Here is a 57491-nt window from a genome sequence, read left to right as displayed (position 1 = left end):
GAAGCGGCTTGCACAACAGCTACACGCACGTTAGATGGTTGGTTGGTCATTTGAAACTCCCCTTTATTTCCTAGTTTTTAATTATAAAATTTTCTTGTTAACTATTGACTTATGTATGGGTCAAAGCGCTTGCAAGCGCTATGCTTCCAACTATATCAAATAGAAATAGAAACCGGACTCCTTCCTCGTACTTTTTTCTGAACACTAGCCAATTCATATTTATGCTTTGACAAAAATAATTTTTATTTTTTTAATATTTATATAATTATTTTAGCTAATTTTGAAAGAAAATACTACCAAATAGCGTATGAAAAACAGTAGAAAAGAAAATACTTCTGCCTTGTTTTTCTCCACCTTTGTAATAACGTGCCTTCAGTCTAGGTTTAGGCATCCATACCAAATGTCCATCCGAATCCACAATGTAAAAAAGCAAAAACGCCGCTTCCCTTGTTACAAAAGGGATCACGGCGTTTTTGGTGAAGGGAGTAATCTCCCAAGCCATTAATTTTATTGCCAGAATAACGATCAAAGTGATTCGTTCGATTTTCGATCTAGCCGGCTCGTCAGCTTTTAACAATATTCACGCTTTCATCGTAGTGCGAGGTAGCCGTTTTTGTTGTATCAGGCACAAACACGCTTAGTACCAAGGAGAGAGCAAGCCCCGCCATCATGAACCCGCCAAATATCCACGGCGATGGACCGAATTTTTTCGCCATTGAAGTCCAAATCGTAGGTCCAAAACCAACAATGGCCGCGGCAAACTGATAACCAACCGATAACCCAGTATAACGGACTTTGGTTGGAAACAGCTCAGAGAATAATGTCCCTTGTGTGGAAAAAACAGCCGCCCAGATGATTCCGAGCATGACCGCCTGCATGAAATACAGCCAGCCTGTCCCTTTTCCGATCAGTGCAAAATAAAGAGAAGACTTGTTTTGAACTTGCGCTTGCAGTTTCGGCAATAGCGCCTTCAAACGGTCCAAACGATGCACTTCCTCTTCGTAAATATGGTGCCAATAAAGACGTTCATGGGCATCTTTTGCTTGTTCAACAGTAGGTTCTAAAATGTTCTTAAACTTAATGAGCGCATCCTTTGATCGAAGTAAATTTCTAGAATCTCCTTTAAATTTTCAATCAACAAAATTCCTCCGAGCTTTCGTATTTAAAGGTGATTATCTTCTTTAACATTTTTTACAGATTAATCTGAATGTAAACCTTATGATATTTCATTTTTACGGCAGCAAATACTCCAACAATACAGTTTTTTCCTAATTAAAGGTGTTTTGCATTCACTAACACCCTGCAAAACGAGAAAAACCCCTTATATATCAAGGGGTTTTGTTGTGGCAAGTTTCTTTAAGTAAACGTAAATATGGTATTTAGTTTTCATTAGGCGAAAACCATTTGCACCCAATAGAATAGTAAAAACAATGTGACAACGGTTGTGAATGGTATGACAATCAACGAGACGCTTAAATAATCTTTCCATGTTACTTTTATCTTATTTTGTTTTAGGATGTGCATCCAAATCAGGGAGGCAAGCGTTCCAATCGGCAATAACAACGATCCCATGTCACTGCCAATAATGTTGGCGAGATAGATCGTCTTTAATGTAATAGGATCCAATTCCATTTCCGTCAAGGTGATGGTTCCGATCATTAAAGCGGGGTGATTATTAAAGAAGTTGGATAGAACGGACACTAATCCCCCCATGATAAAGCTCGCGTAGAACAATCCCTGGTTTACAATCGGTTCACATATTTTCACCAGCATCGCTGTCAGCCCCGCGTTATGGAGCCCGTAAATAATGACATACATAGAGAAGGCAAAAATAAGAATGTGCCAAGGAGTCTTTTTCAAGATGTCAACGGAATTGGTGCGCAAATGATACCATCTCCACACCAGCATGATGAATGATCCAAGCACCGCAACGATTTCAATGGGAATAGAGAAATAAGAAGCGACAAAGAGCAGGCAGCGAACCACAAAGACAAACAGCAAGACCTTCAACATAAATTGGGTGCGTTTGCGTTTCGTTTCCACGGAAATGGTGTTCTTCAATGGATGAAAATGTTTAGTAAAAAAGATTCCCTCTATATCATCGGAGAAATTTGGCAATGTTTTTGGCAATTTATTCTTTACTACTACGTACATCAGACAAGACATAAACAACAACCCTAACGTTGCCGGCACAAACATCATGGCCGTGTGCATATAAAGCGTCATATCCACAATTTTCAATGCGATTAGATTGACGATATTGCTTACCCCAATCGGCGCGCTGGAAGCTGTTGCGATCAATGCTCCACTTAAGAGATACGGGATCTGCTCACGCGGTTTTAGCCGGAGGTTTTTTAGGAGTAAAATTAAAATCGGGGTCGTAATCAGGATGCTGCCATCGTTATTGAATAAAAGGGTCATCAAAAAACATAACAGCTGAATGTACCAATATAGACGATAGCCCGAACCCTTGGCCAAACTGGCAAGCCGTGCGGCTGCCCAGTGGAAAAAACCGAAACTTTCTAATATGACGGCCATGACAATCGTTGCGATAATGGTAATCGAGGCGCCGGCGATTTTATGGATAATATCCAAAATATCACTACGGGATACAATGCCTGTTAGTAGAATAATCCCCGCGCCAATCGACGCCGGCCATGCTTCGTTTAAGCCTCTTGGCCTCCAAAAGATGACGAGCATCGTCATGATGAACACGAAAATGGTCATTCCAATTTCAAAACTCATAATTCTTCCTCCCTGTTTTTTAAGGGTCTGAGCCATTTAACCCTATCAATCGGATTTACCACATTTATATTCATCCCTATCAGAAAGGGCTTGGATAATAGACCTAATTTCGCTAATATGTACTCTTGTCTCTCTAGTAAAAATGTACGGTAGAGATTAATGACTATAGATAAATGTATAGTAGAGACTAATGACTATAAATGATTTGTTATGTTTAGGAATTGGGATGGCAGAGGATCAGAAAACTTACTTGCTGGAGAATTGGCTAAACGTAAACGAATGCAACATAATAAGAATTATCTTTTGTTTTTTATGGAATTTCATAAAAAACAGAAGATAATTCGGAGCGTGGTAAGATTTTTCTCACTTACTTTTAAAGGAAAGAGAGCCTGATGAAAAAACATCCTGAAAGGAGCAGAACCAATGAAATACAAAGTTATTGAAAGAGATAGTTTTCAAGTAGTAGGAATCAAGCGAGAATTTTCATTAGTTAATGGGGAGAATCTTGTAGGTATTCCAAAACTGTGGGATGAAGTTAATGAGGATGGAACAGTCGATTTATTATTGAAGTTGAACAATGGTCAAATTAAAGGTGTGCTGGGTGTATGTGTCACTAATAGCGGTACCCAATCGAAGCAAGTAATGGATTATTGGGTAGCCACAGAATATGATGGTGACACCCCCGACGGATTATTGAAATTTGAAGTGCCCGCATCTAAATGGGTTGTATTTGAAGTTCATGGGCCAATGCCAGATGCTATGCAGAAGGCATGGAACCAAATTTTTTCAGAATGGCTTCCATCCAGTAGTTATGAGCATGCAGGCACACCAGCATTAGAAGTATATACAGACGAAAATCCCTTGAGCCCTGATTTTTATTCCGAAATCTGGATACCAGTAAAATAAACAGGAACATATGAAAAGTTATAAGTCACCAGGATTCCATAATCTGTCAGCGAATCACTTGATACTTCGTATGCTCCACTTCATGCCGCGCCCTTCTACACGTCTTTGCACAAAAATTCCTTCCTTTTCAAACAAAGGAAGGAGTTTTAATAAGTTTTAATAAAATGAAAGAAGTTGTTTTCATCACTTTCATCTTACTTGCATCAGCTGTTATAAGGTTATAAAAACCGCATGACTCACCTTCCCTTTTGCGAATTGGCGATCAATGATACGAAGATCTTCTTCTCAGTTTCACTTCTTTTTCTCCTTAAGGAACTGAACGGCGCGAAAATCAACATTTATTTTTAACAGGGTCATTAAAGAATGACGAACTGAAACAGCCAAGATGGTGCGGATTTCAGTGATAATGTTGCATCCATATAAATAACTTCGATTTTTTACACTAGTTTTGCAACATCATCATGGGTTACAATGTGAGTAACGTCGTAACATTATCTCTTATTTTCTATAGCAAACAGGAAAATGTCATAGTTTTGTTGAAAGAGATTTTTAACCGATTGAATTTTGGTTATCGATGTTTCATGCGTTGATCATATTGCATTTTCCCTCAGCTTGGCGAATTCGGCGCTACATTGATGTTTGCGGGAAATATTCCAGGAAAGACACAAACGATTTCGACAGCCATTATGTGTCAATAGAATTGAGAGAAATGAATTTAGCGCAGGCATGGGTGGCCATGATGATGTCGTTGTTTTTCTTATATGTGCGAGAATCTTTAAGTCCAATTGAATGAAAGGAGGAGGCGGTATGGGAAAAGGTCAATCGGTGATTGCCGACCAGTGGAACCGTCCGCTTCGCGATTTGCGCATTTCAGTAATAGACCAGTGCAATTTCCGATGCGTATATTGCATGCCGGCAGAAATATTCGGACCGAATTTCCGTTTTTTGCGTGAAGACGAATTATTAACGATCGAGGAAATGGTGCTGCTTGCGGAAAGTTTTGCGGAACTTGGGGTGGAAAAAATTCGCATCACCGGGGGAGAACCGCTGTTAAGACGCGACTTAGACTTATTAGTAGAACGGCTGGCGCACATTTCCGGCATTCGCGATATCGCTCTTACTACGAATGGGATTCATTTAGTGAAATGGGCAAAACGTTTGAAAGAAGCGGGGCTAAAGCGCGTCAATGTCAGCCTGGACGCGTTAGATGACGAAGTATTTAAAAAGATGAACGGGGTTGGCGTTGGGGTTAAGCCGGTGTTAAAAGGGATTGAAGTAGCGCGGGAAGCCGGGCTTGGCGTCAAAGTGAACATGGTCGTCAAAAAGGGAATGAACGACTCGCAAATCATTCCGATGGCGAACTATTTTAAAGAACGAGGCATTACCCTCCGCTTTATTGAATATATGGACGTCGGCACGACAAACGGCTGGGATTTTTCCCATGTGGTAACGAAAAAAGAAATGTATGAACGCCTGCAGCAAATGCATCCGCTTGAGCCGGTGGAAAAAGCCTACTTCGGCGAGGTGGCAAGCCGCTACCGCTATGTTGGCACGAACGTGGAAGTCGGCTTTATCACTTCGGTGACCGAATCGTTTTGCCAAAGCTGCACTCGGGCGCGCATTTCCGCCGATGGCACGCTATATACGTGCTTGTTTGCTGCAAGCGGTGTTTCGTTAAAAGAAAAACTGCGTTCCGGGGCCGATAAAGAAGAAATAAAGAAAATGATTGCATCGACATGGAACATGCGGACAGACCGCTACTCGGATGAACGGACGGAGCAAACAGCAAAAACGCGGAAAAAAATTGAAATGTCTTATATTGGCGGATAAACAAACTAGACTTTCTCGTTAGTGGAGCAGTCCGGTTGTTGTTTATTGGGATGCTTCTGTTTCATAAAGAACACGCGAAATAAAATATATTAGGAGAATTAGTTGAAAAATTGACAGAAAAATTTGATAATATCATATAGTTGGAACAAGCATGCAATAAACAAAAAAACAGCAGCCAATATTAATATGAACTTTTGCCGCTTGATTTCGTGTTTGTCGAGGGCTGCAAACATGAATCATGCTGCGAAACTAAGACAGATTGGGGTTCGCTGGCACAGTTATCTAATATTATTACGTAGGAATCTTCTTCGTAGCTATCTTTTATTCCATATCCTTTTATTTTCATTAATGATGAAGAAAATGACTTACATTGGTTAATGAGGTGAGAAAAACAATGAATGAACGTCTTTTTATGATTACGGACAAGCCGATTTCCATTGAGAATGTGGTAAAAAAAGTGATGCGTCCCGAAGCCGGAGCGGTGACAACGTTCATGGGAACGGTGCGCGAATGGACAAACGGAAAGCGGACCTTATTTTTACAATACGAAGCGTACGTATCGATGGCGGAAAAAATGCTAGAGCAAATTGGGACAGAAATTCGCGAAAAATGGCCGGAAACGAAAGTGGCGATTACGCACCGAATCGGCAGGCTGGATATCGGCGATATCGCTGTCGCCATCGCCGTTTCGTCGCCGCATCGCAACGACGCGTATGAGGCAAACCGATACGCGATTGAGCGCATTAAACAAATCGTTCCGATTTGGAAAAAAGAACATTGGGAAGATGGAACGGAATGGGTTGGCAATCAATTAGGGACGAAAGCGTATCCAACAGGAAAGCCGGAAGGAGAGGATTTACAATGATCACACTGCTCTTTTTTGCGCATTTACAGGAAGCAATTGGAGAGGAGCGCGTTGTGCTGCCTAACGTTCCTCAAACGGTAAATGCATTAAAGCAGGAAGTAGAAAAGCGTTATCACATTGATCTGAAACAAGTGATGGTCGCGGTGAATGAGGAATATGCCCGCGATGATCAAACACTTCAGCCTGGTGATATCGTTGCCTTTATCCCACCGGTAAGCGGAGGGTGAGAGATTGTTCCAAAATCCTTGGAAGCACTTTTTATGTAAAAACAATGGATAAGCGGTTATCATGGAATAATAATGATCGCGCTCGTTGCCATTGGATGCCCGATATTTGTTGTAACGAGCGGCGCTATTTAAATGAAGTTAAAACTACTTAAGAAAGGCAATGAATCGGGGCTCTTTTCCCAAAGAGCTCCGTTTTCTTTGCCCTGTGGCCGAAATTTTGAAAATAATTTACATCCCTATTCGTTGTGCCTATATCTCGACTAACATCAATCCCCTACCTTAGCTGAGCGCACGAAAAAATAAAGGGATGGCACACATCCACCCCTTTTTTAGATCTTATTATTTCTTGCTCCATTTTGTATCCACTTGAATCCCGGCATCCAGCAAAAGATTCAATACAGGACATCTTCTCTCCACTTCATTTTTCAGCTGCTCAATTCTTTCTTCACTTTCTTCGGTTTGTATATTCACTTGGAAACGAACTTTTTGGAAATGCGTGCGAACGCCTTCTTCCCCCATTAGTCCCCGGGTATCGATGATGCCTGTCGCTTCAAAATCAATTCCCGAGAAAGTAAATCCTAATTCTTTCGCAACTAATGGAATCATCACTCCATTACAACCGTTCAAAGCTGCAACTACATATTCCAGTGGAGTTGGCGCTGCATCCACTCCTCCTAATTCTGCTGGTTCATCCATAGAAAAAGTAGGAAAATTTCGTATAGAAATATTGGTTTTGACGCCTGATTCCCATTTACCTTTAGCGGACACTTTAAACAATGTAGAAGCTTTAGCCATGCCCTCTCCTCCTTTAGTTAAGTAAATTTATCGGAATTAATTAAATTATAAAAAATTAATGTTCGGGTGTAAAGAAAAATTTCAAGTCATATTTTGCCTTGTTTTATGAATCAGTTAAGCCTATATATGAAAAACAGAAAATGAGCCATGCTGCTCTCTCTTTAATATAGTGCGCAAAAAACGCCAAATATAAGGAGGAATGCCATCATGGCACAATACATATTTCCTTAAATAGCAAACTTTTTCTCAGATGATTAAGATTAATAAGAGATGAATGATTGGTAAAACTTCTAGAATAGGTCCCACATCAAATCCTGCAAGTGTAGGTGAAGAAGCAGATAGAGGCACGCATACCGAAGATCGAAAATGTTACTGTAAATTATCACTTTATTTCGGAACAAAAGAGCCATTTTTTTGCACATTCCTTCAGAAAGCCCTCTCCCCTTTTCTGAAAGAATGTGCTAAATTTTTTGTGAATTATTTCGGAAGAGAAAATCCATCGGTTCAGAGGAGGGGGAGGAGGACGTGATTCAATTTCATGACTTTGGCATTGACGTCCAAACGTATGCAGAGCGTGGAAAAGAAAACGACTTCCCTCTTCTGACACAGTGTCCGCATTGTCGGGCCAAGCGCCCGTTACAAGAGCGTGCAAACGTTCCGAAAGAATGTGCAAAATCCGGAACAATCCGCAAAAATTTTGCACATTATTTCCGAATCCGCCTGAAATAATTTGAAAAAGGGATTCTGAAATAATGTGCTAATTTACACTATAGATGCTACTAATGCTTTCAATTTCATATTGTAACGCTTCTTCAGATGCTACTCCGATTAGTAATTATCTTTGTTTCTCGACAGAGTATCTTTTTCTTTCGTGAACATAATAACATTCTTGATTTGCTGAATAAATACTCGTTTTTTGTTTATTTGTAAATTTTAACGAATTTGCTTAAGTAAAGTTATATATACAAAAATAAATTGACTTGGGGAGTGGAACATGAAGCATAACACAAAAGATAAGGTTTTGAAATGGATTAATGAACAATTCAGCTTTTTCCAGTACGACTCAGATCCAGTTTATAAAACAACCCTTTATTTCAAACTCGACAATCCTGAATATGACCCGGAAATTGAAGTTTATGTACGTAAAACAACAGAGGAAATGGAATTCGGGTTTGAAGCGACTCAATGGGATGGATACATGCCCGCTCCTTATCCCTCTATTTATCCAAAATACTCAACTCCGCTCGATAGTTTAAGAAGTCTTGGGGAAGAAGAAATGAAAGAGAAAATATTTGAGTTACTGATGAAGACCATAAACTCAAGAAAAAGGCAATATCGAAAATGCCAGTTTTGCGGAAAAAGAGTAGCAGCAGAACATCGGTTTGATAAAAGCACTTGCCATAGTTGTGCTTCGAAACACTTTGGTGTAATATACTAATTTCATTGGCGCTTGGGTTGCAGAATTCAAATCCAAATAGAGATGATTTCAATCGCTTCGGATAAAATTTCACTTTTCCCTTGGTTATAGGGATCTACACCAATTGCTGTCACTAATGCGTCTTACCCGTACTTATTCCTCCATACAAAACAAGATTCTCTTTTCGCTCAATAGACTTCGTTAGCTAAAGAATTTTTCAATAAATTAAAAGAACTTCTTTGGAAGAACTATTAATCATCAAGCATTCATAATTTATCCGTAATATTTATAGGGGGCATCAATGATGATGTATAAAATTTTGTGTAAAGCATTTTGCTAGACCAAAAGAAAAAAGGTAGGGTATTCTCTGATTGGACCAAAAATCTTAGAGAAAGGAGTACCCTACCTATGTCTAAAAGAAGTATACCGATCCTCCCTCTATAAATGTTGATATATCAAGGTTTCTTGGCATCTTAGGGGTGCCAAAAAAATATTTTTCGACAAAACTCATCACATACTTTTGAATTTTTGTCGATATCTAACAGTCCATGGGTGCGCTTCGCGGCCACTGGGTATTTTTGTATTTTTCACTCCAGTGGGGGGATGTGTATGCGATGCACCTTGGATCTCTGCACAACTGATGAGGACGAACCCTCCCATGTCTCTGGGCATCCTTGTGCCAACATTCCTTCGTTCGGTCTCTTCACCAGGCAGAGGCCGGCTAAGCTCCTTAAGGGACTCTAGGTCGAATGGATGAAATTGTGCCAGCTTCTCCGTGTCATCTGGTTGTTCAGACAGTTCTTTTTGCGAAAGAAGGCGACTCTAGGCTGCCTGTGCTTGGGATTGGGAAAAGATATCTTGAATCATTCGTTCCCCATCAAATGCTTGCTGTTTCACACAAACCGCGTATAGTACTTTCAATAGCTTGCCACATAACACGACGATCGATTGCTTCTTACGCAACGGGTTGATTGGGCGTGTCGTATAGTACTCGTGCAACTGACGGAAAGCCTCATTATGGCGAATCAATGGCATCATCACCCGAAATAGAAGGGCGCGTAGCCGTTTTCGTCCTCGCTTCGAGATTCGTTTTTGCCCCTTGTGTTGCCCTGACGAGTTCTCCTTCAGTGTCAAGCCCGCCAATTTGATTAGTTGCCTCGAATCTTGATACTGGGCAAAGCTTCCGATTTCCGATAACAGTTCAATGATCGTCGCATCTCCTAGCCCTGGGATCGTTTGGAGCCATTCGTATTCGGCGGTTGTTTGAGCGAGTGCCGTCAACTCTTCTGTGAGGGCTGCGATCTCTTGTTCCAATTGGCGATATCGGCGGACAAGCGTGGCGATTTCGATACGGGCCATCTGTTGTCCTTCTGTTATCCCAATCGAATGGCGGGCCACCTCTAACAGCTTTTGCACTTTCGGCTTCTGTGGGCATTTTAGCGTCTCGCTTTGCCGATAACGCTCCATTAGCCCCTCTACGGTCTGATTCGCAATGTCCATCGGAAATGGCGTTTTCTCTAACACCACCAATGCCATTTTGCCAAACGACGGAAACACCTGCACAAACTCAGGAAAATAACGATCGAGCCAACGAATCATTTGATTTCGGACGGCATTCAACTCTTTTGTCAACGACTCTCGAAACGTACTTCCTGCCCGCAATTCCGCCTCCACCTCATGGAGAATACGTGGATAGCTAAAACGTCCGTCTTTGACCAGTTTCGCAATGACAAGAGCATCTTTGGCATCATGCTTCGTTGGCAAGTTGTCGTCGAGCTCTTTTGACCGTTTGACATGCATCGGGTTGACCATCACCAACGGGATCCCTTTTTCCTCGAGGAAGTAGGCGAGGTTCAACCAGTAATGTCCGGTCGGCTCGATTCCGACGATGACTTCGGTTTTGCCAAATTCCTTCATCGCTTCTTGTATCGACGCATAGAACTGTTCAAATCCGGATCTCGATTGAATCACAGGAAACAGCTTCTTCAGCACCCGACCTCGTGCGTCAACCATTGACGCATAATGTTTTTGTTTGGCAATGTCCATTCCAATCACTAACGTTTGGTCGGTGACTTGTTCAATTTTGCGATTTTGTGTATAATTCATTGTATAGTCCTCCTTGGTCTGATGTTAGGTGTTTGTTGACACCCCTGCATCATACCAAGAGGGCTTTTTTCTTTCAAGTCCCCGAAAACCTTTCTAACAGGAATGCTCCTCGGATCACCGAGATTCGAGCGAACTCGGTTTCTGGATTTGAAACGGCACTGGATGGTATTTTACTGGCTTACTCGCTTGTTGTTCTTGGGCTAGTTGAGCGTTAAGACTCAACTAGCACCACGGGTACATATAATTTCCATATAAGTATACTGTACAATAAGGATGATAGGAAGCCATTCACCAAATATATGTAAGAGCCATTTTATCACTGTTGATTACACTTATAAGTTATTTTCTCAACACATAACATTAAAAAAACGGACACATACAATGTCCGTTTTTTAATACAATTTTTCTAGCTCCCTATGCATGATCAATCATACAATTTATTTCTGTCATGGAACCAACAATCCTTTTCCTCTTAAAAAGTTTTCAATATCTTCTTTATATGGCATAGCTGGCGCAGTCCCAATTTTTGTTACAGACAAAGCAGCTACACTATTAGCAAACTGCACAGCCTCTATAATTGAATTTCCTTTGCTTAATGCATAGGCTAACCCACCATTAAAGGCGTCTCCAGCTCCCGTCGTATCAATTGCCTCCACTTTATAACTCGGAATAAATTTCCCTTCTTTCTCTCCAGTATAGAGAAATGCTCCTTGTCCCCCCATTGTTATAATGACAGATTGAACTCCCATATGATAAATCTTTTTGGCCGCCTCTAACGCTGTCTGAGGATCTTTCACTTCTATACCACTCAACTCGAAAGCTTCCGTCTCATTCGGAGTGATATAGCTAATGTACTTAAGAATTTCTTTTGGGAACTCCTGGTAAGGTGCAGGATTTAAAATGACAGGTACATTGTATTTCTGTGCTAACTTCACGGATGTCACAACAGCTTCAATACTTGTTTCTAACTGCAGTAAAACAATATTTGCATCTTTTATGACTTCTTCTGCTTCCATTACATCTGCTTCAGTAATTTTCCCACATGCTCCTAAAGCAACAACTATGCTATTTTCACCATTTTTATCAACAGTAATAAGTGCCGTACCTGTCGGTTCTTCGGAATCCACCTTAATAAACTTTGTATTCATCTCTTCTTTCTGAAAATGTTCTAACGCTTCCTTTCCAAATATATCTTGACCTACTTTTGTAATAAAGGTCACCTGAGCCCCACAACGAGCTGCAGCCGTTGCTTGGTTCCCACCTTTCCCACCGGGACCCATTTTAAATGGACCACCGAGTACCGTTTCCCCTGGTTTTGGAAAATGTGGTGTTCTGCACATTAAATCGACTACATAACTTCCAACTACAACGATCTTTGTCATAATTATCCCCCTGGATAAAATTATTTAGTCTTTACTTGATCAACATTTTCTCTAGTCACTAAAGTGGACTCTAAAATCACTTCTTTTTCTACTTTCTCACCTTTCGAAATTTTTAATGCTGTGTTAATAGCTTCTTTACCAAGGAAGAAAGGCGGTTCTGCAATCGTTGCTTCTAATTTTCCTTGTCTAATTGCTTCTAAAGCAGGATCTACAGCGTCACAACCAATTACTACAATCTCGTCAAGACGTCCTGCAGCCTCAATAGCGGCTAAAGCACCTAGTGCCATTTCATCATTTGCAGCATAAACCCCATCAATTTCTGGATGTGCTTGAAGAATGTCCTCCATCACTTTTAACGCCTGACCACGATCGAAGTTTGCTGATTGTCTTGCTACTACCTCAAATCCAGGAGTTTGCTCCATAATTTCATTAAATCCTTTACTTCTTAATTGCGCTACATTCGTTCCTAGAATTCCTTGGATCTCAACAATTTTTCCTTTTCCATTTAAAGCCTTTTTTAAAAAGTTACCTGCGATCTTTCCTGATTTAATCGCATCAAATCCGATATGAGTAACGACTTTTCCTCCATTTGATTGGCGATCAATTGTGAATACGGGAATTTTTGCATCATTTGCTTTTCGAACTGCTTCAGCAATCGCATCACTATCTGCAGGGTCAATAATTAAAATATCAATATTTTGTTGTAAAAGGTTTTCTACATCTGCTAACTGTTTACCTGGGTCGTTTTGTGCATCTGTCACAACTAATTCTACTCCTTTTTCTTTCGCTTGAGCTTCTGCGCCTTCTTTAACAGCAACGAAGAAAGGGTTATTTAATGTATTCATAGATAAACCTACTTTTAAAGAACCGTCATGAGAAGATTTTTTTGCATTGGTTGTGCTACTAGTTTCCTTATCCATACTACATCCAACAAGAGCTACAATAACCACAAGAATGGTCAACATTGAAAAGATTTTTTTCATCTCCTCTACCCCCATAGCTTTATTTTTTTATTTTTGAAAACTTACTATCCACCAAAACAGCTATTAAAATAACAAGACCTTTAGCAATACTTTGATAAAAAGGAGACACGTTCATTAAATTTAAAACGTTATCTAATACGCTCATAATAAGAGCTCCAATTAACGTCCCTGCCACTCCTCCCCTTCCACCTGCTAAACTAGTTCCCCCTATAATAACAGCTGCTATAGCATCTAACTCAATGCCAGTTCCCGCATTTGGCTGTGCAGACATCAATCTTGAGGTATAAATGATAGCAGATAAGGCCGATAATAAACCAGCAATACCAAAAACAGCAATTTTAATTCTTTTAACATTAATTCCTGCTAATATAGCAGTTTCTTCATTACCGCCGATCGCATAGATATAACGACCAAAACTTGTACATTTAAGCATCCAATACATAAACCCGAATATAAAAAACATGATAATGATAGGAATTGGAATTCCTAAAAAGTTTCCATTTCCTATAAAGCGATATGTTTCGTGACTAATAACCAATGGATAGCCATTTGTATAAACAAGGGTCATACCACGCGCAATAACCATGGTCGCAAGAGTAGCGATAAAAGACGGTACTCCAAAATTAGCAACAACGAATCCATTAAAAACCCCAAATAGGAGTCCAATTCCTAAAGCTGCTAATACAGCAACTGGAAGTGGTAAACCAGCCGTTAATATACCGGCTAAAATAGCTCCCGAAAAAGCCATCACTGCACCAACAGACAAATCAATTCCCGCAATAAGAATGACAAGGGTCATACCACTTGCAATGATGGCAACAATGGAAACCTGTCTTAACACGTTCATAACATTATTCATTGTGAAAAAAACATCAGACAGTGTTCCCGCAATTAAACATAAAACGATAAAAATTAGTAAAACGCGATATTTTTCGATAAGGTTCATCCAGTTGCTACTTATTTTTTTATCTTCTTTTTTTACAGTAGGTACACTATACATTCACCCCACCCCCAGAGGCATAATAAAAAATTTTTTCTTGAGTAGCTTCTACGTCTTTTAGCTCTGCTGTAATTCTACCTTCATTCATTACTAAAATCCGATGACTCATGCCAAGTAACTCTGGCATTTCAGAAGAAATCAAAATAATCGCTATACCATACTCTGTAAACCTTTTCATTATTTGATAAATTTCAGCTTTGGCTCCAACATCAATCCCCCTAGTCGGTTCATTCAGAATCAACACTTTCGGGTTCATTTGAAGCCACTTTCCTAATACAACTTTTTGTTGATTTCCTCCACTCAATGTTTTCACTTCAACTTTCGGATCGTGAACTTTTATTTTTAAGTCTTTAATCCAACGATTCACAATTTCGTCCTTCTTTCTTTTTTGCAAAATGCCGAATTTGGATATTTTGCGATAAGCAGGTAAAAGCAAGTTTTCGTAAACAGATAATCCAAGAACAAGACCTTCTTGTTTTCTATCATCTGTCACTAATGCTATTCCTGCGTCAATGGCTTCCCTTGGAGTTCTAACTATTTTCTCATAAACTTTTACAGTCCCTTTCATGTTTTTGTATAATCCAAATAAAGCTCTGGATAATTCTGTTTTTCCGGATCCCATCAATCCTGCAATACCTACTATTTCACCTTTATGTACAGTAAAATTAATATCGTAGAGAGTCCTTGGTACATTTAAATTTTTTACTTCAAGTGCGACTTCATCGGTAGCATCCACTTTTTCTGGAAATAAATCTGTGAGCTCACGCCCTACCATCATTTTGATCATATCATCTCTAGTCACGTTTTTTATTAGTTCACTTCCTATGTACTGTCCATCTCTTAGAACCGAGATACGATCGGCTACTGCTTCTACTTCTTCTAATCGATGTGTAATAAAAATAATTCCCATTCCCTGTTGCTTTAAGTCTCTCATAATGTTTAATAGTTTATTAGTATCTTCGTCATTTAGGGCCGCTGTGGGCTCATCCATAATGATAATTTTAGAGTCGAAAGAAAGCGCTTTTGCAATTTCAACTAGTTGTTGTTCAGCTACGGATAATTCAGAAATCAATGAATCCGGCGACAAATGCTTTAGTCCCACTTTATCTAGCAACCGCCTTGTTTCTTCGTTAATCTTTTTTCGATTTAAGACTCCTTTTATTTTACGTGGCTCTCGTCCTATAAATATATTCTCGGCAATACTCATATATGGAATTAAGTTGAATTCTTGATAGATAATACTAATTCCCAAATTTTGCGAATGCTTAGGACTTTCAATCTTCACTGGTACGCCATTGATAAAAATTTGTCCGTTGCTTGGTTGATACACTCCAGCCAATACTTTCATCAACGTGGATTTTCCAGCCCCATTTTCCCCCAATAAAGCAAGTATCTCAGATTCGTGTACTTTAATAGAAACTTTATCAAGAGCTTTCACTCCTGGAAATTCCATTGTAATCTCTTTCATTTCTAATAAAGTTTTACCCACTGTTTCCCCCTCTTTCTGAGTAATCTGATGTCAAATTCAATAAACAACCCCAGCCACTAAAATGACATTCGCATAAGGAGTGAATTCACCGCTTCGAATGCAGCCCCTTGCACTCTTTGTTTTTTGCTTAAATTCAACATGCGGTACATATTCCACAGGGATGTTCGGAAATCTCTTTAAAATTTCTTCGTTCATTTCTGGGCTAATGGTTTTTACCTCTTCAGCTAAAATCACCTTCTCGACTTGTAATTCTGCTAGAACCGTATCAAGTGTTTCTAAAAACCCTGGCACTCCTTCCTTTAGAGCTAAATCAATGCGATGTGTTACATTTTCGGGGATCGGCAAACCAGCATCCGTTATCACAATCATATCTGTGTGACCTGTTTCAGAAATTAATTGGTTAATTTTTGGATTTAAAATACCACCCTTTTTCATAAATTGATTTTCCTCCCTCTATAAATGTTGATATATCAAGGTTTCTTGGCATCTTAGGGGTGCCAAAAAAATATTTTTCGACAAAACTCATCACATACTTTTGAATTTTTGTCGATATCTAACAGTCCATGGGTGCGCTGTCATGGCAAGGGATGAGAGTTCGAAAGCGCTTACGGATAAAATTCAAAAAAATGGTTCGCCAATCTATGACTTACACCTGTTTTCAGCGAACCAAAAAAGTTCCCACAAAATCTTGACTGACTCAATAGATAAAGTGTTTTTGTTTTTACCATGTTAGAACGATATAATAGATTGCTGCTATCAATTCCTTCGCCAAATTGTTCGATTAATTGGATAAAATCACTCCGAAGTTTTTCCCATGCTTCCAATTCATTGGTAAATTGATCTGGAAAAATCCATTCTTCTTTATCCTTACTGTAATAAATAATATGTTTCTTCGCATTTCCACCCTTAATACTTCCTAAAGCATCTGAGTAATATTCAATCCACCAGCTATATGTTTCTCCCCCTTTCCCAAGAGCATATTCGCTCAACGTCATCGTCTTAAACCGATCCAATGAATATTTTTGTTGAAATTCCTCAAGAAGCTCATCCGCTCGCTTTACTCGCTCATCAACATTGACTTCTGATTCGTATCTTTCTATGTAATAATCTAACTGTGACAAAATGTTAGTCATTTCCTTTCTCCTCTCTTTTTGGGATTTGCCGTTTTGAAAAACTGTACTTCATATATACAATGACCAAAAATACAATTTGTATTTGATAATTTAAAATTGAGCCACTTTTGAAGGGTTCGATCACATAAAAAATGAGCCACCTGATTTCCAATTTTCATTATCTCCCCTTATGATGGTAAAGTGCCGAAACTTTTCATCAGAGGGAGAGAAAAAAGGATGATCAAGATGGCTCAATTTCATTATATCAAATTCTTACATGAGGTAGAAGGGCTATCCCAACGACAAATTGCCCAAAAATTAGGGATTTCAAGAAATACCGTAAGCAAATATCTCAAACAGAATGAGGCTCCGACCACCATTCGTCGGCAGAACAGCTATAGTGGGAAGGAATACTCCGATGAAACAAAGCGAGTCTTGCCCATTATTGATCAATGGCTCGAAGACGATCTAAAACGATGGGGCAAACAACGTCATACAGCTGCTAGGATTTATCGAAGATTGGTCGATGAGTACGATTTCAAAGGATCTGAATCCAACATCCGTAAGGTTGTGGCCAAACGCAAGAAAAAGCTGCAGGAAGTCTTTATCCCCCTTGATTTTCAACTCGGCCACCAATTCCAATTCGACTGGGGAGAGGCGGATATTATTCTACAGGGGCGAACACAACGGATTTACCTCTTTTGTATGCAACTTTCGGCAAGTCGGATGCGATTTGTACGAGCCTACCTGCACGAGAAACAAGTGGCTTTCCTAGATGGCTTTGTCCATGCGTTTGAATTCTTTGGAGGAGTACCGATAGAGGGGGGATTTGATAACTTAAAAACGGCTGTCGTAAAAATACTCCAAGGGAGAGATCGGCTAGAACAGGATGCGTTTCTCGCTTTACAAACCCACTATTTGTTTAAAGCAGAGTTTTGCAATGTGCGTTCCGGGAATGAAAAAGGACGAGTGGAAGTGACGGTTGGATATGTGAGAAGAAACGCCCTTGTTCCGCTTCCGGACGTACAATCGCTGGAGGAATTAAATGCTTATATCTATTGGGCTGGTGTTTGCGAGAGGCGGAAGAAAAAACCGTTCCGTACACCAAAAAGATGGTTGCGCAAATGTGGGCGAAAGAAAAGGAGTATCTACATCCACTTCCTGAGAAGAAATTTGAAGCTTGCCGGTTGGTCTCTTGCCAGGTGAACAAGACATCTTTAATTACAGTGGAGACCAATCAGTATTCTGTCCCTTGCAGCTATGTAGGCCAAGCGGTATGGGCAAAAATTTTTGTCGATCGTGTGATCGTTGTGGCTCAAAATCAAGTGATCGCTGAACATCCTCGTTCTTACGAACGAAACCAGATGATCACCCATTTGGATCATTATCTGGAGGCATTCATAAAAAAACCGCGAGCGATTCGGGATGCCCATGCCTTTCAATCATCTGACATTCCGGATGTGTTTCGGCGTTTTCACCGAAAAATGAGGGAACAGGAAGGAGCCGCGGGAGACCGTAAATTTATCCGACTCCTCCTCTTCATCGGGAAATCGGTATGGAAACATTGAGACAAGCATTACGGGAAGCTGAACAAACGCAAGTCTATCGGTATGAAGTCGTCCATGACATCATTCAAAAGCTGACGAATAACCGCTTGCAAGTTCAAGCTCTATCCGAGGAGAAAACGCCTGTAAGCCTACTGGATTACAAAGTTCAAAAGGCAAATGTAGCTCAATACGGACAATTAACGCGGGAGGTCAGATGAAATGACAACAGAAATTCTTTTAGACCATATCACGAAGCAATTGAGAATGCCTGCGATTGCGAAACAATATCGCTCTCTCGCAAGAGAGGCAGAGGAAAGAAATCTGCGGTACGAAGAATATTTATTGGCACTCTTAGAAGCAGAAGTCCAGGCAAGAGAGGAAAATCAACGGCAACGAAGGCTCAAACAAGCAGCCTTTCCCGTTCATAAAGCGTTAGACACGTACGATTTTACCTTCATGCCAAGTTTAAATCGAAACCGATTTCTCACACTCGCAAAAGGGGAGTTTGTAGAGAGAAAAGAGAATATTATTTTTCTAGGGGATAGTGGTACAGGGAAAACCCATTTAGCTATTGGGCTTGGAATCGACATGATCCAAAATGGCTACAAAACCAAATTCATTACGGCTTCCGGGCTAGTGGAAGAGCTGCTAATCGCTAAAGAAGAGCACAAACTTGGCGCGTTTGAGAAGAAGTGGCTCAAATATGATGTGATCATCGTGGACGAACTAGGATATATCCCTTTTTCTAAAACAGGAGCAGAACTATTATTTCAGTTCTTTTCCAATCGCTATGAACGTGCGAGTGTCATCATTACAACCAATCTTGAATCTGTAGAATGGACGAACATTTTTGGGGATGAAAAGATGACAGCAGCGTTGCTTGATCGGCTCACTCACCGTTCGCACATTCTTCTGCTTAACGGAGAATCTTATCGTTTCCGTCAAAGTATGAAACAGAGGGAAAATGGGGAGTGGTAGCCAGACGCGCGCGAAGTGTTTGGATTACTTGCCCCTAGGGGCAAGTAATCCAAACCCCCATCCCCTCCCATTTATGGAAACTCTGATTCTAAAAGTGGCTCACTTTTGAAGTGATCGCTCTGGCTCAATTTATTATTGACAAAAACACAAAATTCCAAGAGTCTTCAAAACATATTACAAGATTACATCTTTTCGATTTAAAAAATTGCTCCAATGCTTCTAATTCAAATTTTTGGACCAAATCAATAAACCCACCATATAATGAGCTATAGATGTAAATTATCACTTTATTTCGGAACAAAAGAGCCATTTTTTTGCACATTCCTTCAGAAAGCCCTCTCCCCTTTTCTGAAAGAATGTGCTAAATTTTTTGTGAATTATTTCGGAAGAGAAAATCCATCGCTATTCATGAGACATGAACCTCCTTGTGGATAGTTGGTGGTACATCTATTCTAACCAAGGAATCGGGTTCATGTCTCCTTTTTTGTTTAGTTGTCAATTTATGTCAGTGAATTTGCTCATCTACAGTAAAATTACTGAAATCTTTTTCAAGTCCGTTAAATGCTGAAAAATTACTTTTTTGATAACACAAAAGATATTCATGATCTTTTGAAACTAATTTATCAGCCATTGCAGAAGAGGCTCTCCGCCTCCAAACAAAAGTTGCGATAAAATTATCTTCACCAAATATTTCATCTAAAATTTTTTTTAAATTCATATACTCATTATCATCAATTGAAATAAAGATTACACCATCCTCGCTTAAAAGATTTCTTGCTAATTTCAATCTTGGATACATCATATTCAACCAATCCGTGTGATATCTACCATTAGATTCAGTGTTTGCCTTCTTATTTTGCTCCGTTATTTTTTTATAATTTTTTATGTTATCGCGAAAATCATCTTTATAAACAAAGTCGTGACCTGTATTGTAAGGTGGATCAATGTATATCATTTTTACTTTCCCAAAATACGATTTCTGCAATAACTTCAATACTTCTAAATTATCCCCTTCAATATAGAGATTTTCAGTCGTATCCCAGTTTTTGCTGGATGCTTTATCCGGCCGCAGCGTGCCGGTGGACGGCGTTTGCGCGAGTTTCATCGCCTGTGTTTTGCCATGCCATGTGAATTCATATTTTTCATTGCGTGCTTCGATCTCTTCCCCAAGAATCAGTTTTAGTTTTTCAAAATCGATTTTTCCCTCGGTGACCACGTCCGGAAATAGTTGCTTTAACGCCTCGATATTCGCTTTTACAATATCCATCGATTTTCCATCTAGTTTTTCCATCATGCTTCCCCTTTCATTGTAACTGTTGTTTCCACTGCTCGATTTGTTTCGTTAGCTGTTGAATTTTCATGTTATACTCTACTTTCCGGTTAAACTGCGTTTCTTTTTTAATCTTGTTTTTCCATTTCGCAATTTCCGCTTCCGCTTGTTCAATTTGCGCAATCAGTTGACGCGATTCTTCGTCAGTAGCAATGTAAAACGCGCCGACCGCTTTCGCGTGCTGAAACGCCTGTACCGCGATATGAATGTCTTGATAAAACCGAAAGAAGTGGGAAAAAGATAGCGCTGTTATGTGAACCGCATCAATAAATTGCTGAACCGCTTCATCATCACTGTTGGATGAAAACCACGGAGTATACGCAAATTCCTCTAAAACAACTTGTGTTTTATCGATTTTGTTCAATCGCTTTAAACACGTACCAACCTGAATATTTCCTTCTTTTTCAAATACAATGACGACAGGGTTTGGCAATGCTCCTTGAATAATCTCTCCAATGACAGGAAGATGGGAGTCCTTTGTTTCGTCTCTTAATCGAATCGTGATAAACATAACTCCTTCGTAATGGTAATCCTCATTGATGAATGGCTGGATATTCACCACACTCGGAGTCAGTAAATACGTTAGCTCGATCCGATCGATGTATTTCGTAATATAGTCTTTTTCCTTTTTCGTTAAATCGGCGAAATCGTAAAACATTTTTTTATCCAACTTCTTATGTAAAGGGCGGACTTTATCGTCCAGCCCTATTCTAGCATAAAATGTGAATCCAGCCACCGCTCTCACCCTTCAATGATAAGATAAGAGATAATTTCAAAGTCTTGCAAACTCGTATTCGCGTTCGTCACTAAGCTGTCCAAGTTTCCGAGGCTAAATATGTTCAGCGTTATTTGCTGATCGATTTTGCCAACGATATCTTCCACCGCTTTCTCCAGCAGCGCCTTATATTGCCCCATGTCTTTTCCGTTTTTCGTCTCTTGGTAAAACGCTTCGTATAAATCCCACTCCACTTCTTTTTTTCCGTTGCATAACGAACGGTATAAATCCAAAATTTTCTTTACGTGGACATGGTTATACAACACCGTGCCGTCTTCCCGTACGTACACTAAGTAATATGGATGGAGCGCGTTTTGTTCGTTCGATGATGTGACGTGATCGATTTGTTTTAGACAGAAAATAACCCCAGGCTTAATTTCGTCTTTTAGTTTTTCATTTTTGTTCACGGTAATGCTAAAAAGCCCTAGCGGCGCTTTTTCCACCGCTTCTTTATGTTCCTTCATAAAATTTAATAAATCCATGCGGAAGTCGTCTAACGTAAAATCGGTTAAAGAAATATTTCCGGAAATGTCCTCTAAATCAATGACTTCGTTTTGCAGTTTTTCGAGTTGTTTGCGGCGGTATTCCAAATCTTTCATTTCATTGCTGTTGTCGGCAATAACATTTTCTTCCCCGGTGGAAGAAATATCGAGAATCGTCATTCGGTCTTTTACCCTGTTGACGAGATTAATATATTCATCAAGTTCTATCGATGGCCAGAAGTTAACGAGTTGAATTCGTTCATTTTTGCTGCCAATCCGATCGATACGACCAAAACGTTGAATAATACGGACCGGATTCCAATGGATATCATAGTTAACGAGATAATCACAGTCTTGCAAGTTTTGCCCTTCGGAAATACAGTCGGTAGCGATCAGTATGTCAATTTCCTCTTTCATCTCGGGCATTACTTTTGCCCGCTCTTTCGAAATAGGTGAAAAGTTCATTAAGACATTATTGAAGTCGACTTTTTTCATTTTTAATGTAGTTTTTGGATGATCCGAGCCAGTTACTACGGCAGAGTGCAAACCAAAATGGCGATAAATCCACTTGTGCAAGTTTTCATATAAATATTTCGCCGTATCCGCAAACGCAGTAAAAATGAGCAATTTCTTGTTTTGGCCGTTAATCGGATTCTCAATTTTGTTTTGAATGACTTTTTTCAATGCCAATAATTTTTTATCACGCTCTGGCGTTACTTTTCGCGCTTGGACAAGCAACTTCGCTAAAATTTCGCGGTCATATAATAAATCTTGCTTCCAGCGGATTAAGTCCATATCTTTGATGAAAATTTTCACTTTCGAGCCAATTAACGCGTCTTCTAAGTCTGGATCTTCCATATCTATATCGTTAATATCTCCGATCGTTTCGTTTTTAGGGTCATAGTGATCGATTTTTTGAATGTGCGAATCAATCTGATGAATGATGTTTTCCAATGTTAAAGAAAAGGAATGAATGCTGCTTTCTAATCGTTTCAACAAGTTGGATTTCATTAAATAGACAAGGTTATTTTCCCGGTCGGTTTGTTTAAAAATTCTTCCGTTTGCTACTTTCGTATCGTACTTTTCGCTATAAACTGCTTTTTTATGAGGCAAGATGTATTGCATCGGCGAATATACCGCCAATCGCAACCGCAATATTTCATTATTAATCTTCTCCAGCGGCGGAAATTCATCTTTGTCGTCAATCGTTTCTTTAATATTGATTGGCTTCAGGCGGGTCGGAAACGAGCCGATCGCGTTCACATTGTAATATTTTTCAATATGGCGGCGTGAACGGGCAATGGTTAATGAGTCAAGCAAGGTGAAATAATCCCAGTTTAGCACATCTAACAACCGCTCAGTGGTCCGCTCTTCTTCGGGAAGATTGCTCCATTTGTTGAATTGCGACTGCGCGCGGCGGATCGTTTGGCTGATGCTTTTGATGTTCGCCGTTTCCGCTAGCGCTTTGTCATTTCCTTCCGTAATGAAAGCAATCTGGTTCTTTAAGTCATCAAGCTTGTTATTGACAGGGGTGGCAGAAAGCATTAACACTTTCGTTTTCACTCCCGCTTTAATAATGTCGTTCATCAAGCGGGAATATCTCGTCACCCGATCGTTGCGCGGATCATTATTGCGAAAGTTGTGTGATTCATCGATAACGACTAGGTCATAATTTCCCCAATTCACATGCTCCAAATTAATATCGCCGCTATATCCGCGCTCACGCGATAAATCGGTATGGTTGAGCAAATCATAGGAAAAGCGGTCTTCCGCCAAAATGTTGCGCTTATCGTTTAAACGATAAATCGCCCAGTTTTCCCTTAATTTTTTTGGTGCCAGCACGAGAACGCGATGATTGCGCAGTTCGTAATATTTAATGACCGCTAACGCCTCAAACGTTTTTCCGAGCCCGACGCTGTCGGCGATAATGCATCCTCCATACGTTTCGATTTTATTGATGGCGCCAATTACCCCATCGCGCTGAAAATCGTAAAGTTTGTTCCAAATGACCGTATTTTCAAATCCCGTTCTTGTTTGTAGCGATTCGTAGTTTTTCGCATCTTGCAAGAAGCCTTTAAATAGATTGTAGAGAGTCATGAAGTAAATGAACTCTGGCGAATTTTCTTTATACATCACTTCTAAGCGCCGCAATATTTCGTCTTTCACATCTTGCAGTGCTTGTTCATCTTGCCAAATGGCGTCAAACTGACGAAGCAGTTGGGTATTTGAATGCTCATCGTCGACAATATGGTTAATATAAATATTGGAAGAGTTGCTGTAGCCTAGACCTGGGCTGGAAAACGGCGCACCGCCGATTAAGCCGATTTGCGTTCCATCGTTGTTTTTGACATGATACAAACCGCCTTGAATGCGCTGATTGGTGACTGATTTAATTTGTGCTTTTCGTTTCAGCCATTTCACTAATTCTTTGGCTATGTATGCTTGATTTAACTCTACTTTATATTTTCGTTCTTCTTCCACTCCATACAGTGCCGCTTCGTTTTTCTCCATTAGTCCTTTTAACGAACGGTCTCCGCGCACAAAAGCAGGCTCTGTAAAAATGAAACGGAATTCATCGAGTTGTGATAGCTCTTTTTTCAGCTCCACAAACGCATATAATGTCAAATGGGCCGCGGCAATCGACAGCTTACTTCCTTTAGTTATATATTCTTTTAAAACATCCCCCACTAAACCACTCTGCTTATTGTCAATCATTCCTTTAGATCCCATGCGATCCATGCTCCTTCAATCGTTAATGACATAGTCTTATTTTACTAAAATAATAAGAAAGAATGTTGTCGGATTTTGTCGTAATATAATCAAATCTTCCTAACTCGTCCAATAATAAAAAAACAAGCCGACTCCCGTTTAGTGAACGCTAGTCAGCTTTTCTAGGCAAAACGAATTTTACGATGCCCCTTTTAGTTGATTAATCCAAGACTTTTTTATTTTTTCTCTATCATGAATCTATTTTTATATACCTTTTTTGCCTCCTAGAACGTGTTGCAAAACGCATAATCTCATGCATAAATGCACATAAAAAATCCACCACCTTAGAAGTCATATACAGTGTGACCAAAAAATAACTCTCCAAGGGGTGGACACGATCATGATTCCAATTGGAACAGCGAACATGCATCTAACAAACCAACCAATACTTATTTCAATTTTATAATTCTGTATATTTCTTTTTTGACCCAAACGCTTTCTCAATTGGATACTTTTGTTCATTTTTCTTTATTTTATCTATAATAGCTTTTTCTAGGTCAATCCCTAATTCGTGTGAAAGCAGGAGCGCATAAATGACTACATCGGCAATTTCGTCTTTTATATTTTCCAAGTTTGTTTTTATAGCCTCTTCGCTGCTTTTCCATTGGAAATTTTCCAGCAACTCTCCTGCTTCTAGGCACAATGAAATCGCTAATTCTTTTGGTGTATGAAACTGTTTCCAATTACGCGCATCGCGAAACTCAATGATTTTTTGCTGCAAGTGTTTCATGATTATTCCCTCCGTTGGTGCTATTTTCTTTAAGTTTTATCGCTATCCATCAGTCTCACCATCTCCTTAAACACCATCGACGGCTGTTTGAGCAAAGCATCAATCGGAAGCGTTTTGAGTTCGGTTCCTCTTGTGATAACCAGTTGCCCTCCTTCGAGCTTTATGACAATATCTTTGATGCGGTACGCTGTAATTTTAGACGCTTTATCCAAGTATCGGTCATCAAGGTCAAAGCGGATGCGGTCGGACAGTCTCCGCAGCATTCTCCATAAAGCGATTTCTTCTTTCGATTTCATAAACAATTCAGGGAGTTCTTTCGCTTCTTTTAATGTATTTAACGCGGTCATTGTGTAGACAGATATGCCGTAGCCGACCGGTTTGATGACGTTCGGTAAGAAATGCCAGCTTTCGATTTCAAATCGGACGTATTGTTCGATACTGTTTTTTGGCAGCTCTTTGATCTCGGAGCGCTCGACAAATTTTACGTCAGCGATTTTTCCGTAACACGTGACCCCGTTTTCCGGCGCCGCTCCTTGTTTTGGATAAAGAGCGACGTATTTCGCTTCCTGCCAGCCTTTTTTCAGCCGTTTGACCGGAATGTGATAAAACCGGTGTTTCAGATGGGCGTAATAGTTTTGCGCGCTAGGGACCATGCCGACAAGCACTTTTTCATCGAAAGAAGACCGCCATTCTTCCATAATTCCTTGCGGTAAAATTCCTTCTTTTTGCAGTTCCTCCGGGCTTTTTTCAATCAGCCGCTCGATTAATTGTTCGACTAACCGAGTCGCGTTTGGCAAAAACGGCAGGCCGCCGATATTGACTTCATTAATGCTTTTGTACAGCTTATGCTCTTGATAACTGTCCTCGTCGTACCAAGGAAATAACACATAAGCGCCAAAGGCGGTTCTTTCATAAGGACCGTTGTGGCGGACAACGAGCGAATCGCGGTAACGATGCATCGTATTGATGTCTTCTTCCATTGGACCAGGAATTTGATAGCGTTTTTGGTAGCCGCTTCCCTCCACTGCGAAATCGATACGATATTTCGCGTCGAAAATGTAATTGAACGTATAATCTTTCCCTTTCTTTTCGATCGACAGCATCGTATCCGGAATTTGCGGAATGGTCGGCAGCCTTCCTTCGTATTTTTGATACGTCAAAATAATTTTTTCACCCGTGTGCGGATGTTCGTATACCCGCCTTGCGGAACGGTTTTTTTCCAAGTTGACGAACAGCCCCGTTCGATTCACTTGAATAATGTCCTGGCTGACCAGTTTATACTTTTTGCCTAACAGTTGTCCTAGCTTCAGAAACGTCCAATACTCATACAATGTCGACACGTCTTTGACGGACATTTGATATAGCTTCCCCTGCAGTGCAAGGCCTCGCGTTACGATCAAAAAAATTTGATACGCATCACGATATCCCGGCGCCATTTGCAAGACGAGGCTCATAATAGAACGGTCGAGTTTCCCGATCTTTCTCCAAAACGCATTGTTTGTTTTCGCTTCGAGCGCGCGTTTCATATTCATGATTTTCGTAAGTAAATCCGGATCGGCTTCCACTTCATATCGTTTGTTTTTCGACTGCACCTTTTCCCATAAATCTTGCAATTTATCGATTAGACGTGTCATCATCCATTTGACAAACCGGTTTTCTAGCGTATCATACGTCAATTCTTTTTTCGCTTTTAAGCCGGATACCGGCATCAGTGAACGGTGTTGAATCCTTATTCCATTATGGACTTCACAAAATAAGTGCGGTCTTTTCCGCAAATAGTTTCTTCCCTGTTGGTCCAAACGGCCAAGCTGGTCTCCTCTCGTTTTTACATGGGTCGTCACAAGCTGATGGTGCGGCTGCCGCTCGATTTGCCGAATGGCTTGGAGGAAGTCGTAAAAATGCGCCTCCATCAGCCGGAAAAATTCACTTCGGGAAGGAGTGCCGTCTAGTTTTGCTTTCGCCCGCTGATACGTTTTCTTAATAAAATGAAACGCGAGATTATAAATTTCATCGCTCACTTCTTGAAGAAGCTTTTGATAGTCTTCTTTATAATTTAATTTGGTCGGAAAAATTTCGATCGTCACTTCTAACAGGACTTTATCTCCCATTCGGATTTCAAACGTGGATAATCCCACTTCGTTTTGAAAATGAAGGTTTCCCATTAGCACATATTGATTGCCGATGCTGATTCGATCGACCGCTCTTCTTAACGATGGGTGTTCATGATAAAACGTTAATTCGCTATCGTTTTTCGGAAAAACGATGATTTGATAAATGCCGTTTTCAAAAAAGATCGGGCGGTGGCCAGCAGACCACTCCACAAGTCTTTGTTGATCAATATCAAATATTTTTACTTCAAAAATGTCTTCGCCTTTGACAAAAAACTCCATCGATTCGTGAAAGTCGAGTTTACGGTATTGCTGGAGTCCTTTGTATTGCTCATGATATGGCTTTCCTTTGATCACGAGGGTTACGTGTTTTGTTTCAATATGAACCAGCTCTACATCCTCACGAGCCAATCCAGAAGGAGGTAAAGCCATCGTCCGCTAACCCCCTTAACATGTGCAAAATTTTATCCGCGCTTTTCGGATATTTCGCGTATGTAAAATCAAGCAAAGCATCGTATTCCCCGTTCAATTCAATGCCAGTGCAGAACGTAAATAGTTGTTCCAGGGCGCGCTGCACTCTCGCATCACTTCCAGAGATGCGCGGCAAAATTTTCTGCAAGAGGCAATGATCAAACGCGTTTTCAAATTCCATCAGCTTTCCTTCTTCGTTGTAAGCAAGATAAAAGCAAATTTCATCGCGGACTCGGTAGCCGATATGCGCTCCTAAAGGCTGTAAATAGGTATTGATTTTCACCAGCTCGTTCGTTGCTCTTTCGACAACATGCGGATACCGCTGATACACGTCTTTTAAATGCAAATATTTAGCGGCAAATGCTTCCTGATTCAGCTTCATCGGTTCCACTTGCTTTAACTCTTTTAAAAAATCGAGATGATCAAGCTGAACGCGATTGAATTCAATCGTATTGGCGCGGTCTAATACTTTTTTGCTGAAAGGATGAGTCGTTTCATCCATATTGACGGTACCAATAATATAGACATTGGCAGGCAGATAAATATCCCGTCCCGCCATTTCTTTCGAAAGCAATTTAGAAGAAACGATTTTCCCGTTTTCCCAACGCCGGCTTTCCATCACGCTGAGGACATCGCTGAAATAATGCTCCACCCTCGCCAGGTTCATTTCATCGAGCAAGACAAAATACGGCTCTTCTTGATTTTTTTCCGCTTCTATATAAATTCAGCTTGAATTTCCGACATGTTTAACTAATACCTCTCCTTGTCTATACTGCTCCTAAACGAGTAAAAAAGGAGCGGATTAATCAATGAAGAAAAAAGGATTACAAATTACGAACGATCACGGTTGGACGATCGAACGTCTTCAGGAACAGGAAAGAGCCATGAAAAAAGCAAACATGGCAAAACGAATTGCAGTCATTCGTCTGATTATGCAAGGCTATTTGGGGATCCAAGCCGCTGAGCTCTTGAATCTCCACCGTGAGACCGTTTCGATTTACGTGCAAAAGTTTAATCAAGGTGGGATGGAGGCGTTATTAGAACATCGATACGCCCCGGGCAGAAAGCCGTATCTGTCTCCGGACGAAGAACGCGAATGAAGAAAGATGCTGGAAGAAAGCACTCCTGCCGATGAAGGATACGGCATTGAAACGGGCTGGAATACCCGGATTATTCAACAGGTGTTAGAAGAGAAATTTTCTGTCACCATGTCCCGTGGCGGTATTGGTGATATGCTTCATCGATGGGAATTTCGCTATACACGCCCTGCGTATACCCTCAAACGGGCCAATCCACAAAAACAAAAAGAGTTTCAACAGGAGATGGAACTCATAAAAAAAACTTGTCCGACAACATGGTCATCATCTATGAAGATGAAAGCCATATTCGGGATTACCAAACTCTACGGGCCACATGGAGTGTTAAAGGGCGTCAAAAACAAATCCCTGCGTATGGACATCACGCGACCGTTCGCTTATTAGGTGGTGTGACTATCGAAACGGGGGAATTTCACTGTATGGAAACCAATCCATGCAATGCACAGGCTTTTCTGCAATTTCTCCAATACACCTTGGGCCAGTATCCGGACAAACATGCCGTGATGGTCTTGGATAACGCAAAGATTCATCATGCGAACATTCTGCAGCCTTTTTTATGTGAGAATGAAGAACGGTTAACCCTTGTGTTCTTGCCGCCGTATTCACCGAATTTAAATTTGGTCGAACGGATTTGGGGATGGATGAAAGAGAGTGTGATTGCCAATCGGTTTCATGCCAATCGAAAAGAGTTGAGAGAATCGATTGTTTCGTTCTTGGAGCATCTCGCTCAATTTCCAGAAAAAGTGCTCCCACGCATCGGACAGGTAATTATGTCGGAAAATTAATCTGAAACTATATAAAAACACTTCAAAATTCGAAATAATTAATAATGAAGTGACAATAAGCAAAAGCATCGACAAAACGATCATAAATATAAGCGTCATGACCCAAATTCCTCATCCCCATAACCTCGGGGACAAAGGGTTCACTAGCCGTGACTTGCAAAAAAAGCTGTATGAAGAATACCAAATGGCGCTTTGGACTCCGTCTCGAAAAAACCAGAAACATCGTCCTCCTGAGACATGGGAGCAGTGGATCAAACAAAAACGCAAAGTGATCGAGACGGTGTTCTCGGTTCTGGTTGACCAATACCGGATCACAGAGATTCGAGCGAATTCAATGATCGGATTTGAAGTAGCGCTCGATGGAATATTGTTAGCCTATTCCTAGTTACACTTGGGCTAGTTGAGCGCTAAAGCGCAACTAGCACCACGGGTAATTATAATCATCACTTAAGATGATGGATTGTTTATGTGCATTATGCATTCGCTATGCGTTTGTGAACATGCTCTTAATGCATTGCAAAAGCAGTCTAGCTACTTTTCATTCTTAAAAGATAGTGTCCATCCGTTTCTTTATTGATATAGTATTTTGCCATCCATTCTCCTTTGATTGGTTTCACCTTCAGCGTTTTAGCAAAAGGAGTCCCCGCCTTCACTTCCCCTTTTTCAACCAGTTTGCCGTTAGGGTTATATAATGCATACTTCAAGCTTCCTTCCCGCAAGTCAATACGATGTTCGATGAGCAGTTGATCAAATTTGTTTTTGTCGACATTAATGGTCGCTTCAAACACATGGTATTGTGGTTCGTACTCCTCTGGGAGAAATGTTCCCTCGGCTGATGATTCAAAATTTTGCTTATTGTAAAAAGCATAATACCATCCACTAAGTATAATCGCTGTCATAATGACCGCAATGACAGACCAAATTCCTTTTTTATTCATTGTCTTTCCCCCTTCGTGTCTGATTGGATTTGTCCATCGACAATTCGAACGATTCGTTTCGTATAAGAAGCAACTTTTTCATCATGTGTGATGACAATAATGCATTTCCCTTCTTCGTTCATTTGGCAAAGAAGTTCCATCAGCCTCGCTCCGTTTTCTTGATCCAATGCACCTGTTGGTTCATCTGCAAGCACGATATCGGTTTCTGCCGCCATTGCGCGTGCAATGGCCACTCGCTGCTTTTGCCCTCCTGACAACTTCGAGACATTCTTTTTTCTTAAATCGGCAATACCAAGTTTCTCTAAATAATAATCCACTTTTTCTTTTATCTCCTTTTTACTTATATCCCGCTTAAACAGCGGAAGAGCGACATTCTCAAAAACGGTGAAGTTATGCATGAGAGCAAAATGCTGAAAGACAAAACTGATCGTTCTGTTTCGAATTTGGCTGAGTTCTTTATCACGCAATGTTGTTACATTAATCCCATTAAGACGATAAATGCCTTCCGTTGGCACATCCATACAGCCAATAATATTTAATAACGTAGATTTTCCTGATCCGGAAGGACCCATAATAGAAACGAATTCACCATTATGCACCTTTAGATCAATGCCTTTTAACGCAACGGTTGTGTACTCATCTTTCCCGTACTTTTTCGAAATCTTCTCCAACTCAATGAGAGCCATCGTTACTCTCTCCCTTCCACCAACTCCCGTAATTCCAACTTTTTAATGTTCCATAATGGAATAATGGCTGAAAATAGTATAATGAATATAGCGATGATCGCTACTTTCCCATACAACCACCATGTAAAGGCCTCTAACCGGATGTTATAGCCTAAAAAATCATTATTGACTTCGGTCAGATAGCTGACGATGACACCGATGACGGCGGAAATTCCTATAAGGAAAAACAGTTCCATGATCAGCATGAACGAAATATCTCGTTTGCTCGCCCCTGTCACCATCATCACACCGAATTCATATTTTCGTGCACGAATCGATGAAATTGTTACAGAAATCACACCGATCAAGGTCACTACGAGAAAAAATGTTCCGATAGCTAAAGCATAATGATTGCTTTTACGGGTATTCTCTTGATAAGCATCAACATCTTTTCGAACAGTTTGCAAAACAGGAGAAATCCCTAATTCTTTTCCTTTTTTCATAATGGCTTCTTTAACGTCCTTAAATTGTTTTTCAGAATGAAGCTGGATGAACGTATTATGTAATCGCACGGCAACACTGATCGGTCGGCCCTCTCTTTGCTCTGGAAAAAAAGGAGCGACAAAAAAATGATCCAAGTTGTCAGCGGGACTGACAAAATAGTCATTTCCTGACAGCCATCTACTTCCCTTTTCAAGTATCCCGACTACTTCATACGTCACTTTAATAGTTTTTTCTCCTGCACCGGCTTCAGCTTTAAAACGGTCCCCGATGCGAAAAACATCACGATAATCGTATCCCACTAAAACAGGGATCACATCGTTGTTTTCTTTTTGGAAATCTGCTTCTTCTAACATTCTTCCCTTTATAACGACAAACTTTGTGAACAGGCGATATATATCATAATCGAAATAAATAATGCCTGAACTCTCAATATCATCTTCTCTTCTTGTCCCCGCATACAATTGCTTATTCCGCTGCTGATATTTTTGCCATTTAGGAAAATCTTGAGGTACGATGCTAGTTGTGTTAAATGATCCGTATCCTTTGATTTCTGGTAAACTTTTTATGTATGTTTCTAATTGCCGAAACCGCTCCGCAAACCACTGAGTATCATCCCCATCCGGCATCGTCAACTTCACTGTCTTATACTCATCCATCTTAGAGATGGAAAAAAGCTGTTTTTCTTGATAGTTGAGCGTATCTATGGTAATTAGCGCATAGTTAATCATCCAAAATGAGACGACAAGCTGGAGTGCCATCAACAAGATTGATAGTTTTCTTTTTACAATGGATGCAAAAGCAATCCTCGCATATTTCATCGTTCTACCGCCTTTATCTTCTATTCATCACATCAACAGGTTGTATTTTAATCGCTTTTATCGCCGGAATAATAATAGTTAGCACGGCTGAAAGCACAACAAATAGAACCGCTGTAGATAGATGGGTGATGGAAATATTGATAGGATAATCAATCCATTGTTCAATAACACGGTTGAACGCCAGCTGTATCGTATATCCAATAATAACGGATGTACTGGAAATTAAACACATCTCCCAGAAAAGCATGGAAACAATATCATAATTACTATAACCAAACGCCTTTTTGATACCAATTTCATACGTTCTTTCTTGAATCCAATAAGAAGTAAGATTAATGGCATTCACAATGGCTAACAAATAAATCATTACCATCAACGAGAGTCGTTCACTTAGCTCAACATGGAACATTGTCTTACTCATGTAAGGCGAAACATCCATTTGTGTGTCAGGAAACAACTGTTCCATATTGTTTCGAATAATTTTTTCATCCGGATACGTATCCTTAACCGGATTATGAATGGTCAAATGTAGCTGTTTCGTACTTGTTAATTTATTAATTGTATCAGCAGGAAGAGACGTCATTGGAATAACCACTTGATAATCAATCGCCCTTGTCTTTTTTCCTTTAACACCAATGATTCCAATTACTTTGTATTTGTCACGACCTGCCATGAGATATTGCTCGCTACCTTCGATAATAACGTCTTCCATTCTTTCTTTCCCAACAAGCGCTACTTTTTCTCCTCTTTTTATCTCTTTGATCGTAAAATACCGCCCTTGCGTTAAAGGAAAACGTTCTACCACTTCTTTTGTCCAATATTCCGGCGTAACCGCCATCATAGCATCACGATGGGGCAATGTCACATCTTCCAAAATAACCCCTGTCTGTGGATCGATACTTTCAAATAGTTCCAAGATGTGCTGCCAATTTGGTTCTTTGGCAAAGGTAATGTCTACGCTTACGGCATGCCGCGGTTGGTAATGCGCCTGTTCTTGCTCAAGAAGCTGAGAATAGTTAATACTGGAAATTCCTACTGAAATCATCAACACCGACAACGACAAACCTAACACAATAAAAAAAGTGGTAATGGGATGTGCTTTTAATTGATTTTTGATAGAATAGAAAATCACAGATACACCTTCTCTCATAGAAGCTAAGGCACTAATAGTCATTCAAAAAAAGAGCGAGCAAACATAAACGAGTAAATATACTCGTTTATGTTTGCCTAAAATTCCTATTAATCGTCTCTCAACGAACGAACAACAAGCTCTTTGTTTGTGCTTACATCATTAATAGAGTGTCTGCTTTGATACACATCAACTCCTGTCCAAGAATATGTTACCTGTGCCCATTTTTTATCTTCCTGATATTTATAACCTTGCATCTTACCATTTTTCCACATTTCTAATCTTACAGCTACTTTATAGCCACTCTTAGGATTTACAAATTTTGTTTCAGCTACTGCATTATCATTATCAAACCAGTTCCAATCGACATCCAGTTTATAACGAGCCTCTAGGTCTTTATACGTTAAAGTACCTGTTTGGGTTGCCGCATACACGTTAGCCCCTGCCAACAAAGTTAGGCCTATTCCTAAAGACATAGCAATTGTTTTTAGATTTTTATTCAATTTCATCACTCCCCCCTAAACTTTAAAAGTGAACGGCCGGTCGACTCACCCTTACTGTATCAAAATGAACAAGAAAAAACATCCGTATTTACCGCAAATTTGATTGCGGAAAATACCTATTTTTTCAGAAAATAATGACATAAATTGTAATATAGTGTAAAATTTTGATAAAAATATTGGTTGGAGGTAGATATTATGAACCAAAACTTATGGAATGTTCTGCAAACACTACTAGAAAAAGATTCCATTGGAACAACGGAACTTGCGTTAGCAAGGAGAAGTTAAACCCAGAAGTCTTCTCAGCATTAGTGGAGTCTCTGCAAGATGGATGGAGATCAACAGGTATCAGATAAATATTGTCGGAAGAAGCGAAATAAAGACTTTTTGCAAAATCATTTGTCCACTAACTGCATGTTTCACCCATGAGTGGCAAAACGCTTGTAATGGACAATGGAGAGACTTGCATTGGTCATAGAGTATTATTTGTCCCTTGTAAGACTATATAAATTCGGTTTGAAATTCCGACACGTTTAATCAACCTGTATTCTTGTCTATACTGCTCCTAAACGAGTAAAAAAAGGAGCGGATTAATCAATGAAGAAAAAAGGATTACAAATTACGAACGATCACGGTTGGACGATCGAACGTCTTCAAGAACAGGAACGCAGAATGAAAAATGCCAACATAGCGAAACGAATTGCAGCGATTCGTCTCATGATGCAAGGCTACTTAGGAATCCAAGCCGCTGAGCTGTTGAACCTCCATCGCGAAACCGTTTCGATTTACGTGCAAAAGTTTAATCAAGGTGGGATGGAGGCGTTATTAGAACATCGATACGCCCCGGGCAGAAAGCCGTATCTGTCTCCGGACGAAGAACGCGAATGAAGAAAGATGCTGGAAGAAAGCACTCCTGCCGATGAAGGATACGGCATTGAAACGGGCTGGAATACCCGGATTATTCAACAGGTGTTAGAAGAGAAATTTTCTGTCACCATGTCCCGTGGCGGTATGATATGCTTCATCGATGGGAATTTCGCTATACACGCCCTGCGTATACCCTCAAACGGGCCAATCCACAAAAACAAAAAGAGTTTCAACAGGAGATGGAACTCATAAAAAAAACTTGTCCGACAACATGGTCATCATCTATGAAGATGAAAGCCATATTCGGGATTACCAAACTCTACGGGCCACATGGAGTGTTAAAGGGCGCCAAAAACAAATCCCTGCGTATGGACATCACGCAACAGTCAGCTTATTAGGCGGTGTGACTATCGAAACGGGGGAATTTCACTGTATGGAAACCAATCCATGCAATGCACAGGCTTTTCTGCAATTTCTCCAATACACCTTGGGCCAGTATCCGGATAAACATGCCGTGATGGTCTTGGATAACGCAAAAATTCATCATGCGAACATTCTGCAGCCTTTTTTATGTGAGAATGAAGAACAGTTAACTCTTGTGTTCTTGCCGCCGTATCACCGAATTTAAATTTGGTCGAACGGATTTGGGGATGGCTGAAAGAGAGCGTGATTGCCAATCGGTTTCATGCCAATCGAAAAGAGTTGCGGGAATCGATTGTTTCGTTCTTGGAGCATCTCGCTCAATTTCCAGAAAAAGTGCTCCCACGCATCGGACAGGTAATTATGTCGGAAAATTAATCTGAAACTATAAAGATCGCGCATCGCCATTTGGAATGCTCCTTTAAAAGCTGTTTCTGCTATTATGATAAACTAGTAATTTTTACCTTATATTTTACAAAAATAACGACGAAACGTCTAATAATTCTTAAAAAAGAGTGATGCAAAAAGCCTATTGGATACATCCATAAAAAACACCACCTCTGCAGCACAACAACATGCATGGGATGGTGGACGTAATCGCTTCCCTTTTCTGTTTAATAATCGAATAACAAAAAAATTTGCTTTTCCCTCCCTCGTTGTCCATCAATATGTATCTGCCTTAATAATAAAGTCTATTTGTGAACGCAGGCTTGCACTGAGGGTGATTTGTGAAAATGTTCATATTTTATTTAGGCGAAATGACAACGGAAGGAATCGATAGAGGAAAACAGGATTTTTCTTTTTATGATCTTCGTCTCCTTGGCACTCTTGTTGGTTTTGCTGGTTCATATGCTTTTAGCCCTTCGTCGCCGGTAAGAATTTCGACTTCCCATCCATTCACTCTTGCGTAGTATTCAGCCACTGTTTTAATCGTTGCATCCCCAATCGATAAACGCTCAGACGCTTGCTTTGGCCATTCGGAAATGAGTTTATGCAATTCATCAGCTGTCCATAACTCTGCTTGCTCGGAAAATTGCGCCCAAGGAGACTCTTTGTCTAACGCCTTTTGTATAATGTGAACAAGCTTTTTCGCGCATTCATATCGTTCTTTTGCTGCTTGGGCAATATGGTTGCCTGTTTCAATGATCGTTGCCAGCGGAAGGACAAACGGTGCCCCACGTTTCTCTTCTTCCGTCAAAAGCTCGTTCACACGCCTGTAGTCCCAAATGTTCCCTTGCGCGCCGCATGTTTCTTTGCCGGGAACTTGCAACCAGCAGCATAAAATCGACGTATCAATGACAAGGATTTTTCGCTTCACCGCTCCTCACTTCCTTGCCACGACAGCGTTTCTTCGATTTCTCCTTCTGCTACTAGCTTGCCAATCGATCCACCTGCAAGAAGCTTCGGCAACGATTGAATATCTTCTAATGGTGTCAATTCACTTGCCCCGTCCTCCATCGAACGATGTGCAACAATAATAAACGGGATCATTTCTGGCCCTAACTCATCGAGTAACGCTGGATTGTGTGTTGTCATTAAAATATCAATTTGTCGATCGGTGCCAATTTCATTTAACATATCAATTAAAATTCCCGCACGGGAAGGGTGTAGGCCATTATCAATTTCTTCGATCACAATAAGACTTCCTTTCGGACGGGTCAATAATGCCGTCAAAATTCCGATAAAACGTAGCGTGCCATCCGACATGCCGCGCGCATCGACAATCAACTTTTTGTCGCTTCCCGGCCATTGCTCTTCACAGTACAGCATCGCATCTGTTTTAAAACGGCCGACCGGCTCCGCCCAAACTCGCTGGACATCTCCTTCCGGAAGGCGGGAGACGTATTTTGAAAGCAATTTTTCCATTTGTTTCTTTTCTTCTTTCGGCAATGCCGCCAGCACTCCTGCTACATTAGAGGCATTGCTCGCAAGGCGGTTGGAAAACGGTTTATAATCACGCATCAAAGCAGGAGCGGGATCTAATATAAAAACATTTTCCAATGTATGCACAACAAGTTGTATAGCTTCATCCACTTCAGGATGTGTTTCTTGGTTTTTTAATTGGCTAATAACCGATACAGAACGTTTGAACGGTTTCTTTTTTGGGCGTCTTCCATTATAAACTGAAGCAGCAACCGTCGGGCTGTCTTCCTCTGCTGTAGCAGTGAATAATTTTGTCCGTTTGTTCATTTTTCTATCTATTTTCACTAATGACTCTGAAACAAGCTCCACATCGGATTTTGTACTCACTTCAATGCTATAATGATAGTCTGTTTCTTCATCGCCTTCGATGACCGCTTCTAATGTAAAAGAAGAATGTGGATGCTTAGCAGCCCATTCAACACCACCGCGTATCGCTTGAATATTCGCTTCTAAAAGAAGAGCAGAATCTCCCGATAAAATCGTCTGTAGCTCTTTTCCTTGTACCACTCGGCTCAAAAAAGCGATACCGTCCAACGCATTCGATTTTCCGCTTGCATTCGTTCCAATCAAAACTGTTAACGGATCAATGTATAATGTTGCATTAGAAAAACTTTTCCAATTTTTGTAATGAACTTCTTTCAACATTCGATCACTTCCTAATCAAACTTCCATTTATCAAGTAGGTAATCCAGAAAAATCATTGTCTAATAAAAAACACTTATAATTAGGAACGATCCATACTTACAACCTAATTACAAGAAAGGTTTTATTGAAAATTATACCATATTTCGAGTATTATTAAAAGAGATAGGTTGTCTCCTGCTCCTTTCCTATTTCCTATATATATTTAAACAAGGTGCGATGCGTTGCATAAACAACAGCAAGCTGTACAAAATGTTGACTCGCTAGGAATAATGGAGTTAATATTAGTACCGCTAGTTAATGCATAGTAGAGAAAATCTGCAAAAAATCTCATCCACGGGATATCGGCAAAAAGAAACCGGCTTCCTCCTTGCACACTACCGAGGAGGAAGCCAGTTTTTTCGATAATAAACAGCACAAGAAGATCGTCAATGCTCTCCCTATACGTTTTCTAACTGCAAATCATGCGATACGTAATTTTTCTTCGTTCATCTAGAAAACAGATCGAAAACCGCAAAAGCTGATTTAAAAAAGAGAAAGCGCCCTCGCGCTTTCTCTTTTCCGTCCTTTTTCAGTTTTTATACGCACAATATGGACGCAGTTTGACGCCGATGATGCTGCCGAGAAAGGCAAACACGAACCAGATCCAGCCGTGGACGCTGAAGGAAGCGATGCCGCTGAAGTAAGCGCCGATGTTGCAGCCGAACGCAAGACGAGTGCCGTAACCCATCATCAATCCGCCGATAAGTGCGCCGATCGTCATGCGCGATGGGCGCTTCCATTGAATCGGTTTTGCGTATCGTCCCGCAAAGGCCGCGGCTAATAGCGCGCCGAACATCAAGCTAATATCCATTACTGTTGTTGTGTCTTGATATAACGGGCTTTTTAGCGCCTTTAATTTCGCTGGATCCTGCCAATATGCCCACTCGGTTGGATCGACGCCAAACAATTGCACGAATTTCGCTCCCCAAAGAGCGAACGCGGAGGTAATGCCCCACGGTTTGCCGTTGATCATTAATACAAGAGCATTCATAACGGCGAGTAAAAGCGCGCCGACAAGAAGCGACCATGGTCCTTTATAAATTGCTTTCCAGCCGTTTTTGTTTTCGGTTTTCGCTGAAATCAGCTTTCCGTGACGGCGTTTTTCGATAACGGTCACGACGTAATAAACGAACGCCAATAGCACAAGTTGAAGGAGAAAGCCTCCGACAGCGCCAAGTTGATGAATGAGTGAAATTGGCGCAAAATGCGGTGTATTCATCCAAAAATCAAAATGAGTCGTCGCAATAACAGAACCGGCGATAAAACCGATTAGTGTCACAATTCCGTTCGTATCTCCGCCGCCGATATGGTAAAGCGTCCCTGAAGCACATCCGTCGCCAAGCTGCATGCCGATTCCGAAAATAAACGCGCCGACAATGACAGAAATGCCGACATCATGAACGTTTCCCGCAACCGGATGACCAAATATCGACCCTTTCAACAATAGCGGCATGAAGAAAATGCTTGCTACTAACATCATAATCATTTGTGCGCGAATGCCTTCACCTTCACGATACAAAATGAATTTGCGCCAAGCGGTCGTAAAGCCAAAACGAGCTTGATATAACACGAAACCTCCAAAAGCTCCTAACACATATAAAAGCGCTTGTTGCCAAGAAACGCGACTATATAAAAACAAAGCACCACCGATTAATGCGACTAACGCTACGGCGATAATAAACGAAGTCGGATTTTTCGGGGCGTTCGTTTCTTGTTTTACTTGTATATTCGTTTGTTTTTTCACAACAATATCCAACTTATCTTCCCCCTTTACTTTGATAAATTAATAATACAATAAATTTGATGGATTTTCTAGGGCTTTTGTTTGTAAGTTTCAACGGTCAATAATGCTATACAAATTAATTTGTTATTTTATTCCAATAAATCAAAATGACTAGAATCTGATCAAACTGATATGTTATATTTCTTTGTACGTGAAATTCAAATACAGGGTGATTTTATGTGGAAAGAATTTAAAGAATTTGCCATGCGAGGAAATGTCGTGGACTTAGCCGTCGGGGTCATTATCGGCAGCGCGTTTGGCAAAATCGTTTCCTCCCTTGTCAATGACATCCTGATGCCGCTTGTTGGCTTGTTGCTGGGCGGTGTTGATTTTAGCGGACTGTCGTGGAAATTTGGCAAGGCCGTGGTGAAATATGGCATGTTTATCCAAACCGTCGTTGATTTTTTCATTATCTCCTTTTCGATTTTCGTTTTTGTCAAAGTGTTGAATAAGCTGTACTGGCACAATAAAAAGGAAGAAGAAATCAAAGATACGGCGCCGACTTTAACGAAGGAAGAGGAACTGTTGATGGAAATCCGCGATTTGTTGAAACAGCAGCGGGAAACGCGATAAGGGAATAAAATGGAAAGAGCCTGCCCGAGATGAATGGACAGGCTCTTTTTTATCTTCACAGCAGCAAATACGCGATCGGCGTAGCGATTATAAGCGTCAAAATCGTCCGCTCGGCCCAAATGACTAATAGCTTTGGAATACTGATCGGGATTTCCGTTGCCAAAATACAAGGAATAACAGCGGAAAAGAACAAAATGGCGGAAATCGAAACGACCGCGATGATGAATTTAGTGACGAGAGGTGCTTCCGTTACAAGCAAGGCTGGCAAAAACATTTCCGCAATCTCGATCGCTGATGCTTTGGCAGCAAGCAATGGCTCCGGAATTTGCAATAGAAGGGTAAATGGATAGAAAAGATAGCCGAGCCAATCAAACAGAGGCGTATATTCAGCAAGCAGCAGCCCAATCAGTCCGACCGACATGATCGACGGCAAAATGCTCATCGTCATGATAAAACCATCTCTGAAGTTTTCCCACACATTCGTCCAAAGCCCTTTCGAATGCTGCACCGCTTTCATCGCTTCTGACCATGCTTCTTTCAAGTAATTTCCCGTAACTTTTTCCTCAGGGTCACCTTTGCCATCATAATAGTCATCGCTCATTTTGCTTAGCGGCCATAACCGGACGGTAATAGCCGTAACCACAAAAGTTACAAAAAACGTCACCCAAAAATACGTATTCCATATGTTCATCAACCCCAGCGTTTTCGCCACAACGACCATGAACGTCACCGATACGGTCGAAAAGCCGGTGGCAATTATGGCCGCTTCTTTAATCGTGTATTTTCCTTCTTTAAATACTTTGTTCGTAATGAGCAGGCCAAGTGAGTAACTTCCGACAAACGACGCAACGGCATCAATCGCCGAGCGTCCTGGCGTTTTCCAAATCGGCCGCATCACTGGTTGCATCAAAACTCCGACAAATTCCAAAAGCCCGTATCCGACTAAAAGGGCGAGGAAAATGGAACCGATCGGCACTAACAGACCAACGGAGATGACGAGTTTATCGTACAAAAACGGTCCCATGTCCGGTTTGAACAGCCAAGATGGACCGATTTTAAACATTAACATTATCGCTACCATCAGTCCTAATACTTTTAACAAGGAAAAAACGATCGCAACCACATCTTTGTTCCACGTTTTAGTGTAAAACGGATATACAGCGCCTAAAGCAATCACGATGAGCGCGTAATACGGTACAAGCGCCGGAAACTGCATACGTATCCATGAGACGATATGGTCAAGCATAATCGAGGACGTCTCCCCAATTTGGACGGGAACGAAAAACATGAAAATGCCAATCGCGCTGTAAATGAAAAACTTCCAAGCCTGACCAGTGGAAGTTTGTACCGGCAGCGAAGGCTGTTTGCTTGTATTTACTTTCATTTTCCCCACCACCTTGTTTTCATTTGTTTAAAAATTCAGTCTTTTATGGTTAAAAAGCACGCGCTAGAAGCGCGTGCTTTTGGTTGCCAACGCCTAGTAGCAAAGCCTCCCGCTTTTCACCACCACCCGGCCGTTTTTCACGACCATATCGGTATGGTTCATGCCGTAATGGTAGATGAGCTGCATATAATTCGGGACATCGAAAAGGACCAAATCGGCTTTTTTCCCGACTTCAATGCTTCCAATTTCATGGCCGCGGTTGATCGCGTGCGCGGCGTTGATCGTGACGGCCGCCAGCGCTTCGGCAGGGGTCATGCCCATCTGCAGGCAGCCGAGGTTCATGATCAGCGGGAGCGATACGGTTGGCGAGGAGCCGGGATTGCAGTCGGTGGAAAGCGCGACCGCTGCGCCGGCGTCGATGATCTTGCGGGCATTGGCGGCCTTGGTCATCAGGAAAAACGCCGTGCCCGGCAGCAGCACCGCAATCACTCCTTTTTCCGCCATGCGGCGAATGCCTTCGTCCGAAGCGCGTAGGAGATGGTCGGCGGAAACCGCCCCGACTTCCGCGGCCAGCTCCGCGCCGCCGTATGGCTCGATTTCATCGGCATGAATTTTCGGCATCAGCCCGTACGCTTTTCCTGCCTCTAAAATGATTCTTGCCTGTTCTGGAGTGAACACGCCGCGTTCGCAAAAGACATCATTGAATTCGGCAAGCCCGAGCTCGCTTACTTTCGGAATCATCTCTTCAACGATGACGCGGACAAAGCCGTCAGGATTGTCTTTCCACTCGGCGGGTACGGCATGCGCTCCCATAAACGTGGACACGACATCGACGGGATGGGTTTCATCGAGCTGTTTCGCCACCGTCAGCTGTTTGACTTCGTGCTCAATACTCAAGCCATAGCCGCTTTTCGCCTCCACGGTCGTGACGCCGTGAAGCAAAAACTGATCGAGCCGCCGCTTGCTTTCTTCATACAATGTTTCTTTCGATGCTTCCCGAGTTGCTTTTGTCGTCGCGTGAATACCGCCGCCGGCGTTCATTATTTCCATGTATGTCGCCCCGCTAAGACGCATCGCGAATTCGCTTTCGCGGCTTCCCGCATATACGAAATGCGTGTGCGGATCGACAAGCCCCGGTGTCACCGTTTTCCCTGTCGCATCGACGATCTCTGCTTCCGCGATTCGCTCTTGAAATTGTTGCGAAAGCTCCTCGTCCGTTCCGATAGCGGCAATTTTTCCGCCTTCTACCCAGACGCTGCCATTTTCAATGATATGAAGTTCATTCATTTTCTCCTTCACAAGCGGGGCCGTGGAGCTGCCGGCCAGCGTCACGAGCTGGCTGGCGTTGCGGATAAACAACGGGCGCATGCGCTTCCTCCTTTCGTTTATTTCAGCATCGGCATATGGATGCCTTTTTCTTTCGCCGTTTTGATAGCGAGTTCATAGCCAGCATCAGCGTGGCGGACAACGCCAAGGCCCGGGTCGGTCGTCAAGACGCGCTCGAGCCGTTTTTCCGCTTCTTTCGTGCCATCGGCGACAATGACCATTCCCGTATGAATCGAATAGCCCATGCCGACGCCGCCGCCATGGTGCACCGATACCCAGCTTGCACCGCCAACCGCGTTAAGAAGCGCGTTTAAAATCGGCCAGTCGGCGATCGCGTCACTGCCGTCTTTCATTCCTTCCGTTTCGCGGTTTGGCGAGGCGACAGAACCGGAATCCAAATGATCGCGGCCGATGACGATCGGCGCTTTCAGCTCGCCTTTCGCCACCATGTCGTTAATGATTTTGCCAAATTTCGCCCGTTCGCCGTAGCCGAGCCAGCAGATGCGCGCCGGCAGCCCTTGAAACTGGATTTTTTCCCGCGCCATGCAGATCCAGTTGCACAAATGCTGGTTGTCGCTGAATTCGCGCAAAATGACTTCATCGGTTTTGTAGATGTCTTCCGGATCCCCTGACAGGGCCACCCAGCGGAACGGCCCTTTCCCTTCGCAAAAGAGCGGACGGATGTAGGCGGGAACAAAACCTGGAAAATTAAACGCCTCTTCCACTCCTTCATCTTTCGCGACTTGGCGGATATTGTTGCCGTAATCGAATGTCACTGAGCCTTGTTTCTGCATGGCGAGCATCGCTTTGACATGTTCGGCGATCGATTGTTTGGCGCGGCGGATATACTGCTTCGGATCGCGCTGGCGCAGCTCAGCCGCTTCCTCGAGCGTCATGCCCGCCGGAATGTAGCCGTTAAGCGGATCGTGGGCGGACGTCTGGTCTGTCAACACGTCCGGAATAAAGCCGATTTCGATCATTTTCGGCAGCACTTCTGCCGCGTTGCCAAGCAGGCCGATCGATAGCGCTTTTCCTTCTTCCTTCGCCCTTTTCGCCATCTGGATCGCCACATCGAGACGATCGGTCATCGTGTCTAAATATTTCGTGTCAATGCGGCGCTGGATGCGGGCTGGGTCCACTTCGACGGCAATGCAGACGCCGCCGTTTAACGTGACGGCGAGCGGCTGTGCTCCCCCCATGCCGCCAAGACCTGCCGTCACCGTAATTGTTCCTTTTAGCGTGCCGCCATAGTGCTGACGCGCCACCTCGGCAAACGTTTCGTACGTGCCTTGCACGATGCCTTGGCTGCCAATGTAAATCCAGCTTCCTGCCGTCATTTGGCCATACATGATTAATCCTTTTTTATCAAGTTCGTGGAAATGATCCCACGTCGCCCAAGCAGGCACAAGATTCGAGTTGGCGATTAACACCCTTGGCGCATCCGTGTGCGTTTTAAATACCGCGACTGGCTTTCCCGACTGAATGAGCAGCGTTTCATCGTTTTCTAAGTTTAATAGCGTTTCGACAATCGCCCCGTAGCACTCCCAATTGCGCGCCGCTTTGCCGATGCCGCCGTAGACAACCAAATCTTCCGGGCGCTCCGCCACCTCTGGATGTAAGTTGTTGTTCAGCATTCGTAACGCGGCCTCTTGAATCCAGCCTTTCGCATGCAAAGTAGAACCGATGTATGCTTGCACTGGCCGGTGTTTCGTTACCATCGTGATCCCCTCCATTTTTCCTTTGTTTTTAACCAATAAAACTTGTCAGCTTGCCGTTAGGATGAATGAATGTCGAATAAGAGACGTTTTTCACCGTCTCGATGGTCCGACTTAATCATTATTCTTTTTATTTATCAAGAATTATAAAATGAAAGCGGTTTCTGATATATGCACCCCATTTTTGAAATCGTATACAAACTTTTGAATTTCTTCCCAATGGTGAAATGAAATGGCCATCTTGCATCATTTTCTTTAGATTTTTTTTATTTTTTTAGATTTATAAAAAAGAACCGCTCGATCATTGCGGTTCTTTGCGCTGTTCATCGCGGTATTCGGTTGGTGTCCTCTTTGTTTCTTCTTTAAACACGCGTGTAAAATAGTGCGAGGTGCGAAAGCCGGTTTGATAGGCAATTTCTTTAATGGACAGCTCCGTTTGGGCAAGCAGGCGCTTTGCTTCCTTTATTCTCGTTTGCGTCAGCAGCTTACGAAATGAGATACCGTATTTTTTCATTAACAAATGGCTGTAATACGCTGGACTTCTGCCGACAGCCGCGGCCACTTTTTCAAGCGTTAAATCGGGATTGCGAAAATATTCTTCAATATAGCGAATCCCTTTTTCAATCACATCGGCGCGCGCCTGCTCTTCCGCCTCTTTCGCGCGATCGAGAAGCCCATAGAGGAAAAGAAGCATTTCCTGCACAATGCGGTATAAGACGCGATTGTATAAAATCTCATGAAAAATGCGCATATAGTCGCGTTCCGTCTCGCCACGATCAAGGTGATACGTTTTCATAAAGCGGCGGATTTGCGCCAATATGCTCGTCAGCCTTGTCCGCACCATTTCCGGGTTGGGAAACGGCGTCGGCATATGCAAAAATTCACACTGCATCCACGTTTTGATGGCCTGCTTGTCAAACCGATGCAGCATGTCAATCCATTTCCGCTGCTCTTCCGGCGTTAGAAACGGGTCGAGTTCCTTCCAGCGTTCATATTCAGGAGCGGGGGCAATCACCTGGCGGTACCCGATAAAAAATGTCGTTTCCAATAAGCGGCGCGCCGTTTGATATTGCGCACGCACCGTTTGACCGCCATCAGGCGGCAGCGCGACGACCGCCAAAGGCTCCGTGCACTCCGCCTCCCAGTCGCGCAGCAGTTTCCATGCCTCTTCTTTCATATCGCCCGATACACCGGAAAGCAAACAGACGACCATATTCGACAGCGGCAGCACGCGAGTCGGATAACGAAACGGATATTGCGTTAAAAAGGAAACAATGTCCCGCCATTTATTTGGATTTTCTGTTTGCAAGAGCAATAGCGCCACATCTGCCGCTTCTACCTCTTCGGAAAAGAGCGAACGGTACGAATAGCGTTCCGCATCGTTGGAATGGAGCGGATGAAGGCGTTCTTGACGGACGAAGGAAGACACTGCTTTTTGAAGGCACTGCTTCAGCTTGGCTGGCTCGAACGGTTTGACGAGCAAATCGACACACTGCCATTCAATCGCCTGTTTCGCTCGGGCAAACGTTGCCTCGGCCGTAACGGCAATCACTTTTTGGCAAAACAGCCGCACGTATTTCGTCATTTCCTTCCAATCGTCATGGGAAACCATGTCCAATTCGAGGTTATGAATAATGTTTAATTCATTCAAACATATTAAAATCTTTTATTAAGCATTATTCTTTGTTAAGCCACATTGAGCTTAACAGGGTGTAACCCCACACCCTCTACTCCATTTGCAAACGCATTTGGAGATACTTTCTTAATAATCTGATAAGCCCCATTTACATCTGCATTAATTAAAATTCCTTTATTACTTCTAAACAAACCTCTTTTAATTCTTCTACTTTTATTATAATTTTCTTTGGTTGGAGCTTCTCCATCCAAGAATGATGTTCCACTTGTATATGATTCATCTGTTAATACAATCTTGATTCCAACTTCTTCACATTTGTATTGCAACTGATGAATAAACATATCATAAGGAATTTGTACAAATGATTGATTTAATCGTTTCCCTAAATTAATTTCTTGTTTCCAATTGTCATTTTTACCAATAATAACCGTATCGATATTATGCTTAACACACCAATTTACAACATATCTACTTGCTTTGTGCATGAAATCTTTAATCTTATTATTTCGTTTTAATGTTAATTTTTCTAATCTTTTACTCCGATCTAGTCCATTTTGTTTCTTTAAAATGCTTTTAAAATATGATAATTGTTTGTTGTAGTATTGATTTATGGATTTGATACCTTTGCCATTAATAACAATCGGTGTTTCACCGATGTTATTTACCATAGTTACAAAGTTATCTAATCCTAAATCAATACCTACAACACGATTACTTTCACGAATTATATCTGGAATTTCTTTTTTATAAACAACTTCAATTATGTAAATACTTCCCTTTGGTACAATTCGCACTTGTTGTAAACCTTCTGTAACTTTTGTCTTTAACTTTAAATCGGTTTTAGGAAATTTAATATATCCATCTTTAATTTTGCATTGCTGATTTGTAAAGATGACAATATTACGCCCATTTTTCTTTTTATATTTCGGCAGTTTTGGTTTGCCTAAATATTTTTCTTTATTCTTACTCCAATCCTTAATGGCTTGAAAGAATGATTTCCAATTTCTATCTAACAACCGTAAGATTTGCTGGGATGTTTGAGAAGGTAACTCTTTATAAACTTCTTCGTGTTTTAACATTTTATCTAATGAATTGTAACGAATCCATTCATTGTTATTTATAAACTCTTGTCTAACAATATAATTAGCATAATTGTATAAATTCTTTGATTTAAAACATAAGTCGTCACACATCGATGATGTATAAAATTTTGTGTAAAGCATTTTGCTAGACCAAAAGAAAAAAGGTAGGGTATTCTCTGATTGGACCAAAAATCTTAGAGAAAGGAGTACCCTACCTATGTCTAAAAGAAGTATACCGAATGCCAATCGAAAAGAGTTGCGGGAATCGATTGTTTCGTTCTTGGAGCATCTCACTCAATTTCCAGAAAAAGTGCTCCAACGCATTGGACAGATAGTTATGTCGGAAAATTAATCTGAATCTATATAGATACTTTCCACATGAATTTAGAATGCTTGGTAGTTTAAAGTCCTTCAAACACTTTCTCCATTTCATCTATCACACGCCCCATTGTCACTACGATTATAAAAAATAACCTTTATCGTGTGTCCGGGTCTAATGAGTAAAAACCCTATTTTTAGCATATATTTCACGTAGAAACTAATGATATTCATGCCATTGTATTGTCCTTAGATCATCATATTGTTCACCTTTAGAAAAACCATAGTAATATTTTGACTTTTTATCGGCAGAAAGAGCTATTGGGTTGATATCTCTTTCATTCAACTTCCCTTCCCAGTAAAAAATCTCGATATTCCCTAGATGCATTGGTCGCAAAAATCTTTCTCCGTCCGTACCAGCTTCAACATATTTAATGTCATTTGTATTTGTTTTAAAAGCCAACATAAGCATATTAATGGTTTGATCATTTATCTTGGCGTAGCCAACTGTTTCAATATCATTTTTTAAATTTGATTGATAATTAAATGCTATCTCACTTTTCCAGAATGGTCCAAAAGGCTTAGATATGACAGTTTTATAGGATTGATCGTTATCCTGAAAAATATATATTTTGTTTTCACGAGCGCTTATTTCTTTTAGTAATACAGCATTCTTATGTATATAATTGTTTTTCTTAGCAGCGTTTAAAGGAGTAAGATGTAAATCCAAAAAAAATACAGTACATGCAAATACAAAAACTAATATAAAAAAGACGATACCTATAAGCTTTTTAACAGGTTTTCTTTTGTTCATAAAGATTCCTTCCTCATTCATTATCTTGTCAAGCCGCTCAGCTCCCCCCATTGTATCAAAAGGAATTAGAAAAAACATCCGTATTTTCCGCAAATTTGATTGCAGAAAATGCGGATGTTTAAGGATATCCATGAGATTAAACAATCGGTGGCAGCATTTTAGCGTACATCGAGCATCACAAAGAAAAGTTTTTCAGTGCTTAGGACGTTTCACTTGAGAAGCAACAAGCAGAGGGAGCTTGATCTATTATTTTCTAATTTTTAAGAAAAGTTTTTACTTCCTTTCCCATCCCTTGTTCTTCAATGATCCTGAAAAAGCGCAAGCAGCAGCTCTGTATGCTACTGAGGTTTCCTGTCTGCTCTCTGAATGAAAACAACTGTTGTAAACATAAGCACGATAACCGTTATCGACAAAATCACAAATTTCCTTAATAAAAACGGATCCCAAACGGGCGGCTGGAATAAAAAGATGTGCGGCCACGGCATAAATTCCCCTAACGTTACCACTTCTAAAACCGTATAAATGATAATATTTTATCGAGCCATAAAAAAGCAGCAAACTAATACCAAATTTGTTCTCAGGTGCTTTGGTATTAGTTTGCGAATAATGAGGCTATAATAGTTATCTCTTACTACCGCTTCGCCAGATTGGAAGTCAGTCTCTCTTTCCCATTTCAACAGAAAATTTATCCTTTTCCCTATGGTAGGAATTACTTCACTTTTTCAAGTTTAAAGTGGTTGATTCTGTAAACTTCATCACAAAGAATATCAATATCCTCTTGATTATGGCTGGTAAGCAAAATAGTTCTCCCTTCTTGCTTGAATTTTCGGAGTAAATTGCGGATATTTTCAACGCTTTCAGCATCCAAAGCATTAAATGGTTCATCTAAAATAAGTGTTTGTTGATCTTCCATAATGGCTTGAGCAAGGGCAAGCTTTTGTTTCATTCCAAGCGAGTAATGTTTTACCTTTTGTGTCGATTCTGGATTTAATCCAACCATCTTCATCGTTTTCTTTATTTTGTCATCATTAATTTTGTTTCTAATTAGGGCTAATGCTTTTAAATTATCAAACCCTGTCTTTCCCGCTATATATCCAGGCCGATCAATGATAATCCCAAAATTATTCGGAAACCGTTTATTGGTACCCAACTCTTCCCCATCCACGATCACACTACCGTGATCAGGAAATATAAATCCGCATATTAGTTTGAATAATACTGACTTGCCAGAACCGTTAGGACCAATAATTCCATAAATTTTCCCCTTTTCCACTGCAAAATTCATATTTTCAAAAATCGTTACCCCTTTAAAAGATTTACTGACTTGATTCAGTTGTATATGTGGCAACTTCCTCACTCCCCTTTTTATAAATCAATGTCTTTTTTATGAAAAATATACAACACAAAAATTATTCCTAAAATATTCCATAAAGATAGAACCACACTTATACGATAAATAGAGTGATCGCTTAATATATAGCCAATACTATTCAATCCAGATGGAATGATTAACCAATTATTAAGACCTGGAAACATAAAGATCGAAAGTATACAAATAGCCAATAGACTATAAAAAATTTCTTTGCTTAGCCAAGAAATAATAAACACAAATAACACATAGAAGAGAACTTGTAGATAACCATTGACAAAAAAATGATAAAATACCTCGAATATCGTAATAGAGTTATCAACAGAAATATAGAAATCAAAAGAAAAACGTTTCCAAGAAGAGAGTAATAAAGAAAATAATGCCAATATTAACAAATAGAATGCAATATATATCATTATTTTGCGATACCATTCCCAAAACCACTTACTTATAGAGCGATAACGCAAAAGCTTATAATAACCAATTTCCGACAATTCCCTTTGTAAATACAATTGTATTAAATAGATAAAACCAAAATATATAACCCAATAAGACAAAAATGACTTTAAACTAAATGTTTGGTTTGAACCGCCTATAAACATGAAAATAAATTGATCCCAAATGGTTTTTCCTAACTTTTCTCGCATACCGGACCATAATGCTATGACAATCAGTGCAAAAAAAAATGATATAGCCCCAGTTATATCGCAATTTACTAAATATTTCATCATTTAAATCTATTCGATTTACACTCCATACAATCAACGTCGCCAATCCTATTACAATTGCGAACGGTCCCCATATATTACCGAACTGTGCAGCCCCCGAATGTAAAATGAGGTAATTGCACAAATTGAATAAATAAGCATGACTAGGAAGAAGTTTAAATGACACTCCACTATATACCCATATGAAAACCGCAATGAATATGACAATACCTTTTCTTTGTGATTTTACATAAATGATGGCTAGAATAAAGTGGATACAAATCAAACTTAGAATGAGTAACGAAAGATGTAATAACAATGCTAAAAAGGGTGTATCTATAAATTTTTGCAATATTTGCGTTTCACTTAGAGAACCATCAAGCTTACTAAACGGGCTCCAACCAGCAAAAGAAGGAGCGCCAATTAATAAAAGCCCACTCACTGCTCCCCAAACTATCGTTGCTATACTGAGGCTTTGAACAAATTTATTTAATGTTTGATACACCCAACTTCGATAAGAACCTAATCGTATAAGAATCGTGTACTCAAAATCAGATATGATAATCGAAATAGAACGGTATAGTAAAACAGGTAAAATGAAATACAAAATAAGATAAATATCACTAAGAAAGCTATGCAACAAGTCCCACTTGTTCAACGATAATTTTGTTTGAACTGAAAAATAATATATTTGTTCTTTGCTTCTTGATCCATATATGTAAATAATCATTCCAAAGATAATCCATTTGAATGTAAATAGTTCGTCGATGAAATCTTTCCATTTACTTCTTAATATCCTAGCCATAGTGTTTGTGTAGATTCTCCTTTAAATAAAATCCTAATATGATAATGACAATACATAATATTGCAAATGGGACGAATACCGTCCACAAAGGTTGTTGTGAGATACTAAAAGGAAAAATAGTATAAGTGGGTGAAAATTGCTCATATCCAAGAATTTGCGTAATAAAATTGCCTAACAAATAATACATAAATGGGATGGAAAGCGCAACAAAAGGTTTCTCTAAGATCATAACTAGCAATAATCCCATTGTCGCATACATCATTCCATTCAGTCCTACCCATAGCGAGTAAATAATTCCATATGGCAATGTTCCAAGAAAAAGCAATTGCTCAAACGTCGTATAAGGAATAGGATTGCCATCTGCAGGATATAAATGAACGATGTCCAAAACAGGTTCAATATACATAGAAAATATAAAAGGGATGAATACCATTAAAAAGGCTATCAAAAAAGATAGAATCGCATTGACTACTAATTTGCTAAATAAGTAAGTAGCCAAAGGGATACGAATACGCACATACGGAATAAAATGGTTTTTTTGTTCACCAACGAAGTAAATCGCATACACAAGAACCATTATGATAGGAAAAAGCAGCGGAACAAAATTAGAATTTAATCGTAGAAAAAGATCTAATTGTCTATAATAAACATAATTCTCTTTAATCAATAAAAATTGAATGGTGGGAAGAACCAATATCAATGCCGCCCAAATCACACATTGACGCCAGGTGACGGCTCTCATCAATTCTACTTTCACCTGATGACTTAACATTTTTGACATCCTTTCCTGCTCTTAGTTTTAGTTTTGAAGAGAATGGACCGGTCGAATGGCTCGGTCCATTCTCATTGTGAATTAATTGCTTCTCCACTCTCCCTTTACCCTTACGTCTACCAATTGAGTAAGATCCGAGCTGAACTCAACTCGGGCATCCTTACCTGATTTGATCGAATTAGGCAATTTGAATGGCCCCCCAACGGTTGCGATACGAACCCAAGGCCCAGTTCCCCCGCTATAAGAATGCGCTCTTGCATCCAATGCTTTTCCAAGTATAGATACTTTCAAATCAGCTGATGCACCGGTAGTAGATTTGGTTTGTTGAGGAGTAAACGCATTACCGTTTAACTTTGGGACAATTACGTCATACCCTCCATACGTTGTACCAGCCTGAGCCAAGCCTCCTGCCGCGAGAAGCCCTGCTGCTAAGGTAAGTACTGCGAATTTCTTTTTCATTTTTTAACATTCCTCCTCGTAATTTTAGATGATAACCGGCCGGCTTCACCCCCACTATATCAAAATAAACTTGAAAAAACATCCGTATTTTCCGCAAATTTGCTTTGGAAAATATGGATGTGTAAGAAATATCCGTTAGGTTCCATATTAAGCATTTTGGCGTATATTATTCACAATATGTTTTTCATTCCTTAATTATCTTGAAGTGCTTGTCGCTTCTTAACAATAAAAAATCCCATACAAATCATGGGGTTGTGTGGCATATGGCTCAGTAAACATGTTTTCCTTCACCATGCCGTTTAGCATAATCATTCCTTCATTGGGTTCATCTAAAGCGCCAAGTATGTTCAGCAATGTACTTTTCCCAGATCCGCTTGTTCCCATAACGGCGAGCAGTTCACCTCTGTATAAGTGAAACGACACATTCTTTAACGCCTGAACTTTGTGCCCTGTCCCTTCATATGTTTTACATAAATTTTTGACAGATAAAACAATATCGCTGTTTTCCATATCGCACCTCCACTTTGCTGCTTACATTTTCATTTATTACTTCTTTATTGTTTTCTGCAACTAAAAGTTAAGCGAAACGCAAGATTTTTTTCAGCACCCCAAGCCTTTTTATAAGTTCATATACGAATGTTTCAGTCGATAACTAGATAGATGCACCTTGAAAAGTTAACTTCTCGCTGCACACCCCAGGCGTTGCAGCACTTCCTCCGGGCGTTCATGGATGTAGTCCACAAACCGGGCAATGGCTTGGGCGATATCGTTTCGATCTTTGTGAAACACATTGGCAATGACGGTATCTTTCAACCATTTCCACAAGCGTTCGATCGGGTTCAGTTGCGGTGAATACGGAGGAAGGTAAATGAAGTGAAAACACTGTCCTTCTTCCCGCAAAAACTCTCTCACCATTTTGGCGTGATGAATTCGAGCGTTATCTAGCACCAAGACGATGAGCCGGTCCGGGTAACGCTCTTTGAGAACTCGCAGGAAATCTAACAACGTTGTAGCATTGGCTGCCCCTGCTTGATGAAGAACCGTTTCGCCATCGTGGACGTTGACGGCGCCAAACAGCGATATGTGGGCATGATGGCCGAACGTCGGCACTTGCTTTTGACGGCCAACCTCTGACCATGTCGTACGCAACACATGATACGACCGGATATGCGTTTCATCGATGTACAACAGGACGGAATCCGGATCCATTAAGTTTTTTTTATCAGGTCCATTTGTTTCTCGAAGTTTTTTTGCCGGTCCGGATCTCCTTTCGCCAACGTGTAGGTCGGCCGGGTCCAAGAAAGCCCTTTTCGATGCAAGAGCTTTCGTAATGCTTCGCGGGAAATGGATATGCCGTAATGGTGGTACACATAGGATTGAAGGATGTTCGTATTCCACGCCGAAGCGATGTCCCAGCCCAGCTCCGCGGGTGTCGTGGTCAACACGAGGTGTTTGATCTCTTCCTGCTGTTCTTCGGTGAGAAACGGCTCCCGCCCAGGGGCAAAATCCCGATGAAGCAGGAGTTCAAGGCCGCCTTCGTTAAAAAGCGACACATAATGGGAAACGGTTTGGCGGCACACATTGACCATGGAAGCAACCTCTTTGCCCAAATAGCCTTCCATGACAAGGCGGACTGCCATCACACGTTGGCGGAGATGAGCGTTTTTGATCTTCCGTTCCTGCTTGCGGAGTTTCCGAGGCGTCCATCCGTGATCATGGGTGATTTTCAGCCGTTTCATGTCTGATTCCGCTCCTTTTCCATGCTTTTCCTTAGGAGCAGTATAACCGGAGTGGGCACCACTTATGCGAAGGTTAACTTTTCAATGAGCATGTATATAGTTCCTGTAAATGTTAAGAGATAGCTGTGATGAACAAGGCGGTCAATGATAGCCGTAGTCAATCGTTCATCATGGAATACGCTATTCCATTTACTGAATTCCAAGTTGGTGTTAATAATGACACTTCTCTTTTCGTAACATCCTGCAATGACTTGGAAAAGGAGCTGCGCTCCTTCTTTGCTTACAGGGATGTAGCCCCATTCATCACAGATCAGTAAATCGATTTTTTCGAGCTGATTCATCATCTTGTGGAGCTTTCCTGTATTCTTTGCTTCAATCAGCTCATTGACCAACGCGGCTATTCGATAAAATTTCACGCTTTTCCCTTGGTTACAGGCTTCTACACCAATCGCTGTCGCTAAATGCGTCTTGCCTGTGCCTACACCTCCATATAAAACTAGATTCTCTTTTCGCTCGATAAACTTCGTTGATTTGAGCTCTTCGACGGATAACTGCTTTGGAAACTCGATATGATCAAACGTGTATCCTTGAAATGTTTTCACCACATCAAAATTGGCTTGTTTGAGTAAGCGATTTTTCCGTGTCACCCGTCGATGTTCTACTTCCAGTGCTAATAGTTGTACGAGAAATTCTTCATGGGTATTTGCTTCAATTATGGAATAGTACTCGGCAATGCGACTCCCTAACTTTAATTCTTTACAATAGGCTTCAATCACCTGTTTCATCGTGAAATGCCTCCTAACAGCTTATCGTATCGCTCCAAGTTGACTTCAAATACCACCTTTTGACTCAGTTCCGATGGAACGGAAATCTCAACTGGTTCCGGGATTTGTCCCGTTAGACGATACCAAGTCGTAAGAATGCTGTCAGGATCATGGCACCCATTTTGTAACGTTTGCGTTAAAGCTTCTGTCGCAGTACTCAGGTCTTCTTCTTGTTTTAACATCTGTGCTAATAAACGTATGGCCTTCTTTTTCTCTGTCGTATACGCCAAATACTCCTTCCATGGATCTGGCAGTTCTTTATAAAACGCTAAGTTTTGTAACGATCTTGGCCGTCTGGCCATTAATTCTAAATACGGAATCCACTTCATGGATTCTAAACCTTCTCCATACAAGCGAGGATGTTCCATGACGATGTCATATTCATCATTCAAAACGATGACACGATTATAGGTAATCTTTAACCATACTTCTTTTTGCGCAAATTCCGGAGATGTCGAGTAGAGATTTTTCGCATAACGAACTTTGCCATACTTATCCGCTTTCGCTCTCTCTAAACAGTAGACATCAAACGATGTCTTCGGTAACCGTCCGAATGCTTTCTTGTCCTCCTCAAACCATTCTTGAATCGATTTTCCTTTCCGATAATGCGTTCGGTCCATGTCTTGATCACAACGGTAAAGTAAAGTTCGATTATATTCTTCGATATCCGGAATAACAGGAACGGGAACAAAGAAGTTCCGCCGGATATATCCCACTTTGTTTTCGACATGACCTTTCTCATGCCCACTATTTGGATTACAAAACTCATATGAAAGTTATAATGCAACGCAAACTTCTGAAATAATTCGGTGAGTGTGCGTTTTCCATTCCGATGAATACTTGTCACTGCCGCAGACAGATTATCAAACCAGATTCGTTTCGGTACACCTCCGATGTACTCAAATATTTGCTTTAATCCTTGTAGAAGACATTCTTGGTTCTGCCACGGTACCACCTGTGCGTAACTGGCATTGCTGTATGGAAAAGAGAGTGTGAGAAAAAATCCTTCCTGTTCGACTCCTTTCTCGTCTTGGTACGTAAAACTTCCAAAATCGGCCTGTGCCTCTCCCGGTGAGTGCTCTAACGGAAGATAACCTTCACCATCTTGATACATTTCTTGTTTTTTCTTCGCTACGTAATACTGCACCGCCCTCAAGGATACGGAAAATTCCTCCCCGTACATTTCAAGCAGCCGACGATATACCCTAGTTCCTGTATGCCTTTGTTTTCGAGGCACCTTTCGGTCTTCCTCTAACCGCTCATCAATCTGTGCTTTATATGGATCTAACTTTGACTGTTTTGGCTTCCTTGGAGTTGGAAGTGAATGGACATCTTCTTTATTGGCATATTTTTTGATTGTTTGAAAGCTATGTCCCGTCTCTTTGGCAATGGCTCGCAGGGACATCCCTTTATATTCATACAAATATTTGATATGATGTTGTTGAATCATTGTAAGCATCCTTTCTTCCCCTTCTAACTGTACTTTTTGTCCAATTAGAAGGTTAGTGGTGGGAGAGGGGTGCTGACAATGATTTTTTTATTTTGCAAACTGCTAAACTTTTATCTTGCATAATGCGCTACTTTTATTTTGCATTAAACACCTCCCCAACTTCTTTCCAATCGACTTGCATTTGTTCGCCAGGAAGCGTTTCATAACGAACGGTGTATTTCTTTTTCGCCGTCTCTCGGAAAGGTTTCATATAGTCTTTTAAAATCGTCTTTCCTCCCGTATAGCCCTGTTGTCGAATTTCGAAAAACAACTTTTCGCTATTAAACACCCCATCCTCTAACATTCGTTTTTGAAAATA

Annotated in this window: 57 protein-coding genes and 9 pseudogenes (2 of these 66 cut by a window edge); 22 read left to right on the top strand and 44 right to left on the bottom strand. The window is 40.9% G+C overall.

All coding sequences use genetic code 11. The features are described from left to right. The 4 genes and pseudogenes from B9L23_RS08845 to B9L23_RS08830 all read right to left on the bottom strand — a co-directional run. Nucleotides 1-50, bottom strand: the start of a protein-coding gene (locus B9L23_RS08845; protein WP_081189802.1) for a carbon-nitrogen hydrolase family protein. 904 nt of this gene lie to the left of the window's left edge; 50 of the gene's 954 nt are visible here — the first part of the coding sequence; its start codon is at nt 48-50; its stop codon lies off the left edge, out of view. A gap of 224 nt (nt 51-274) precedes the next feature. Continuing rightward, nucleotides 275-577: a hypothetical protein gene (locus tag B9L23_RS08840; RefSeq protein ID WP_081189955.1), complete on the bottom strand. Its 303-nt coding sequence runs from the start codon at nt 575-577 to the stop codon at nt 275-277. After that, nucleotides 564-1091: pseudogene (locus B9L23_RS08835) on the bottom strand (hypothetical protein); the annotation flags it as partial. The pseudogene B9L23_RS08835 and the gene B9L23_RS08840, both read right to left, overlap by 14 nt. A 298-nt stretch (nt 1092-1389) precedes the next feature. Further along, nucleotides 1390-2745 (bottom strand): arsenic transporter, encoded by a 1356-nt coding sequence (locus B9L23_RS08830; protein WP_089097394.1) that lies wholly within the window; start codon nt 2743-2745, stop codon nt 1390-1392. Nucleotides 2746-3168: 423 nt separating this feature from the next. Between B9L23_RS08830 and B9L23_RS08825 the strand changes: the two genes are divergently transcribed. From B9L23_RS08825 to moaD, 5 genes and pseudogenes are all read left to right on the top strand, one after another. Then, nucleotides 3169-3651, top strand: coding sequence for a GyrI-like domain-containing protein (locus tag B9L23_RS08825; RefSeq protein ID WP_089097393.1), 483 nt, complete (start codon nt 3169-3171; stop codon nt 3649-3651). A 611-nt stretch (nt 3652-4262) separates the two neighbouring features. Then, a pseudogene (locus B9L23_RS08820) lies at nt 4263-4444 on the top strand (hypothetical protein); the annotation flags it as partial. A 14-nt stretch (nt 4445-4458) separates the two neighbouring features. Then, nucleotides 4459-5481 (top strand): GTP 3',8-cyclase MoaA, encoded by a 1023-nt coding sequence (gene moaA, locus B9L23_RS08815; RefSeq protein WP_089097392.1) that lies wholly within the window; start codon nt 4459-4461, stop codon nt 5479-5481. Between the two features lie 394 nt (nt 5482-5875). After that, nucleotides 5876-6346 carry a molybdenum cofactor biosynthesis protein MoaE gene (locus tag B9L23_RS08805; RefSeq protein WP_089097391.1) on the top strand — a complete coding sequence of 157 codons (471 nt, stop codon included), beginning with the start codon at nt 5876-5878 and terminating at the stop codon, nt 6344-6346. Continuing rightward, nucleotides 6343-6573: a molybdopterin converting factor subunit 1 gene (gene moaD / locus B9L23_RS08800; RefSeq protein ID WP_015863661.1), complete on the top strand. Its 231-nt coding sequence runs from the start codon at nt 6343-6345 to the stop codon at nt 6571-6573. The genes B9L23_RS08805 and moaD overlap by 4 nt, the downstream gene beginning before the upstream one ends. 339 nt (nt 6574-6912) lie before the next feature. Here the strand turns inward: moaD and B9L23_RS08795 are convergent, their stop codons facing one another. Continuing rightward, nucleotides 6913-7368 carry an OsmC family protein gene (locus B9L23_RS08795; RefSeq protein WP_015863660.1) on the bottom strand — a complete coding sequence of 152 codons (456 nt, stop codon included), beginning with the start codon at nt 7366-7368 and terminating at the stop codon, nt 6913-6915. A gap of 525 nt (nt 7369-7893) precedes the next feature. Here B9L23_RS08795 and B9L23_RS21675 point away from each other — a divergent pair. Further along, nucleotides 7894-8007 (top strand): annotated as a pseudogene (locus tag B9L23_RS21675) (DUF6431 domain-containing protein); the annotation flags it as partial. A gap of 355 nt (nt 8008-8362) precedes the next feature. Continuing rightward, on the top strand, nt 8363-8806 hold the full coding sequence (locus B9L23_RS08785; RefSeq protein ID WP_089097389.1) for a hypothetical protein: 444 nt from the start codon (nt 8363-8365) through the stop codon (nt 8804-8806). 801 nt (nt 8807-9607) lie between these two features. Here B9L23_RS08785 and B9L23_RS08780 read toward each other — a convergent pair. Beyond that, nucleotides 9608-10891 carry an IS110 family RNA-guided transposase gene (locus B9L23_RS08780; RefSeq protein WP_089097388.1) on the bottom strand — a complete coding sequence of 428 codons (1284 nt, stop codon included), beginning with the start codon at nt 10889-10891 and terminating at the stop codon, nt 9608-9610. 110 nt (nt 10892-11001) lie between these two features. Between B9L23_RS08780 and B9L23_RS19975 the strand changes: the two are divergent. Next, nucleotides 11002-11106 (top strand): annotated as a pseudogene (locus B9L23_RS19975) (IS982 family transposase); the annotation flags it as partial. 231 nt (nt 11107-11337) lie between these two features. Here B9L23_RS19975 and rbsK read toward each other — a convergent pair. The 6 genes from rbsK to B9L23_RS08745 all read right to left on the bottom strand — a co-directional run bounded on the left by rbsK (nt 11338) and on the right by B9L23_RS08745 (nt 16878). Then, a complete protein-coding gene (rbsK, locus tag B9L23_RS08770; RefSeq protein WP_089097386.1) occupies nt 11338-12273 on the bottom strand; it encodes a ribokinase in 936 nt (311 codons plus the stop codon). Nucleotides 12274-12293: 20 nt separating this feature from the next. After that, nucleotides 12294-13256, bottom strand: a complete 963-nt coding sequence (locus B9L23_RS08765) for a sugar ABC transporter substrate-binding protein (protein ID WP_089097385.1) — start codon at nt 13254-13256, stop codon at nt 12294-12296. 19 nt (nt 13257-13275) lie between these two features. Continuing rightward, nucleotides 13276-14256, bottom strand: coding sequence for an ABC transporter permease (locus B9L23_RS08760; RefSeq protein WP_089097384.1), 981 nt, complete (start codon nt 14254-14256; stop codon nt 13276-13278). Next, a complete protein-coding gene (locus B9L23_RS08755) occupies nt 14249-15745 on the bottom strand; it encodes a sugar ABC transporter ATP-binding protein (protein ID WP_089097383.1) in 1497 nt (498 codons plus the stop codon). The genes B9L23_RS08760 and B9L23_RS08755 overlap by 8 nt, the downstream gene beginning before the upstream one ends. A gap of 36 nt (nt 15746-15781) precedes the next feature. Continuing rightward, nucleotides 15782-16180 carry a D-ribose pyranase gene (gene rbsD, locus B9L23_RS08750; RefSeq protein WP_089097382.1) on the bottom strand — a complete coding sequence of 133 codons (399 nt, stop codon included), beginning with the start codon at nt 16178-16180 and terminating at the stop codon, nt 15782-15784. A gap of 170 nt (nt 16181-16350) precedes the next feature. Continuing rightward, a complete protein-coding gene (locus tag B9L23_RS08745; protein ID WP_089097381.1) occupies nt 16351-16878 on the bottom strand; it encodes a hypothetical protein in 528 nt (175 codons plus the stop codon). A gap of 216 nt (nt 16879-17094) precedes the next feature. Here B9L23_RS08745 and istA (B9L23_RS20965) point away from each other — a divergent pair, with 216 nt between their 5' ends. The 4 genes from istA (B9L23_RS20965) to istB (B9L23_RS08730) are packed head-to-tail and all read left to right on the top strand — an operon-like array spanning nt 17095 to nt 19382. Next, nucleotides 17095-18063: an IS21 family transposase gene (gene istA, locus B9L23_RS20965; RefSeq protein WP_245842336.1), complete on the top strand. Its 969-nt coding sequence runs from the start codon at nt 17095-17097 to the stop codon at nt 18061-18063. Next, nucleotides 18060-18425, top strand: coding sequence for a Mu transposase domain-containing protein (locus B9L23_RS20960; RefSeq protein WP_245842334.1), 366 nt, complete (start codon nt 18060-18062; stop codon nt 18423-18425). The genes istA (B9L23_RS20965) and B9L23_RS20960 overlap by 4 nt, the downstream gene beginning before the upstream one ends. Further along, the gene (locus B9L23_RS20955) at nt 18413-18622 is read left to right on the top strand and encodes a hypothetical protein (protein WP_245842332.1); all 210 of its coding nucleotides are present in this window, start codon (nt 18413-18415) and stop codon (nt 18620-18622) included. The genes B9L23_RS20960 and B9L23_RS20955 overlap by 13 nt, the downstream gene beginning before the upstream one ends. A gap of 1 nt (nt 18623) precedes the next feature. Then, the gene (istB, locus tag B9L23_RS08730; RefSeq protein WP_089097380.1) at nt 18624-19382 is read left to right on the top strand and encodes an IS21-like element helper ATPase IstB; all 759 of its coding nucleotides are present in this window, start codon (nt 18624-18626) and stop codon (nt 19380-19382) included. Nucleotides 19383-19965: 583 nt separating this feature from the next. Here the strand turns inward: istB (B9L23_RS08730) and B9L23_RS08725 are convergent. The 6 genes and pseudogenes from B9L23_RS08725 to B9L23_RS08700 all read right to left on the bottom strand — a co-directional run. After that, nucleotides 19966-20673 (bottom strand): annotated as a pseudogene (locus B9L23_RS08725) (site-specific DNA-methyltransferase); the annotation flags it as partial. Between the two features lie 13 nt (nt 20674-20686). Then, nucleotides 20687-21448, bottom strand: a complete 762-nt coding sequence (locus B9L23_RS08720; protein WP_089097379.1) for a DUF4391 domain-containing protein — start codon at nt 21446-21448, stop codon at nt 20687-20689. A gap of 5 nt (nt 21449-21453) precedes the next feature. Continuing rightward, a complete protein-coding gene (locus tag B9L23_RS08715) occupies nt 21454-24699 on the bottom strand; it encodes a helicase-related protein (RefSeq protein WP_089097378.1) in 3246 nt (1081 codons plus the stop codon). Nucleotides 24700-25138: 439 nt separating this feature from the next. Beyond that, complete coding sequence (locus B9L23_RS08710; RefSeq protein WP_089097377.1) at nt 25139-25468, bottom strand: nucleotide pyrophosphohydrolase; 330 nt, start codon at nt 25466-25468, stop codon at nt 25139-25141. A 29-nt stretch (nt 25469-25497) separates the two neighbouring features. Beyond that, complete coding sequence (locus B9L23_RS08705; RefSeq protein WP_089097376.1) at nt 25498-28008, bottom strand: restriction endonuclease-like protein; 2511 nt, start codon at nt 28006-28008, stop codon at nt 25498-25500. Beyond that, the gene (locus B9L23_RS08700; RefSeq protein WP_245842330.1) at nt 27977-28669 is read right to left on the bottom strand and encodes a hypothetical protein; all 693 of its coding nucleotides are present in this window, start codon (nt 28667-28669) and stop codon (nt 27977-27979) included. Before B9L23_RS08700 ends, B9L23_RS08705 begins: the two co-directional genes overlap by 32 nt. A 187-nt stretch (nt 28670-28856) precedes the next feature. On the opposite strand from B9L23_RS08700, the gene B9L23_RS20950 reads away from it, so the two are divergent. The 4 genes and pseudogenes from B9L23_RS20950 to B9L23_RS08685 all read left to right on the top strand — a co-directional run bounded on the left by B9L23_RS20950 (nt 28857) and on the right by B9L23_RS08685 (nt 30340). Beyond that, nucleotides 28857-29147, top strand: coding sequence for a helix-turn-helix domain-containing protein (locus B9L23_RS20950; protein ID WP_240345813.1), 291 nt, complete (start codon nt 28857-28859; stop codon nt 29145-29147). Nucleotides 29148-29153: 6 nt separating this feature from the next. Next, complete coding sequence (locus B9L23_RS20945) at nt 29154-29528, top strand: helix-turn-helix domain-containing protein (protein ID WP_245842328.1); 375 nt, start codon at nt 29154-29156, stop codon at nt 29526-29528. Next, a complete protein-coding gene (locus tag B9L23_RS20940) occupies nt 29411-29929 on the top strand; it encodes an IS630 family transposase (RefSeq protein ID WP_245842359.1) in 519 nt (172 codons plus the stop codon). Before B9L23_RS20945 ends, B9L23_RS20940 begins: the two co-directional genes overlap by 118 nt. Before the next feature lie 49 nt (nt 29930-29978). Then, nucleotides 29979-30340, top strand: a pseudogene (locus tag B9L23_RS08685) (transposase). A gap of 116 nt (nt 30341-30456) precedes the next feature. Here the strand turns inward: B9L23_RS08685 and B9L23_RS08680 are convergent. The 5 genes from B9L23_RS08680 to B9L23_RS08660 all read right to left on the bottom strand — a co-directional run bounded on the left by B9L23_RS08680 (nt 30457) and on the right by B9L23_RS08660 (nt 34492). Beyond that, on the bottom strand, nt 30457-30867 hold the full coding sequence (locus B9L23_RS08680) for a hypothetical protein (RefSeq protein ID WP_089097374.1): 411 nt from the start codon (nt 30865-30867) through the stop codon (nt 30457-30459). After that, nucleotides 30864-31553 carry an ABC transporter ATP-binding protein gene (locus tag B9L23_RS08675; protein ID WP_062679206.1) on the bottom strand — a complete coding sequence of 230 codons (690 nt, stop codon included), beginning with the start codon at nt 31551-31553 and terminating at the stop codon, nt 30864-30866. The genes B9L23_RS08680 and B9L23_RS08675 overlap by 4 nt, the downstream gene beginning before the upstream one ends. Nucleotides 31554-31555: 2 nt before the next feature. Next, the gene (locus B9L23_RS08670; RefSeq protein ID WP_089097373.1) at nt 31556-32854 is read right to left on the bottom strand and encodes an ABC transporter permease; all 1299 of its coding nucleotides are present in this window, start codon (nt 32852-32854) and stop codon (nt 31556-31558) included. Between the two features lie 13 nt (nt 32855-32867). Beyond that, nucleotides 32868-33986, bottom strand: a complete 1119-nt coding sequence (locus B9L23_RS08665) for an ABC transporter permease (RefSeq protein WP_089097372.1) — start codon at nt 33984-33986, stop codon at nt 32868-32870. Nucleotides 33987-34093: 107 nt separating this feature from the next. Beyond that, entirely contained in the window at nt 34094-34492 is a 399-nt protein-coding gene (locus B9L23_RS08660; protein WP_041269417.1) for a hypothetical protein, read from the bottom strand. Between the two features lie 588 nt (nt 34493-35080). Here B9L23_RS08660 and B9L23_RS20935 point away from each other — a divergent pair. The 4 genes from B9L23_RS20935 (at nt 35081) to B9L23_RS08645 (ending at nt 36148) form a co-directional block, all read left to right on the top strand. Further along, a complete protein-coding gene (locus tag B9L23_RS20935; protein WP_235603737.1) occupies nt 35081-35371 on the top strand; it encodes a helix-turn-helix domain-containing protein in 291 nt (96 codons plus the stop codon). A gap of 128 nt (nt 35372-35499) precedes the next feature. Next, nucleotides 35500-35748, top strand: a complete 249-nt coding sequence (locus B9L23_RS21670; protein ID WP_412761331.1) for a winged helix-turn-helix domain-containing protein — start codon at nt 35500-35502, stop codon at nt 35746-35748. Further along, nucleotides 35631-35978 (top strand): transposase, encoded by a 348-nt coding sequence (locus tag B9L23_RS08650; RefSeq protein ID WP_412761332.1) that lies wholly within the window; start codon nt 35631-35633, stop codon nt 35976-35978. Before B9L23_RS21670 ends, B9L23_RS08650 begins: the two co-directional genes overlap by 118 nt. A gap of 2 nt (nt 35979-35980) precedes the next feature. Then, complete coding sequence (locus B9L23_RS08645; protein WP_089097370.1) at nt 35981-36148, top strand: integrase; 168 nt, start codon at nt 35981-35983, stop codon at nt 36146-36148. 424 nt (nt 36149-36572) lie between these two features. On the opposite strand, the gene B9L23_RS08640 is transcribed toward B9L23_RS08645, so the two are convergent. The 3 genes from B9L23_RS08640 to B9L23_RS08630 form a co-directional block, all read right to left on the bottom strand. Beyond that, a complete protein-coding gene (locus B9L23_RS08640) occupies nt 36573-37088 on the bottom strand; it encodes a hypothetical protein (RefSeq protein WP_089097369.1) in 516 nt (171 codons plus the stop codon). Next, the gene (locus tag B9L23_RS08635) at nt 37085-38338 is read right to left on the bottom strand and encodes an AAA family ATPase (RefSeq protein WP_015863610.1); all 1254 of its coding nucleotides are present in this window, start codon (nt 38336-38338) and stop codon (nt 37085-37087) included. The genes B9L23_RS08640 and B9L23_RS08635 overlap by 4 nt, the downstream gene beginning before the upstream one ends. A gap of 568 nt (nt 38339-38906) precedes the next feature. Beyond that, nucleotides 38907-40133, bottom strand: coding sequence for a YeeE/YedE family protein (locus B9L23_RS08630; protein ID WP_089097368.1), 1227 nt, complete (start codon nt 40131-40133; stop codon nt 38907-38909). A 204-nt stretch (nt 40134-40337) separates the two neighbouring features. On the opposite strand from B9L23_RS08630, the gene mscL reads away from it, so the two are divergent. Further along, nucleotides 40338-40733 carry a large conductance mechanosensitive channel protein MscL gene (gene mscL / locus B9L23_RS08625; RefSeq protein ID WP_089097367.1) on the top strand — a complete coding sequence of 132 codons (396 nt, stop codon included), beginning with the start codon at nt 40338-40340 and terminating at the stop codon, nt 40731-40733. Between the two features lie 55 nt (nt 40734-40788). Here the strand turns inward: mscL and B9L23_RS08620 are convergent, their stop codons facing one another. The 5 genes from B9L23_RS08620 to B9L23_RS08600 form a co-directional block, all read right to left on the bottom strand. After that, nucleotides 40789-42117, bottom strand: coding sequence for a YjiH family protein (locus B9L23_RS08620; protein WP_089097366.1), 1329 nt, complete (start codon nt 42115-42117; stop codon nt 40789-40791). A gap of 93 nt (nt 42118-42210) precedes the next feature. After that, nucleotides 42211-43485 (bottom strand): imidazolonepropionase, encoded by a 1275-nt coding sequence (hutI, locus tag B9L23_RS08615; RefSeq protein WP_089097365.1) that lies wholly within the window; start codon nt 43483-43485, stop codon nt 42211-42213. Between the two features lie 17 nt (nt 43486-43502). Further along, nucleotides 43503-45161 carry a urocanate hydratase gene (gene hutU, locus B9L23_RS08610; protein ID WP_089097364.1) on the bottom strand — a complete coding sequence of 553 codons (1659 nt, stop codon included), beginning with the start codon at nt 45159-45161 and terminating at the stop codon, nt 43503-43505. 298 nt (nt 45162-45459) lie between these two features. Further along, nucleotides 45460-46770 carry a helix-turn-helix domain-containing protein gene (locus B9L23_RS08605; RefSeq protein WP_245842357.1) on the bottom strand — a complete coding sequence of 437 codons (1311 nt, stop codon included), beginning with the start codon at nt 46768-46770 and terminating at the stop codon, nt 45460-45462. A 74-nt stretch (nt 46771-46844) separates the two neighbouring features. Further along, entirely contained in the window at nt 46845-48017 is a 1173-nt protein-coding gene (locus B9L23_RS08600) for an RNA-guided endonuclease InsQ/TnpB family protein (protein ID WP_089097363.1), read from the bottom strand. 76 nt (nt 48018-48093) lie between these two features. On the opposite strand from B9L23_RS08600, the gene B9L23_RS21350 reads away from it, so the two are divergent. Then, nucleotides 48094-48228, top strand: a complete 135-nt coding sequence (locus B9L23_RS21350; protein WP_281255478.1) for a hypothetical protein — start codon at nt 48094-48096, stop codon at nt 48226-48228. Between the two features lie 186 nt (nt 48229-48414). On the opposite strand, the gene B9L23_RS08595 is transcribed toward B9L23_RS21350, so the two are convergent. The 13 genes and pseudogenes from B9L23_RS08595 to B9L23_RS08540 form a co-directional block, all read right to left on the bottom strand. After that, nucleotides 48415-49008 (bottom strand): hypothetical protein, encoded by a 594-nt coding sequence (locus B9L23_RS08595; protein WP_089097496.1) that lies wholly within the window; start codon nt 49006-49008, stop codon nt 48415-48417. A gap of 273 nt (nt 49009-49281) precedes the next feature. Beyond that, complete coding sequence (locus B9L23_RS08590) at nt 49282-49488, bottom strand: hypothetical protein (RefSeq protein WP_089097362.1); 207 nt, start codon at nt 49486-49488, stop codon at nt 49282-49284. Between the two features lie 229 nt (nt 49489-49717). Then, nucleotides 49718-50356 (bottom strand): ABC transporter ATP-binding protein, encoded by a 639-nt coding sequence (locus B9L23_RS08585; protein ID WP_049625389.1) that lies wholly within the window; start codon nt 50354-50356, stop codon nt 49718-49720. A 17-nt stretch (nt 50357-50373) separates the two neighbouring features. Then, nucleotides 50374-51889 (bottom strand): annotated as a pseudogene (locus B9L23_RS21515) (permease). Beyond that, the gene (locus B9L23_RS08575) at nt 51882-52670 is read right to left on the bottom strand and encodes an ABC transporter permease (RefSeq protein ID WP_089097361.1); all 789 of its coding nucleotides are present in this window, start codon (nt 52668-52670) and stop codon (nt 51882-51884) included. Before B9L23_RS08575 ends, B9L23_RS21515 begins: the two are co-directional and overlap by 8 nt. A 72-nt stretch (nt 52671-52742) precedes the next feature. Continuing rightward, on the bottom strand, nt 52743-53120 hold the full coding sequence (locus B9L23_RS08570; RefSeq protein WP_089097360.1) for a hypothetical protein: 378 nt from the start codon (nt 53118-53120) through the stop codon (nt 52743-52745). Nucleotides 53121-53372: 252 nt separating this feature from the next. Then, nucleotides 53373-53630, bottom strand: a pseudogene (locus B9L23_RS08565) (ATP-binding cassette domain-containing protein); the annotation flags it as partial. Between the two features lie 165 nt (nt 53631-53795). Further along, nucleotides 53796-54329 (bottom strand): IS630 family transposase, encoded by a 534-nt coding sequence (locus B9L23_RS19965; RefSeq protein ID WP_061577852.1) that lies wholly within the window; start codon nt 54327-54329, stop codon nt 53796-53798. Further along, nucleotides 54329-54859: a helix-turn-helix domain-containing protein gene (locus B9L23_RS08555; protein WP_061577853.1), complete on the bottom strand. Its 531-nt coding sequence runs from the start codon at nt 54857-54859 to the stop codon at nt 54329-54331. Before B9L23_RS08555 ends, B9L23_RS19965 begins: the two co-directional genes overlap by 1 nt. A gap of 62 nt (nt 54860-54921) precedes the next feature. Further along, nucleotides 54922-55644, bottom strand: coding sequence for an IS21-like element helper ATPase IstB (gene istB / locus B9L23_RS08550; protein WP_003253467.1), 723 nt, complete (start codon nt 55642-55644; stop codon nt 54922-54924). Next, complete coding sequence (locus B9L23_RS20925) at nt 55641-56303, bottom strand: Mu transposase domain-containing protein (RefSeq protein WP_153017395.1); 663 nt, start codon at nt 56301-56303, stop codon at nt 55641-55643. Before B9L23_RS20925 ends, istB (B9L23_RS08550) begins: the two co-directional genes overlap by 4 nt. Continuing rightward, nucleotides 56195-57142 (bottom strand): IS21 family transposase, encoded by a 948-nt coding sequence (gene istA, locus B9L23_RS20920; RefSeq protein ID WP_003253471.1) that lies wholly within the window; start codon nt 57140-57142, stop codon nt 56195-56197. The genes B9L23_RS20925 and istA (B9L23_RS20920) overlap by 109 nt, the downstream gene beginning before the upstream one ends. Nucleotides 57143-57281: 139 nt before the next feature. Further along, a pseudogene (locus B9L23_RS08540) lies at nt 57282-57491 on the bottom strand (helix-turn-helix domain-containing protein); its annotated part runs 183 nt beyond the window's last position; the annotation flags it as partial.

Source organism: Parageobacillus galactosidasius (assembly GCF_002217735.1).
Taxonomy (GTDB): Bacteria; Bacillota; Bacilli; order Bacillales; family Anoxybacillaceae; genus Parageobacillus_B; species Parageobacillus_B toebii.
The sequence above is the reverse complement of the archived record's forward strand: the minus strand, read 5'-3'. Positions and strand labels throughout refer to the sequence as shown.

What these genes read in the sequence shown, in the direction of transcription:
- hutI (WP_089097365.1), bottom strand. Translation starts at nt 43,485, where the DNA reads ATGCGCCCGTTGTTTATCCGCAACGCCAGCCAGCTCGTGACGCTGGCC.
- rbsD (WP_089097382.1), bottom strand. Translation starts at nt 16,180, where the DNA reads ATGAAAAAGGGTGGTATTTTAAATCCAAAAATTAACCAATTAATTTCT.
- B9L23_RS08555 (WP_061577853.1), bottom strand. Translation starts at nt 54,859, where the DNA reads ATGAAACGGCTGAAAATCACCCATGATCACGGATGGACGCCTCGGAAA.
- B9L23_RS08710 (WP_089097377.1), bottom strand. Translation starts at nt 25,468, where the DNA reads ATGAAACACTTGCAGCAAAAAATCATTGAGTTTCGCGATGCGCGTAAT.
- mscL (WP_089097367.1), top strand. Translation starts at nt 40,338, where the DNA reads ATGTGGAAAGAATTTAAAGAATTTGCCATGCGAGGAAATGTCGTGGAC.
- B9L23_RS08805 (WP_089097391.1), top strand. Translation starts at nt 5,876, where the DNA reads ATGAATGAACGTCTTTTTATGATTACGGACAAGCCGATTTCCATTGAG.
- hutU (WP_089097364.1), bottom strand. Translation starts at nt 45,161, where the DNA reads ATGGTAACGAAACACCGGCCAGTGCAAGCATACATCGGTTCTACTTTG.
- B9L23_RS08595 (WP_089097496.1), bottom strand. Translation starts at nt 49,008, where the DNA reads ATGAACAAAAGAAAACCTGTTAAAAAGCTTATAGGTATCGTCTTTTTT.
- B9L23_RS08570 (WP_089097360.1), bottom strand. Translation starts at nt 53,120, where the DNA reads ATGAAAAAGAAATTCGCAGTACTTACCTTAGCAGCAGGGCTTCTCGCG.
- istB (WP_003253467.1), bottom strand. Translation starts at nt 55,644, where the DNA reads ATGAAACAGGTGATTGAAGCCTATTGTAAAGAATTAAAGTTAGGGAGT.
- B9L23_RS08825 (WP_089097393.1), top strand. Translation starts at nt 3,169, where the DNA reads ATGAAATACAAAGTTATTGAAAGAGATAGTTTTCAAGTAGTAGGAATC.
- B9L23_RS08715 (WP_089097378.1), bottom strand. Translation starts at nt 24,699, where the DNA reads ATGGGATCTAAAGGAATGATTGACAATAAGCAGAGTGGTTTAGTGGGG.
- B9L23_RS08760 (WP_089097384.1), bottom strand. Translation starts at nt 14,256, where the DNA reads ATGTATAGTGTACCTACTGTAAAAAAAGAAGATAAAAAAATAAGTAGC.
- rbsK (WP_089097386.1), bottom strand. Translation starts at nt 12,273, where the DNA reads ATGACAAAGATCGTTGTAGTTGGAAGTTATGTAGTCGATTTAATGTGC.
- B9L23_RS08745 (WP_089097381.1), bottom strand. Translation starts at nt 16,878, where the DNA reads ATGACTAACATTTTGTCACAGTTAGATTATTACATAGAAAGATACGAA.
- B9L23_RS19965 (WP_061577852.1), bottom strand. Translation starts at nt 54,329, where the DNA reads ATGGATCCGGATTCCGTCCTGTTGTACATCGATGAAACGCATATCCGG.
- istA (WP_245842336.1), top strand. Translation starts at nt 17,095, where the DNA reads ATGATCAAGATGGCTCAATTTCATTATATCAAATTCTTACATGAGGTA.
- B9L23_RS08830 (WP_089097394.1), bottom strand. Translation starts at nt 2,745, where the DNA reads ATGAGTTTTGAAATTGGAATGACCATTTTCGTGTTCATCATGACGATG.
- B9L23_RS08675 (WP_062679206.1), bottom strand. Translation starts at nt 31,553, where the DNA reads ATGGCTCTCATTGAGTTGGAGAAGATTTCGAAAAAGTACGGGAAAGAT.
- B9L23_RS20925 (WP_153017395.1), bottom strand. Translation starts at nt 56,303, where the DNA reads ATGGACCGAACGCATTATCGGAAAGGAAAATCGATTCAAGAATGGTTT.
- B9L23_RS08660 (WP_041269417.1), bottom strand. Translation starts at nt 34,492, where the DNA reads ATGAAATTGAATAAAAATCTAAAAACAATTGCTATGTCTTTAGGAATA.
- istB (WP_089097380.1), top strand. Translation starts at nt 18,624, where the DNA reads ATGACAACAGAAATTCTTTTAGACCATATCACGAAGCAATTGAGAATG.
- B9L23_RS21670 (WP_412761331.1), top strand. Translation starts at nt 35,500, where the DNA reads ATGCTTCATCGATGGGAATTTCGCTATACACGCCCTGCGTATACCCTC.
- B9L23_RS08785 (WP_089097389.1), top strand. Translation starts at nt 8,363, where the DNA reads ATGAAGCATAACACAAAAGATAAGGTTTTGAAATGGATTAATGAACAA.
- B9L23_RS20945 (WP_245842328.1), top strand. Translation starts at nt 29,154, where the DNA reads ATGCTGGAAGAAAGCACTCCTGCCGATGAAGGATACGGCATTGAAACG.
- B9L23_RS20935 (WP_235603737.1), top strand. Translation starts at nt 35,081, where the DNA reads ATGAAGAAAAAAGGATTACAAATTACGAACGATCACGGTTGGACGATC.
- B9L23_RS21350 (WP_281255478.1), top strand. Translation starts at nt 48,094, where the DNA reads ATGTCTAAAAGAAGTATACCGAATGCCAATCGAAAAGAGTTGCGGGAA.
- B9L23_RS08795 (WP_015863660.1), bottom strand. Translation starts at nt 7,368, where the DNA reads ATGGCTAAAGCTTCTACATTGTTTAAAGTGTCCGCTAAAGGTAAATGG.
- moaA (WP_089097392.1), top strand. Translation starts at nt 4,459, where the DNA reads ATGGGAAAAGGTCAATCGGTGATTGCCGACCAGTGGAACCGTCCGCTT.
- B9L23_RS08670 (WP_089097373.1), bottom strand. Translation starts at nt 32,854, where the DNA reads ATGAAATATGCGAGGATTGCTTTTGCATCCATTGTAAAAAGAAAACTA.
- B9L23_RS20950 (WP_240345813.1), top strand. Translation starts at nt 28,857, where the DNA reads ATGAAGAAAAAAGGATTACAAATTACGAACGATCACGGTTGGACGATC.
- B9L23_RS08605 (WP_245842357.1), bottom strand. Translation starts at nt 46,770, where the DNA reads ATGGTTTCCCATGACGATTGGAAGGAAATGACGAAATACGTGCGGCTG.
- istA (WP_003253471.1), bottom strand. Translation starts at nt 57,142, where the DNA reads ATGCTTACAATGATTCAACAACATCATATCAAATATTTGTATGAATAT.
- B9L23_RS20955 (WP_245842332.1), top strand. Translation starts at nt 18,413, where the DNA reads ATGGAAACATTGAGACAAGCATTACGGGAAGCTGAACAAACGCAAGTC.
- B9L23_RS08780 (WP_089097388.1), bottom strand. Translation starts at nt 10,891, where the DNA reads ATGAATTATACACAAAATCGCAAAATTGAACAAGTCACCGACCAAACG.
- B9L23_RS08575 (WP_089097361.1), bottom strand. Translation starts at nt 52,670, where the DNA reads ATGTCAAAAATGTTAAGTCATCAGGTGAAAGTAGAATTGATGAGAGCC.
- B9L23_RS08765 (WP_089097385.1), bottom strand. Translation starts at nt 13,256, where the DNA reads ATGAAAAAAATCTTTTCAATGTTGACCATTCTTGTGGTTATTGTAGCT.
- B9L23_RS08635 (WP_015863610.1), bottom strand. Translation starts at nt 38,338, where the DNA reads ATGTTGAAAGAAGTTCATTACAAAAATTGGAAAAGTTTTTCTAATGCA.
- B9L23_RS08620 (WP_089097366.1), bottom strand. Translation starts at nt 42,117, where the DNA reads ATGAAAGTAAATACAAGCAAACAGCCTTCGCTGCCGGTACAAACTTCC.
- B9L23_RS08600 (WP_089097363.1), bottom strand. Translation starts at nt 48,017, where the DNA reads ATGCTTTACACAAAATTTTATACATCATCGATGTGTGACGACTTATGT.
- B9L23_RS08705 (WP_089097376.1), bottom strand. Translation starts at nt 28,008, where the DNA reads ATGGCTTTACCTCCTTCTGGATTGGCTCGTGAGGATGTAGAGCTGGTT.
- B9L23_RS08680 (WP_089097374.1), bottom strand. Translation starts at nt 30,867, where the DNA reads ATGAATAAAAAAGGAATTTGGTCTGTCATTGCGGTCATTATGACAGCG.
- moaD (WP_015863661.1), top strand. Translation starts at nt 6,343, where the DNA reads ATGATCACACTGCTCTTTTTTGCGCATTTACAGGAAGCAATTGGAGAG.